At 71.7% G+C, this 54,322-nt stretch carries 55 protein-coding genes and 2 pseudogenes (1 of these 57 only partly in view); 18 read left to right on the top strand and 39 right to left on the bottom strand.

What is annotated here, in order from left to right; translation table 11 throughout:
- Positions 1–14: 14 nt before the first annotated feature.
- A pseudogene (locus tag ACWDUZ_RS01805) lies at positions 15–1,268 on the top strand (PP2C family protein-serine/threonine phosphatase).
- Between the two features lie 372 nt (positions 1,269–1,640).
- Here the strand turns inward: ACWDUZ_RS01805 and ACWDUZ_RS01800 are convergent.
- The 7 genes from ACWDUZ_RS01800 to ACWDUZ_RS01770 all read right to left on the bottom strand — a co-directional run bounded on the left by ACWDUZ_RS01800 (position 1,641) and on the right by ACWDUZ_RS01770 (position 8,087).
- A complete protein-coding gene (locus ACWDUZ_RS01800; protein WP_451629758.1) occupies positions 1,641–1,886 on the bottom strand; it encodes an acyl carrier protein in 246 nt (81 codons plus the stop codon).
- A complete protein-coding gene (locus ACWDUZ_RS01795) occupies positions 1,886–3,244 on the bottom strand; it encodes a dihydrolipoamide acetyltransferase family protein (RefSeq protein ID WP_451629757.1) in 1,359 nt (452 codons plus the stop codon). Before ACWDUZ_RS01795 ends, ACWDUZ_RS01800 begins: the two co-directional genes overlap by 1 nt.
- Positions 3,237–4,226 (bottom strand): alpha-ketoacid dehydrogenase subunit beta, encoded by a 990-nt coding sequence (locus tag ACWDUZ_RS01790; RefSeq protein WP_451629756.1) that lies wholly within the window; start codon positions 4,224–4,226, stop codon positions 3,237–3,239. Before ACWDUZ_RS01790 ends, ACWDUZ_RS01795 begins: the two co-directional genes overlap by 8 nt.
- Entirely contained in the window at positions 4,226–5,263 is a 1,038-nt protein-coding gene (gene pdhA, locus ACWDUZ_RS01785) for a pyruvate dehydrogenase (acetyl-transferring) E1 component subunit alpha (RefSeq protein ID WP_451629755.1), read from the bottom strand. The genes ACWDUZ_RS01790 and pdhA overlap by 1 nt, the downstream gene beginning before the upstream one ends.
- Positions 5,264–5,317: 54 nt before the next feature.
- Positions 5,318–7,120: an acetate--CoA ligase gene (acsA, locus tag ACWDUZ_RS01780; protein ID WP_451629754.1), complete on the bottom strand. Its 1,803-nt coding sequence runs from the start codon at positions 7,118–7,120 to the stop codon at positions 5,318–5,320.
- Between the two features lie 219 nt (positions 7,121–7,339).
- A complete protein-coding gene (locus ACWDUZ_RS01775) occupies positions 7,340–7,798 on the bottom strand; it encodes a CBS domain-containing protein (RefSeq protein WP_451629753.1) in 459 nt (152 codons plus the stop codon).
- A 10-nt stretch (positions 7,799–7,808) separates the two neighbouring features.
- Positions 7,809–8,087 carry a DUF1540 domain-containing protein gene (locus ACWDUZ_RS01770; RefSeq protein ID WP_451629752.1) on the bottom strand — a complete coding sequence of 93 codons (279 nt, stop codon included), beginning with the start codon at positions 8,085–8,087 and terminating at the stop codon, positions 7,809–7,811.
- A gap of 313 nt (positions 8,088–8,400) precedes the next feature.
- On the opposite strand from ACWDUZ_RS01770, the gene ACWDUZ_RS01765 reads away from it, so the two are divergent.
- Both ACWDUZ_RS01765 and ACWDUZ_RS01760 read left to right on the top strand, forming a co-directional pair.
- A complete protein-coding gene (locus tag ACWDUZ_RS01765) occupies positions 8,401–8,823 on the top strand; it encodes an Hsp20/alpha crystallin family protein (protein WP_451629751.1) in 423 nt (140 codons plus the stop codon).
- 151 nt (positions 8,824–8,974) lie between these two features.
- Complete coding sequence (locus tag ACWDUZ_RS01760) at positions 8,975–9,607, top strand: CBS domain-containing protein (RefSeq protein ID WP_451629750.1); 633 nt, start codon at positions 8,975–8,977, stop codon at positions 9,605–9,607.
- 57 nt (positions 9,608–9,664) lie between these two features.
- On the opposite strand, the gene ACWDUZ_RS01755 is transcribed toward ACWDUZ_RS01760, so the two are convergent.
- From ACWDUZ_RS01755 to ACWDUZ_RS01715, 9 genes are all read right to left on the bottom strand, one after another.
- Entirely contained in the window at positions 9,665–10,294 is a 630-nt protein-coding gene (locus tag ACWDUZ_RS01755; protein ID WP_451629749.1) for a V-type ATP synthase subunit D, read from the bottom strand.
- Entirely contained in the window at positions 10,291–11,703 is a 1,413-nt protein-coding gene (locus ACWDUZ_RS01750; RefSeq protein ID WP_451629748.1) for a V-type ATP synthase subunit B, read from the bottom strand. Before ACWDUZ_RS01750 ends, ACWDUZ_RS01755 begins: the two co-directional genes overlap by 4 nt.
- Positions 11,700–13,454, bottom strand: coding sequence for a V-type ATP synthase subunit A (locus ACWDUZ_RS01745; protein WP_451629747.1), 1,755 nt, complete (start codon positions 13,452–13,454; stop codon positions 11,700–11,702). The genes ACWDUZ_RS01750 and ACWDUZ_RS01745 overlap by 4 nt, the downstream gene beginning before the upstream one ends.
- Positions 13,451–13,990, bottom strand: coding sequence for a hypothetical protein (locus ACWDUZ_RS01740; protein WP_451629746.1), 540 nt, complete (start codon positions 13,988–13,990; stop codon positions 13,451–13,453). Before ACWDUZ_RS01740 ends, ACWDUZ_RS01745 begins: the two co-directional genes overlap by 4 nt.
- Complete coding sequence (locus tag ACWDUZ_RS01735) at positions 13,987–14,214, bottom strand: V-type ATP synthase subunit F (RefSeq protein ID WP_451629745.1); 228 nt, start codon at positions 14,212–14,214, stop codon at positions 13,987–13,989. Before ACWDUZ_RS01735 ends, ACWDUZ_RS01740 begins: the two co-directional genes overlap by 4 nt.
- An 11-nt stretch (positions 14,215–14,225) precedes the next feature.
- Positions 14,226–14,645, bottom strand: coding sequence for an ATP synthase subunit C (locus ACWDUZ_RS01730; protein ID WP_451629744.1), 420 nt, complete (start codon positions 14,643–14,645; stop codon positions 14,226–14,228).
- The gene (locus ACWDUZ_RS01725) at positions 14,630–16,093 is read right to left on the bottom strand and encodes a V-type ATPase 116kDa subunit family protein (RefSeq protein WP_451629743.1); all 1,464 of its coding nucleotides are present in this window, start codon (positions 16,091–16,093) and stop codon (positions 14,630–14,632) included. The genes ACWDUZ_RS01730 and ACWDUZ_RS01725 overlap by 16 nt, the downstream gene beginning before the upstream one ends.
- Complete coding sequence (locus tag ACWDUZ_RS01720; protein WP_451629742.1) at positions 16,080–16,910, bottom strand: hypothetical protein; 831 nt, start codon at positions 16,908–16,910, stop codon at positions 16,080–16,082. The genes ACWDUZ_RS01725 and ACWDUZ_RS01720 overlap by 14 nt, the downstream gene beginning before the upstream one ends.
- 107 nt (positions 16,911–17,017) lie before the next feature.
- Entirely contained in the window at positions 17,018–17,455 is a 438-nt protein-coding gene (locus tag ACWDUZ_RS01715) for a hypothetical protein (protein WP_451629741.1), read from the bottom strand.
- A 191-nt stretch (positions 17,456–17,646) separates the two neighbouring features.
- Between ACWDUZ_RS01715 and ACWDUZ_RS01710 the strand changes: the two genes are divergently transcribed.
- Positions 17,647–18,540 (top strand): CBS domain-containing protein, encoded by an 894-nt coding sequence (locus ACWDUZ_RS01710; protein ID WP_451629740.1) that lies wholly within the window; start codon positions 17,647–17,649, stop codon positions 18,538–18,540.
- Positions 18,541–18,566: 26 nt separating this feature from the next.
- Here the strand turns inward: ACWDUZ_RS01710 and ACWDUZ_RS01705 are convergent, their stop codons facing one another.
- The 9 genes from ACWDUZ_RS01705 to ACWDUZ_RS01665 all read right to left on the bottom strand — a co-directional run bounded on the left by ACWDUZ_RS01705 (position 18,567) and on the right by ACWDUZ_RS01665 (position 28,638).
- A complete protein-coding gene (locus ACWDUZ_RS01705) occupies positions 18,567–19,952 on the bottom strand; it encodes a Ni/Fe hydrogenase subunit alpha (RefSeq protein WP_451629739.1) in 1,386 nt (461 codons plus the stop codon).
- Positions 19,949–20,749 carry an NADH-quinone oxidoreductase subunit B family protein gene (locus tag ACWDUZ_RS01700; protein WP_451629738.1) on the bottom strand — a complete coding sequence of 267 codons (801 nt, stop codon included), beginning with the start codon at positions 20,747–20,749 and terminating at the stop codon, positions 19,949–19,951. Before ACWDUZ_RS01700 ends, ACWDUZ_RS01705 begins: the two co-directional genes overlap by 4 nt.
- Position 20,750: 1 nt before the next feature.
- Positions 20,751–21,557: an FAD/NAD(P)-binding protein gene (locus tag ACWDUZ_RS01695; protein ID WP_451629737.1), complete on the bottom strand. Its 807-nt coding sequence runs from the start codon at positions 21,555–21,557 to the stop codon at positions 20,751–20,753.
- Entirely contained in the window at positions 21,554–22,027 is a 474-nt protein-coding gene (locus tag ACWDUZ_RS01690; RefSeq protein ID WP_451629736.1) for a cyclic nucleotide-binding domain-containing protein, read from the bottom strand. Before ACWDUZ_RS01690 ends, ACWDUZ_RS01695 begins: the two co-directional genes overlap by 4 nt.
- Positions 22,024–23,193, bottom strand: a complete 1,170-nt coding sequence (locus tag ACWDUZ_RS01685) for a 4Fe-4S dicluster domain-containing protein (protein ID WP_451629735.1) — start codon at positions 23,191–23,193, stop codon at positions 22,024–22,026. The genes ACWDUZ_RS01690 and ACWDUZ_RS01685 overlap by 4 nt, the downstream gene beginning before the upstream one ends.
- Before the next feature lie 131 nt (positions 23,194–23,324).
- Positions 23,325–23,858 carry a hydrogenase maturation protease gene (locus tag ACWDUZ_RS01680; protein ID WP_451629734.1) on the bottom strand — a complete coding sequence of 178 codons (534 nt, stop codon included), beginning with the start codon at positions 23,856–23,858 and terminating at the stop codon, positions 23,325–23,327.
- Positions 23,859–23,975: 117 nt separating this feature from the next.
- Positions 23,976–25,919, bottom strand: a complete 1,944-nt coding sequence (locus tag ACWDUZ_RS01675; protein WP_451629733.1) for a multicopper oxidase family protein — start codon at positions 25,917–25,919, stop codon at positions 23,976–23,978.
- Positions 25,920–26,174: 255 nt separating this feature from the next.
- A complete protein-coding gene (locus tag ACWDUZ_RS01670) occupies positions 26,175–27,650 on the bottom strand; it encodes a bifunctional aminoglycoside phosphotransferase/ATP-binding protein (protein ID WP_451629732.1) in 1,476 nt (491 codons plus the stop codon).
- Between the two features lie 109 nt (positions 27,651–27,759).
- On the bottom strand, positions 27,760–28,638 hold the full coding sequence (locus tag ACWDUZ_RS01665) for a universal stress protein (RefSeq protein ID WP_451629819.1): 879 nt from the start codon (positions 28,636–28,638) through the stop codon (positions 27,760–27,762).
- A 397-nt stretch (positions 28,639–29,035) separates the two neighbouring features.
- Here ACWDUZ_RS01665 and ACWDUZ_RS01660 point away from each other — a divergent pair, with 397 nt between their 5' ends.
- The 6 genes from ACWDUZ_RS01660 to ACWDUZ_RS01635 all read left to right on the top strand — a co-directional run bounded on the left by ACWDUZ_RS01660 (position 29,036) and on the right by ACWDUZ_RS01635 (position 35,470).
- Positions 29,036–29,920, top strand: a complete 885-nt coding sequence (locus ACWDUZ_RS01660) for a DUF1918 domain-containing protein (RefSeq protein WP_451629731.1) — start codon at positions 29,036–29,038, stop codon at positions 29,918–29,920.
- 85 nt (positions 29,921–30,005) lie between these two features.
- Positions 30,006–30,662: a CBS domain-containing protein gene (locus ACWDUZ_RS01655; RefSeq protein ID WP_451629730.1), complete on the top strand. Its 657-nt coding sequence runs from the start codon at positions 30,006–30,008 to the stop codon at positions 30,660–30,662.
- Positions 30,663–30,667: 5 nt separating this feature from the next.
- Positions 30,668–31,327 (top strand): OsmC family protein, encoded by a 660-nt coding sequence (locus tag ACWDUZ_RS01650; RefSeq protein WP_451629729.1) that lies wholly within the window; start codon positions 30,668–30,670, stop codon positions 31,325–31,327.
- Positions 31,285–34,161, top strand: coding sequence for a cation-translocating P-type ATPase (locus tag ACWDUZ_RS01645; RefSeq protein WP_451629728.1), 2,877 nt, complete (start codon positions 31,285–31,287; stop codon positions 34,159–34,161). The genes ACWDUZ_RS01650 and ACWDUZ_RS01645 overlap by 43 nt, the downstream gene beginning before the upstream one ends.
- The gene (locus tag ACWDUZ_RS01640; protein WP_451629727.1) at positions 34,158–34,817 is read left to right on the top strand and encodes a potassium channel family protein; all 660 of its coding nucleotides are present in this window, start codon (positions 34,158–34,160) and stop codon (positions 34,815–34,817) included. The genes ACWDUZ_RS01645 and ACWDUZ_RS01640 overlap by 4 nt, the downstream gene beginning before the upstream one ends.
- Positions 34,814–35,470 carry a potassium channel family protein gene (locus ACWDUZ_RS01635; RefSeq protein ID WP_451629726.1) on the top strand — a complete coding sequence of 219 codons (657 nt, stop codon included), beginning with the start codon at positions 34,814–34,816 and terminating at the stop codon, positions 35,468–35,470. Before ACWDUZ_RS01640 ends, ACWDUZ_RS01635 begins: the two co-directional genes overlap by 4 nt.
- A 59-nt stretch (positions 35,471–35,529) precedes the next feature.
- On the opposite strand, the gene ACWDUZ_RS01630 is transcribed toward ACWDUZ_RS01635, so the two are convergent.
- Positions 35,530–35,985 carry a universal stress protein gene (locus tag ACWDUZ_RS01630; protein WP_451629725.1) on the bottom strand — a complete coding sequence of 152 codons (456 nt, stop codon included), beginning with the start codon at positions 35,983–35,985 and terminating at the stop codon, positions 35,530–35,532.
- Positions 35,986–36,262: 277 nt separating this feature from the next.
- On the opposite strand from ACWDUZ_RS01630, the gene ACWDUZ_RS01625 reads away from it, so the two are divergent.
- On the top strand, positions 36,263–37,168 hold the full coding sequence (locus ACWDUZ_RS01625) for a universal stress protein (protein ID WP_451629724.1): 906 nt from the start codon (positions 36,263–36,265) through the stop codon (positions 37,166–37,168).
- Positions 37,169–37,201: 33 nt separating this feature from the next.
- Positions 37,202–38,068, top strand: coding sequence for a universal stress protein (locus ACWDUZ_RS01620; RefSeq protein WP_451629818.1), 867 nt, complete (start codon positions 37,202–37,204; stop codon positions 38,066–38,068).
- Positions 38,069–38,263: 195 nt separating this feature from the next.
- On the opposite strand, the gene ACWDUZ_RS01615 is transcribed toward ACWDUZ_RS01620, so the two are convergent.
- Positions 38,264–38,875: a hypothetical protein gene (locus ACWDUZ_RS01615; protein ID WP_451629723.1), complete on the bottom strand. Its 612-nt coding sequence runs from the start codon at positions 38,873–38,875 to the stop codon at positions 38,264–38,266.
- A 346-nt stretch (positions 38,876–39,221) separates the two neighbouring features.
- Here ACWDUZ_RS01615 and ACWDUZ_RS01610 point away from each other — a divergent pair, with 346 nt between their 5' ends.
- Positions 39,222–39,560, top strand: coding sequence for a hypothetical protein (locus tag ACWDUZ_RS01610; protein ID WP_451629722.1), 339 nt, complete (start codon positions 39,222–39,224; stop codon positions 39,558–39,560).
- A gap of 211 nt (positions 39,561–39,771) precedes the next feature.
- Here the strand turns inward: ACWDUZ_RS01610 and ACWDUZ_RS01605 are convergent, their stop codons facing one another.
- The 6 genes and pseudogenes from ACWDUZ_RS01605 to ACWDUZ_RS01580 form a co-directional block, all read right to left on the bottom strand.
- Positions 39,772–40,443 (bottom strand): CBS domain-containing protein, encoded by a 672-nt coding sequence (locus ACWDUZ_RS01605; RefSeq protein ID WP_451629721.1) that lies wholly within the window; start codon positions 40,441–40,443, stop codon positions 39,772–39,774.
- Between the two features lie 170 nt (positions 40,444–40,613).
- Positions 40,614–41,060: a universal stress protein gene (locus ACWDUZ_RS01600; RefSeq protein ID WP_451629720.1), complete on the bottom strand. Its 447-nt coding sequence runs from the start codon at positions 41,058–41,060 to the stop codon at positions 40,614–40,616.
- 86 nt (positions 41,061–41,146) lie between these two features.
- Positions 41,147–42,511 (bottom strand): nicotinate phosphoribosyltransferase, encoded by a 1,365-nt coding sequence (locus ACWDUZ_RS01595; RefSeq protein ID WP_451629719.1) that lies wholly within the window; start codon positions 42,509–42,511, stop codon positions 41,147–41,149.
- Positions 42,512–43,229: 718 nt separating this feature from the next.
- Positions 43,230–43,487 carry a DUF1876 domain-containing protein gene (locus ACWDUZ_RS01590; RefSeq protein ID WP_451629718.1) on the bottom strand — a complete coding sequence of 86 codons (258 nt, stop codon included), beginning with the start codon at positions 43,485–43,487 and terminating at the stop codon, positions 43,230–43,232.
- A 251-nt stretch (positions 43,488–43,738) separates the two neighbouring features.
- On the bottom strand, positions 43,739–44,317 hold the full coding sequence (locus tag ACWDUZ_RS01585) for an Rv1733c family protein (RefSeq protein ID WP_451629717.1): 579 nt from the start codon (positions 44,315–44,317) through the stop codon (positions 43,739–43,741).
- Positions 44,318–44,613: 296 nt separating this feature from the next.
- Positions 44,614–45,037 (bottom strand): annotated as a pseudogene (locus tag ACWDUZ_RS01580) (acetate--CoA ligase family protein); the annotation flags it as partial.
- A gap of 164 nt (positions 45,038–45,201) precedes the next feature.
- Here ACWDUZ_RS01580 and ACWDUZ_RS01575 point away from each other — a divergent pair.
- The 3 genes from ACWDUZ_RS01575 to ACWDUZ_RS01565 all read left to right on the top strand — a co-directional run bounded on the left by ACWDUZ_RS01575 (position 45,202) and on the right by ACWDUZ_RS01565 (position 49,174).
- Entirely contained in the window at positions 45,202–46,077 is an 876-nt protein-coding gene (locus tag ACWDUZ_RS01575) for a universal stress protein (protein ID WP_451629716.1), read from the top strand.
- A gap of 16 nt (positions 46,078–46,093) precedes the next feature.
- A complete protein-coding gene (locus tag ACWDUZ_RS01570; protein WP_451629715.1) occupies positions 46,094–48,481 on the top strand; it encodes a glycoside hydrolase family 65 protein in 2,388 nt (795 codons plus the stop codon).
- Positions 48,482–48,877: 396 nt separating this feature from the next.
- Positions 48,878–49,174, top strand: a complete 297-nt coding sequence (locus ACWDUZ_RS01565; protein WP_451629714.1) for a hypothetical protein — start codon at positions 48,878–48,880, stop codon at positions 49,172–49,174.
- A gap of 43 nt (positions 49,175–49,217) precedes the next feature.
- Here the strand turns inward: ACWDUZ_RS01565 and ACWDUZ_RS01560 are convergent, their stop codons facing one another.
- The 3 genes from ACWDUZ_RS01560 to ACWDUZ_RS01550 all read right to left on the bottom strand — a co-directional run bounded on the left by ACWDUZ_RS01560 (position 49,218) and on the right by ACWDUZ_RS01550 (position 51,528).
- The gene (locus tag ACWDUZ_RS01560; protein ID WP_451629713.1) at positions 49,218–50,321 is read right to left on the bottom strand and encodes a baeRF2 domain-containing protein; all 1,104 of its coding nucleotides are present in this window, start codon (positions 50,319–50,321) and stop codon (positions 49,218–49,220) included.
- A gap of 188 nt (positions 50,322–50,509) precedes the next feature.
- A complete protein-coding gene (locus tag ACWDUZ_RS01555; RefSeq protein WP_451629712.1) occupies positions 50,510–51,115 on the bottom strand; it encodes a dihydrofolate reductase family protein in 606 nt (201 codons plus the stop codon).
- 143 nt (positions 51,116–51,258) lie between these two features.
- Positions 51,259–51,528 (bottom strand): hypothetical protein, encoded by a 270-nt coding sequence (locus tag ACWDUZ_RS01550; protein ID WP_451629711.1) that lies wholly within the window; start codon positions 51,526–51,528, stop codon positions 51,259–51,261.
- A 29-nt stretch (positions 51,529–51,557) separates the two neighbouring features.
- On the opposite strand from ACWDUZ_RS01550, the gene ACWDUZ_RS01545 reads away from it, so the two are divergent.
- Together ACWDUZ_RS01545 and ACWDUZ_RS01540 are read left to right on the top strand one after the other, a co-directional pair.
- Positions 51,558–52,085 (top strand): manganese efflux pump MntP, encoded by a 528-nt coding sequence (locus ACWDUZ_RS01545; protein ID WP_451629710.1) that lies wholly within the window; start codon positions 51,558–51,560, stop codon positions 52,083–52,085.
- A 140-nt stretch (positions 52,086–52,225) separates the two neighbouring features.
- Entirely contained in the window at positions 52,226–52,675 is a 450-nt protein-coding gene (locus ACWDUZ_RS01540) for a Rid family hydrolase (RefSeq protein ID WP_451629709.1), read from the top strand.
- Here ACWDUZ_RS01540 and pqqE read toward each other — a convergent pair.
- The 3 genes in view from pqqE to pqqC are tightly spaced (at most 5 nt apart) and all read right to left on the bottom strand, a layout consistent with a single transcriptional unit that may run on beyond the window.
- The gene (gene pqqE / locus ACWDUZ_RS01535; protein ID WP_451629708.1) at positions 52,672–53,769 is read right to left on the bottom strand and encodes a pyrroloquinoline quinone biosynthesis protein PqqE; all 1,098 of its coding nucleotides are present in this window, start codon (positions 53,767–53,769) and stop codon (positions 52,672–52,674) included. The two genes, ACWDUZ_RS01540 and pqqE, sit on opposite strands and share 4 nt — an antisense overlap.
- Entirely contained in the window at positions 53,762–54,091 is a 330-nt protein-coding gene (pqqD, locus tag ACWDUZ_RS01530; RefSeq protein ID WP_451629707.1) for a pyrroloquinoline quinone biosynthesis peptide chaperone PqqD, read from the bottom strand. Before pqqD ends, pqqE begins: the two co-directional genes overlap by 8 nt.
- Positions 54,092–54,096: 5 nt before the next feature.
- Positions 54,097–54,322, bottom strand: partial view of a pyrroloquinoline-quinone synthase PqqC gene (pqqC, locus tag ACWDUZ_RS01525; protein ID WP_451629706.1) — the 3' end only. Its footprint extends 473 nt past the window's final position; only the last 226 of its 699 coding nucleotides appear in the window; its start codon lies beyond the right edge, outside the window — the gene reads right to left on this strand; the stop codon is at positions 54,097–54,099.

Below are 54,322 nucleotides of genomic sequence, written 5' to 3'. Positions count from 1 at the left end.
TGGGTCGTGTGCGGATGGCAGTCCAGGTTGATCATGCGGCGCTGTTCGCCGCGACTCCGAGCCCGTATCTGGTGCTGGGCCCCGATCTGGTGATCGTGGACGTCAACCGTGCCTATCTCGAGGTGACCGGGTGGACCCGGGACGACCTGCTGGGGCAGTACATCTTCGAGGCGTTTCCGGACAATCCGGATGACCCGGATGCCGACGGGGTGCGGAACCTCAAGGCGTCGTTGCACCGGGTCCTGGCCACGCGTCGGCCCGACACCATGGCACTCCAGAAATACGACATCCCGGTCCGGGGGCGACCAGGAGTGTTCGAGCAACGCTGGTGGTCGCCGGTCAACACCCCGGTCCTGGGCGCGGACCGGCAGGTGGCGTGGATCATTCACCGGGTCGAGGACGTCACCGCGTTCGTCGAGGAACACCAGTCCGCCCACCCTGCCAGTGTCCGGGTGGGGCAACGTCTGGAAGCGGCCCAGTCGCTGGAGGCCGAGCTCTACGCGCGAGCCCGGGAGCTGCAACGACTGAACGAGGAACTTCGGCAGGCCCACACCCGTGAGCGCGAGGTCGCCGTCACGCTGCAAGAGGCCATGCTCCACGCCCCGGACCTGGCCCACCACCTACAGGACATCGCGGTGCGCTACCTGCCCGCGACCGGTTCCCTCAACGTCTGCGACGACTGGTACGACGTCGTGGACATCCCGCCGGACCGGCTCGCCCTGGCCGTGGGCGACGTCATCGGCCACGGCCTGGAAGCAGCGGCGGTCATGGGCATGCTGCGCAGCGCGCTGTCGGCCGCCATCCGCGCCCTGGAGCGCCCCGCGCAGGCGCTGGAGGTGCTCGGACTGTAGGCCCGCTCGATCGAGGGAGCTCTGGGCACGACCGCGATCAAGGTCATCGTGGACCTCCGTAGCCGCTTGATCAGCTACAGCCGCGCCGGCCACCCGCCACCGGTACTCGCCCACCACGACGGCAGCTTCGAACTGCTCGATCAGGCCACCGATCCGCCCTTGGGCGCCCGGCCTCAGCATGTCCTCCGCCCCCAGGCAACTGTCCAGTACCGGCCCGGTGACACTCTGGTCATGTACACCGACGGTCTGATCGAACGCCGTGACGAGGACATCGACACCGGCCTGAACCGCCTGACCAGTGCGATCAGTGAGTACAGCACGATGGGCGCCGAGCAGCTCGCCGACACACTGCTGGCTCGCCTCGGTGTCACCGGCGGAGGCCGCGACGACGTCGCTCTGATCGTCGGCCGCCTGTGACGGCGAGTACGCCACCCGTACCGCAACCTCCGTGGCAGGAGCCGCGGAGGCCGTGCCGGCCCTCGCCGGACGGTACGCGCGTGGCCCTGCGTGCGCGGGAAACGAAGAGCGCGGCGGCGGACTCGAGGAAGGCATGAACCACACGGCGGGGCCTTGAACTCCTCCTGCCTCGGCGTCAGACCAACAGGCCCCGTACACACACGGTGTCGACTCGCCTCCAGCCCATCTCGGGCAGAAACAACCAATCGCCGGTGGCCTTCTGCCCGTCCTTCGGACCGCTGCGGCCCTGCCCCCGCGAAGCGGCCGTGCCGTACGGGGCCTTGTGTGCCGGGAGCCGGGCGCCGCATGCGGCATGCGTGCTCTTCTTCGCGGTCATCGGGCGCGTGCGACCAGGAACCGGGTGGCGTCGTGCAGTGTTGTCAGCTGTGGGTAGTCCTCCTCCTCGATCCGCACAGCGGTGCGTTCGGACAGGGTCTCCACGAAGCTGAGGAAGTCCAGCGAGTCGAACTCGAGAGCGTCACGAAACGGGGTGTGCGGGTCCAGGGCGGTGAGATCGGCACCGGGCACCACACGAGTGATCGCGTCCTTGACGACGGTCTGGGCTTCGGTCTCGTCCATCACAGGTTCTCCGGTTTCTGGAGCAGTCGGTCGACTGCGTTCAGGAAGCGGGCACCCACCGCGCCGTCGCTGGCTCGGTGATCGGCGGACAGGGTGGCCGTGACGACAGGTCGTACGCCGATCATGCCGTGCTCCGCCCAGCAACGCTCGACGACGGAGCCGAAGCCGACCAGGGCGACCTGCGGTGGGTGGATGACTCCGTAGAGGCACTCGACGCCCTGATCACCGAGACTGCTGACGGTGATGGTGGCTCCCGCGATCTCCGTACCCCGCAGCCGTCCGCGTCTGGCCCGCTCGACCATGCTCTTCAGCCGGTCCATCACCTGTTCCACGGTGAGCGCGTCCACGTCGTGGATGACCGGGGCGGCCAGGCCTCCGTCGCGCAGGGAGATCACGAATCCGAGGTGCACGCCGTCGCCGGCGACGAAACCTCCGTCGAGCCAGAAGCCGTTCAGCGCCGGGACCTCACCGGCGGCCGCGGCGACGGCCTTGATCAACAGCGCGGCGGGGAGCAGGCGTTCGCCGACCGGCAACTCACGGTTCCGGGCGCGCAGCCACGCCAGCGCCGCGCTCATGTCGATCGTCGTGGCCAGGTAGTAGTGCGGGATCTCCCGGTTGGCCCGGCTCATCAGGTCGCCGATCACTCTGCGCATCGTGGCGGTGGGGGTGTCGGGCGTCCCGGCCCGGTGCGGAGTCCGGAGAGGAACCTGTGAAGTCGGCGGTGGTGACGGGGTGGGTGCGGTTCGAGGTGCCGCGGCGGCACCCGTACGTGCCGCGTTCCGCACATCGGTTCCCCGTACGGCTCCGTCCCGGCCCGTGCCGCGAACCGTCCCGAGGTCGACGTGCAGTTCCGCGGCGAGCCGCCGCGCGTAGGGAGTGACACGTGCGCGCCGGGTACCGGGGCCTGTGACCCGCTCGATGTCGGCGCGCACGATCCTGCCACCGGGTCCGCTGCCGTGCACCGCCGCCAGATCGACGTGCCGCTCGCCGGCGAGGTGCCTCACCAGTGGCCCGGCCTCGGGGCGGACCGATGAGGCCGACGGCACCGGGACGGGTTCTGGCCCGGCTTTCGGGGACTCGACCGCTGCCGACTCCGTCACGGGTGGATGCGTCTCCCGAGGCTTCCCTGTTTCGATGCGCGCCAGTGGTGTGCCCACAGGGACCTTGGTGCCGGGCTGGACCAGCAGTCGGCCGACGGTTCCCGACTCGAAACACTCGATCTCGACGGCGGACTTGTCGGTTTCGACGACGGCGATCACGTCGCCGTGCGTGATCGTGTCGCCGGGGGAGACCAGCCACTCCTGCAAGGTGCCTGCCTCCATGTCCGCACCCAGCGACGGCATGGTGAACTCAGCCACGGTGCCCCACCGCCTCCCGGGCCGCGGCCGCGATGCTCTCCGGCTGGGGCAGCGCGGCCTCCTCCAGGTGCCTGGCGTAGGGAATCGGCACCTCGGCGCTGCACACCCGTACGACCGGGGCGTCGAGCTCGTAGAAGGCCTGCTCGGTGATCCGGGCGGAGACTTCGGCGGCCAGACTGCCGGTGCGCCAGCCCTCGTCGACGATGACCACACGGTGCGTCCCGGCCACGGAGGCCATGATCGTGGTGTCGTCGAGGGGACGAAGGCTGCGCAGGTCCACGACTTCCGCGCTGATGCCCTCCTCGGCCAGGAGGTCGGCCGCCGTGAGGGTCTTGGGCAGCGAACCGCCGTACGTGAGCAGGGTGACGTCGTCACCCGACCGGCGGACGGCGGCCGAGGCGATGTCCACCGGACCGTCGGCAGGGGCGAGTTCGCCGGAGACGTTGTACAGGGAGCCGTGTTCGAAGAGGACCACGGGGTCGGGATCGGCGAGCGCGGGGGCGAGCATGCCTCGCGCGTCCTCCAGCGTCGCCGGGGCCAGGACCCGGATGCCGGGGATGTGGGCGTACCAGCCCTCCAGGCTGTGCGAGTGCTGCGCCGCGAGTTGCCGTCCCGCTCCGGTCGTCATTCTGATGACGACCGGCACCGAGAGCTGGCCGCCGGACATGTGCCGCAGAGTCGCGGCGTTGTTGAGGATCTGGTCGAGCGCCAGCAGGCTGAAGTTGACCGTCATGATCTCGACGATGGGGCGCAGGCCGGCGACGGCCGCGCCGATGCCCGTGCCGACGAACGCGGACTCCGACAGGGGGGTGTCCCGCACCCGTTCCGGGCCGAACTCCTCGACCAGGCCGAGGCTGACCCCGAAGGCGCCGCCGTACTTGCCGACGTCCTCGCCGAGCAGGAAGACCCGGTCGTCGGCCGACAGTGCCTCGCGGAGGGCTTCCCGCAGCGCCTCCCGGTACGTGGTCGTGCGCGTGGTCATCAGCGTCCCTCCGACAGGTCCGCGGGGGTCGTGGTGACGTAGCGCAGGAGGTCGCCGACGGGTTCCACCGAAGCGGCCTCGGCGGCGGTCACCGCGCGGTCGACCTCGTCCGTGGCACGGCGATCCAGTTCGGCGTACGCCTCGTCGTCGAACTCGCCCGCCGCCTTCATCCGCTGCGTGAGCAGGAACACCGGGTCCCGGGTGCGCCAGCGTTCGATCTCCTCCCTGCTGCGGTAACGGTCGGGGTCGTACATGGAGTGTGCGCGGAAGCGGTAGGTGCGCAGCTCCAGGAAGTACGGGCCGTGCCCGGCGCGTATGCCCTCCACCGCCCGGTGCGCGGCGCCCTCGACCGCGAGGACGTCCATGCCGTCCACGGCCCAGGCCGGCATTCCGTAGGACGCGGCGCGCATGGCCAGGTCCGTCTGCCCGTGCTCGGCGCGCAGCGGTGTCCCCATCGCGTAGAGGTTGTTCTCGCACGCGAGCAGGAGCGGCAGTCCCCACAGGACGGCGAGGTTCGCGGTCTCGTGGAACTCGCCCTCGGCGAAGGCGCCGTCGCCGAAGAAGCAGCAGACGACGCCGGGACCTCCACGCATCTTCTCGGCCAGGGCCAGTCCGGCGGCGAGCGGGAGGCCACCGGCGACGATCGCATTGCCGCCGAAGAAGCGGCGACCCGCGTCGAACAGGTGCATGGAGCCACCGCGTCCGCGGCTGCATCCGGTGACCTTGCCGTACATCTCCGCCATGACGGCGTCCGTGGGAACGCCACGGGCCAGGGCGTGGCCGTGCTCGCGGTAGGTGGAGACCACCGAGTCGGCCGGGCCGAGCGCGTCGAGCACGCCGACCGCGACCGCCTCCTCCCCGATGTACAGGTGCACGAAGCCCCGGATCCTCGCCACGCTGTACAGCTCGACACAGCGTTCCTCGAAGCGGCGGATCAGCAGCATGGAGGCCAGGAGGTCCCGCTGGTGCTTGGCTGCGGCGTTCTGGTGGGTTCCGCGGCGGCCGGGTTTGGCCGGTTTCCTGTGGTTGGTGCTCATCACCGGTCTCCGAGAGATCTTGGGATGGATCCGCCTTCGGCGCCCGGGCCGGACTCATGGCGCCGGGGGCTGCGGTGTCTCGAGGGTCGAGGTGTCGCCTTCGGGAAGGCCGAGTTCGCGTGCCCGCAGCAGTCGCCGCATGACCTTGCCGCTCCTGGTGTGCGGCAGATTCCGGTCGAAGGCGATCTCACGGGGCGCCACGGCGGGCCCCAGTTTGCGGCGGGAGAAGGCGAGGAGGTCCCGGAGGACGTCGTCGTCCGGCTCCACTCCCGGACGCAGGGAGACGTATGCCTTCACGATCGTGCCGGCGGTCGGATCCGGGCGTCCGATCACCCCGGCCTCCGCCACCTGCGGGTGCTCCAGCAGTGCGCTCTCCACCTCGAAGGGGCTGATCAGGTGGCCCGCGGACTTGATGACGTCGTCGGCGCGCCCGACGAACCAGAAGTATCCGTCCGCGTCCCTGCGCACGATGTCACCGGTGAGATACCAGCCGTCGGCGAAGCACGCGGCGTAGCGGTCGTCGGCGTGCAGATAGCCGCGGAACATCGACGGCCAACCGGGCCGCAGCGCCAGTTCGCCCTCCTGGCCCGCTTCGTGGACGGTGCGGACATGGCCATCGGGGGAGCGCCACACACCGCCGTCGGGGCCGCGGGCCAGAACGGCGGCGGTCATGCCCGGCAACGGGCGGCCCATGGATCCGGGCTTGATGGGACAGGCCGCCAGGTTGGCGATCACGATGCAGCCGGTCTCGGTCTGCCACCAGTTGTCGTGCACCGGGAGTCCCAGGACGTCCTGGCCCCACAGGACCACTTCCGGATTGAGCGGCTCACCCACCGAGGCGATGAAGCGCAGAGCCGACAGATCGAACGAGCGCGGCAGGTCGTAGGGGCCCTGCCGGGGAGTGGCCCGCATCATCATGCGCAGAGCGGTGGGTGCGGTGTACCAGACCGTGACCCGTTCCTGGGCGAGGACGCCGTACCAGCGGCGTGCGTCGAAGTCGCCCTCGTCGACGACGACCGTGACGCCGTGCGTGAGCGGGCCGATGATGCCGTACGACATACCGGTGACCCAGCCGGGGTCGGCGGTGCACCAGTACACGTCGTCCGGGTGCAGGTCGAGGGCATACGCGGCGGTGACGTGATGGGCGACCACGGCCTCGTGCACATGGAGTGCGCCCTTCGGGGCGCCGGTGGTGCCGCTGGTGAAGTGCAGCAGGGCCACTTCGCCGGGATCGGTGCGGGGGAGCGGGAAGTCGTCGTCGGCCGCCGCCATCAGCGCGTCGAAGGAGAGGGTGCCGGGCAGGTCCCGGCCGTGCTCACCGACGATCAGGACGTGTTCGAGTCCGGGCAGGTTGTGGCGTACGGGGGTGACCTTGCGTTCGTACAGCTGCTCCGTGGTGACCAGGACGCGAGCGTCGCCGAGCCGCATCCGCTGTGCCACAGGATCCGGTCCGAAAGCCGAGAAGAGCGGGCAGAGCACGGAGACGTTCCTGAACGTGCCGAGCACCACCGTGAAAAGTTCCGGGCGGCGCCCGAGCAGGGTGAACACCCGATCACCGCGGTGCACGCCCAGGGAACGCAGCACCCGGGCGAACCTGGCCGCGAGACGTGCGAGCGACGCGTAGGAGACGGACTCGGCCGTCCCGTCGCGGCGCACACAGCGCAGGGCCGTCCGGTCGCCGCGGCCCTCGGCCACGTGCCGGTCCACAGCCTCGTACGCGATGTTGAGACCACCGTGCGCAAGTCCGGCGAGCCGCTCGCGTGCCGCGGCCCAGCTGAACTCGGTGCAGGCCTTTTCGTAGTCGGTGAGGACCGGGGTCACGGCTGCCGGTGCCGTCTTGGCGATGACGTCCTGCATGGCGTGCCTTCCTCGTTCGCGCGGTCGTCATGGTCGCGGGGAGCTCGGATCCCCGTGATCGCCGCGAGGAGCGGAGGCCGCCGGCGGACCGGCGGGCCCCTGGCTGAGTCGCTCTCGTCCCACCGACCACTTTGTTCGAAGAGCGCAGCCGCGGACCAGGGCCGGACGACCCCATCGTGCGGGGCTGACGGCGCCCCTTCCGAGGCCGGTCGCATTCCTTCACACACCTTGCGACGACGCGTCCGCCGAGGGTGGGCCCGGCGGCTCCTCCAGGATGCTCCAGGCGATCGGGCCCAGCAGGTCGGCGAGCCGTTGGAAGACGTCCAGGAGCAGATCGTCCACGGTCAGCACCCCCACGACGCGGTGCTCCTCGAGAACGGGCAGGCGGCGCACCCCGAAGCGGCGGAAGAGCCGGTAGGCCACGTGAACGTCGTCGGTGGCGTCCACCGTGATGACCTGCTGTGACATCACGGCTTCCACGTGAGCCCGCGACGTGAGGCCGGCGCCTAGCCCGCGCACGGCGAGGTCGCGGTCGGTGACGATGCCGCGCAGCGCACCGTGCTCGACGACGAGCACCGAACCGACCCCCCGCGCGGCCATCTGCCGGGCCGCCTCCGCCACCGTGGTCCGAGGCGGGACGGCGACCGCTGGAGCGCTCATCGCCTCGGAGACCTTCACGCCTCCTCCGTCAGCGCGGGCTGTAGGTCAGGCAGTCCGCGGCTTCCTGGGCGGGGCCCACGGCGATGCCCCTGGCCTGGCACTCCAGTGTGACGTTGTGCCGGCAGTCGGTCATCTTGCACGCTCCGACCTGTCCGGTGGTGGTCGGATCACCGCCTTTGAACGAGGTGACGAAATACGTGTCGCACTGGGCGTGCGGTGGGTCCCCGACCGTGATGGCCAGCGCGTGACACGCGTTGCCGACGTTGTAGGCGCACGCGTCCACCGCGCACTCGGTGATGTAGGGCATGTCCACGAGGCCTCCTGGCATCCGGGACGCGCTGCGGGCCGACGGCGGCGGGGGCACGCGCAGCGCACTGTGACGATCAGTCCTCAGGGTGTTCACTCCTCACGGTGCGGCGCAGCGTCTGCCGGCGGTGCGCGCGACACCCGGATGCCGCGGGAATCACCCCATGGCCGGAACACCTCGCCGCGGCGCGCGGGCGAGCCGCGGCGAGGGACTTTCGGACCCGTACCCGGGCTGTTCGACCTCAGCGGGACGGCAGGGCGTGGGGTGTACTGGAGATGTCGGCAAGCGTGACCAGAACCAGGAGGAGCGAACGATGGCGACACTCGCGCGCAGGCAGAAGTTTCCCTTCCCGGAGATCCCCGAGTGGTTCGAGACCTTCCCCGCTCGTTTCGGCATGCCCGGCATGGGTGACCTGTACTCGGTCCGGATCGAGGAGTTCATGGAGGAGGGCCGCTACGTGATGCGGGCGGAACTGCCGGGCGTCTCTCCCGACGACATCGACGTGACCATCGGCGAGGGCACGCTGACTGTCAGGGCCGAGCGCACCGAACGAGAGGTGGAGAAGCACCGCAGCGAGATCCGCTACGGCTCCATGAGCCGGAGCGTGACCCTGCCGCCCGGGGCCGACGAGGGGGATGTCAGGGCCGAGTACACCGACGGCATGCTCACCGTGAGTGTCGGAGTGGGCCGCGAGAAGGCGCAGGAAAAGCACATCGAGGTCAAGCACGGTGCGTGACCCGCACCGAGGACTCCCGGTTCACCTGGTGAGCCCGCCGGGCGCGCGCCGGGAGGCATTGCCTCCCGGCGCTCCCGACGTGTCGGCCAGGCCGGCCCTGAGGCATGAGGAGGGCGTTGAGCGATGGGAGTGGCACAGTGTCAGCGATCTGATGACGCCCACCGCGGTGAGCGTGCGACCTGGCACGACGTTCAACGAGATCGCGCGCATCCTCGACGAGTACGACATCACCGCCGTCCCGGTGGTCGACGACCGTGACCGGCCGGTCGGGGTGGTGTCCGAGGCGGACCTGTTGCACAAGCACACATCCGCAGGCAGGGGGAACAGCGCCCGGGACCTGATGACGAGCCCCGCCGTCGTCGCGGAGCCCGGATGGCACACCGTGCGCGCCGCGCGGACCATGGAGCGGCACAAGGTCAAGCGCCTGCCGGCGGTGGGCGGCCACGGCCGCCTGATCGGCGTGATCAGTCGCAGCGACCTGGTGCGGTTGTTTCTCCGCAGGGACCGCGCGATCCAGGAGGAGATCCTCGAGGACATCGTCGTCCGGACTCTGGGCCTGCCGCCGTCGCTGACCGTCGAGGTCGCCGCGGGACGGGTGACGCTCAGCGGCACAGTGGAGCGCAAGAGCCTGATCCCCATCACCGTGCGGCTGTGCGACAGCGTCGACGGCGTGGTGGAAGTCGTCGACCGGCTTCGTTTCGACCACGACGACACGGCGGATCCCGCCCCTGGGCACAGCGGTTCCGCGACCGCGTCACGCCGGCGCGTGATCGGTGAAAGGTGAGCACCTGGGGCACTGCCCCTCGCGTACGCCGCCGGTGACCGCCTGCCCGGGGCAGGTTCACCGCCGTGGCCGCCGGTGGGGCGAGGCCGCCCAGCGTCGTCGTACCGCTTCCTCGTGCTCCGCCTCCTCCAGCGCCAGTTCCACGGCGCTCAGTTCGCCCGTCAGCCGGGGAATCCAGTGCCGGCGCAGGGCACGGACCCGCCCGCGGGTCGCCTCCGCCTCGCGCGCGATCAGGTCGGCCGCAGTGCGGGCGGCGCAGTGCTCGGCGGCGGCGCGGACCGCGGCACGGTAGGCCTCCTCCGCGTGGGCGAGGGCGGTGTTGCCCGGCGTCCGTTGCGCGGGAGAGCGGGCAGGCGCGTGCCAGGAGACGGCCGACGGGTGGCGCACACCCATCAACGAGGTCCACTCGACCTCGACACCGGCCAAGTCGGCCGGGACCGCCTGCGCCAGGGCTCCCTCGCCGCCGAGGAGGACCCCGCGTACGAGCCAGGTCTCCGCCTCGGCGAGCCGTTCCCGCCAGAGGCGGCCCGCCCGGTCCGCAGTCCGCCTCAGTGCCCGTTCCCGGTCCAGCAGCAGCCGGAGCTTGCGTTCCAGCAGGTCGGCTCCCCGCAGCGCGGTGGCGAGACTGTGCCGGAGCCTCAGCCGGCCGGCACGCCCCGGAGGTGCGGTGCGTCGCCGGGGGCTCATGGCGGCGCGCCTTCCCTGCCCGGATGGTCGTCCCTGGGGCCTCGACGGGCGTCGAGGAGCGCCGCCGGGATCATGCCGAGCTGGCTCGGCGGCATGATCAGCAGCACTTGCCAGGCGCGTTCCAGGGCCTCGTCCAGCGGCCGGTTCTCGTCGGGTCCCTGGGCGAGGAACCGGTGCAGGAAGGCGTCCTCCAGGTCCAGGTAGCGGTGATCGATCGCGCTGAGTGCCGGACGTCCGATCAGGTCGGCGAGTTCCCGTACCTCGCGGGCGCGGGCGAGTGCGGCGATGAGCTGCGCCGCGACATGCGGATGGTCCTCGCGGGTACGCCCCTTCCCCGCTCCCTTGCGCATCAGGCGCGACAGCGAACCGAGCGGGTCGACCGGCGGATACGTGCCGCGGGCGTGCACTTCGGCGGACAGGACGATCTGGCCCTCCGTGATGTAGCCGGTGAGGTCGGGCACGGGGTGGGTGATGTCGCCGGCGGGCATGGTCAGCACCGGGAGCACCGTCACGGATCCGGCACGGTCCCTGATCCTGCCGCACCGCTCGTACAGGGACGCCAGGTCGCTGTACAGGTAGCCGGGGTAGGCCCGGCGGGCCGGAATCTCACCTCGTGCGGCGGACACCTCGCGCAGCGCCTCCGAGTAGGCCGTCATGTCCGTCATCACCACCAGCACGTGGTGGCCCTCGTCGAAAGCGAGGTGTTCGGCGACCGTCAGCGCGAGACGAGGGGTGAGCAGCCGCTCGATCACCGGGTCGTCAGCGGTGTTGATCAGCAGGACGAGTTCCCGGGCCGCGGAGCGTTCGGCCAGGCCGTCGCGGACGAAGGCCGCGTCGGCGTGCGTGAGTCCCATGCCGGCGAAGACGACGGCGAACGCCTCGCCGCCGCAGGTCGCCTGGGCGGCCACCTGGACGGCCAGTCGGAGGTGTGGCAGCCCGGCGGCGGAGAACACGGGCAGCTTCTGTCCCCGGACCAGGGTGGTGAGGACGTCGATGGCGCCCACACCGGTCAGCACCGCCTCGGTGGGCGGCTGACGGCGCACCGGGTTGATCGGCGCGCCGCCCACCGCGGCGTCCACGCGCCCGAGGACGGGCGGCCCGCCGTCCGCCGGTTCGCCGCGCCCGTTGCACACCCGGCCCAGCCACCCCGTGCCGACCGGGATCCGCAACGGTGTGCCCGAGAACGCGACGCGGGTGCCCCCCGGGTCCATCCCGGCCGTGTCCTGAAGCACCTGGACCACCGCCAGGTCCCGGTCCACCTCCAGGACGAGCCCATGCCGGCGCTCACCGGAGTCGAGGACGATCGTGGCGAACTCGTCCCAGCCCACGCCGCTCACCCCCTCGACGACCATGAGCGGACCGCGCAGTTCCCGTACCCGTGTGTACTCGATCTCGCCGGGCGCGCTCACCGGGTCTCTCCCAGCCGCTCCAGCACCGTGTCGCGCGCCGCCTCCACGGGGGCGCTCTCCCCGGGGCCCGCCTCCTCACGGGCCCGCAGCAGCGGGGTGAAGTCCACCGCCTCGACGGCGTCGGCCCGGACACCGGAGTCGACCAGTGCGAAGCATCGGTCGATCACCGTCAGGGCGGACTCCACGAGGGCCGCCGTCTTGTCGGGCGTGCTGTAGGCATCGGCAGCGGACAGGGCGTTCTGCTGGATGACGCCCTCGCGCAGCAGCCGGCCGGCGAGCACGCTGATCCGTTCGCGTGGCGGCAGGGCCGTGACGCCGACCAGTTCCACCAGGTCGGCCAGCCGGTCCGCCTCGGCGAGCAGGCCCGCCACCCGTTCACGCCGCTCGGCCCAGTGGGGGTCACCGGCCCGTGCGTGCGCTGCCGCCACCGCGGTGGCGTCACGGGAGAAGGACTCCGCCCAGGAGACCGCCGGATAGTGGCGGGCGTAGGCGAGGTCGCGGTCGAGGCTCCACAGGCAGCGCACGAACCGCTCGGTGTGGGACGTGACCGGCTCGGTGCGGTCGCCGCCGGGGGGAGAGACGGCGCCGATGACGGTGACCGACCCGGTGGCCCCGCCGAGCGTGCGCACCACGGCGGCCCGCTCGTAGAAGGCGGCCAGCTCCGAGGCGAGCCTGGCCGGATAGCCCTCCTCGGCGGGCAGTTCGCCCATCCGCGAGGCGAACTCGCGCAGCGCCTCCGCCCAGCGGGAGGTCGAGTCGGCGATCACCACCACGTCGAGCCCCATGTCGCGGAAGTACTCGGCGACGGTCGTGCCGGTGTGCACGCTCGCCTCGCGCGCCATCATGGGCATGTTGGAGGTGTTGGCGATCGTGACCGTCCGTTCCGCCAGACGGCCCCCGGTGCGCGGATCGGTCAGCACGGACAGCTCCTCGATGACGTCGGCCATCTCGTTGCCGCGCTCCCCGCAGCCGACGTAGACGATCACATCGACGTCGCACCACTTGGCGATCTGCTGGAGCAGCATGGTCTTGCCGGTGCCGAAGCTGCCCGGGACGGCGACCGTCCCGCCTCGGGCCACTGGAAAGAGCAGGTCGACGGCCCGCTGCCCGGTGTGCAGGGGCTGGTCGGCCGCCAGTCGCCCCGCGACCGGTCCGGGTCTGCGCACCGGCCGGCTCTGGGCCATCGCCACCTCGTGTCCGTCCACCACGGCGACCACCGCGTCCTCGCCGTGTTCACCAGGCGGTGCGACCCGCCTCACCACACCCGAGCACCCGGGTGGTACGAGGACGCGCAGGGGCACCGCCGCCGCGAGGTCACCGAGCACGTCGCCTTCCGCGACGCGCCTTCCCTCGGCCACTCGTGGAGTGAACCGCAGGGGGCGGCCGTCCGGCCCGCCACTGCGCGCCCCCGCCAGGAGCATGTCACCGGCGTGGGCGAGGGGGCGGAGCAGGCCGTCGAAGACACCGCCGAGCAGCCCGGGACCCAGCCGCACCGCGAGCGGCCCTCCCTGGTGCCGGGCCGGGTGTCCGGGTGCGAGGCCGCCGGTGTACTCGTACGCCTGGACGGTGACCACATCGCCTCGGATGGCGACCACCTCACCGGGCAGCCGTTCCTCCCCGAGCAGCATCATGTCGTGCATGGCGACGCCCGGGGTACGGTCGATCTCCACGAGCGGCCCCGTCACCCGCAGGATGTGCGCCGGCCCGGCGCTGTCGGAACCGTGCACCGGTGCGGTGGACGGAGACGTCATGGCGCCCACAGCGTCTCGGCCTCCGCGCCGAGCCGGGTCAGGGCGCGGCCCGTGAGGGTGTCCGCCGTCAGAGTCACGCGGCGCCCAGCCGCTTGTGCCGTCACTCCGCCGTCGTCGGCGGCAGTGATCAGCGCATCACCGCCGAGCAGGGCCCGTGCCCGCTCCTGGAGCCGGGCCGGGAGGGCGGCATCGTTCGTCAGCGCTTCCCGGATCCTGGCGCGGACCTGGCCGCGGAGGTCGGCGTAGACCTCGGCACGCGCTGCGAGTTCACGGCTCCAGGCGTCCTGGCGGGCGCGTACGCGTTCCTGGGCCGCCTCCGCGGCGCCGTCCCGTGCACCCTCCCGCCGGGACTGTTCGAGCAGCGACTCCGCCTGTGCGCGTGCCGCCCGCACCATTTCGTCCGCGTCCGCCCTGGCCCGAGCCAGGGTGGCGGCGGCGTCCGCCCGGGCGGCGCGGAGCAGTTCGGAGCGTACGGGTTCCAAGGCGTCGGCGGGGGCGGCCGTCGCGGCGTCACGGCGGCCGGCGGGCGCGGTCATCGCGGCATCACCACCATCAGCGGCCGGGAAGGATCTGCCTCCGCCGCAGCGGCCGGCTCTGCCCGCAGGATCTCGGCCGCCTCCGCGGTGACGATGACCAGCGAGACCGTCGGCGCGAGCTCCCGCCAGGTACGGCGGATCTCCTCGGGGTTCTCGGCGACACGGACGTCGACCCCGGCGAGGGCCAGCCCGGCCACCTCGGTCCGCGCCCCGATGGCAGTCACCGTACCCACCGTCACGCCTTCCCGATCAGCAGGATCGCCACGACCAGTCCGTAGACGGCGATGCCCTCGGCGAGGCCGACGATCACCATGGCGCGGCCGAACATCTCGGGTCGCTCACTGAGTGCGGCCAGCGCCGCCGCCCCGGTGTACGCGACGGCGATGGCGGCGCCGATCGAGGCGCCGGCCACGGCGATGGCGGCTCCGATCAGGGCGGATCCGTTCACGGCGCTCGACGCGGCCGCCTGGGCGGGCCCCGCCGCCCGCGCGGAGCCGGACAGCGCCGTGGCGACGAGCGTACCGGCGCCGCCCAGAAGGACGAGGTTCGTCGCCAGCAGCCAATGGAACGCGCGTCGTGGCCGGTGCCGCAGCAGCAGCCGGGCGGCTCCGAGCGCAGCGGCCGGCACGGGCAGGACGATCAGCCAGGTGAGCACGTGGCCACCTTTCTCTCAGCCTCGGCCGTTGCCGCCAGGGGAACGTGCCAGGGACGGAACGGGCGGCCCTCGGCCTCGAAGAGCCGCGAGAAGATCTCGTAGAACTCCAGCCGCAGCGCCTGGACGCCGGCCACCAGAGCTTCCAGGGCGAACGACGCGGCGGTGCCCAGGACGAACAGCGCCACCGCACCGACCACGCCCGCCGCTCCCCGCCCCGCGAGTCCGGTCGTGCCGCGCCACACCAGGTCGGCGAGCGCGGCATGCGTCAGGCCGAAAGCCGCGAGCCGGGCGAAGGAAAGAGTGTTGGTGCCCGCGCGCACCACGACGTCGAACAGCCGCACCACGGTCTCGGCCAACCCTGCGAAACCGCCCGCCGTGGCCCGGAACACCCCGACCGCCACCAGCGCCAGCCCCGCCGCGACGGCCCCCGCCCCCACCATGGCCAGGTCCGGCCGGTGCAGCACCAGACCGGCCGCACCGAGAGCGAAACCCAGAAAGAAGACGAGCCCGGCACCGCCGGAGGCCGCGTACAGCGCGATGCCCAGCCCGCCCTCACGCCAGCGGTTGACCGCACCGGCCGCGTGGGCGAGGGCCAGCAGCCCCGCCCCGAAGACCACCGCGGCGGCCAGCAGGCGCGCCGGACTCGCCAGCGGGTTCAACCACAGCACCGGCAGCACATCCGTCGGACCGAAGAACTCCCCGTAGGCGACGCCCGCCAGCACGGCCGCCGCTCCCGCCCCGGCGAGGAAGGGCCACAGACGGCGGTACCGCGCGAGCCCGCGCGGCTGTCCGAGCCGCAACGCCAGTGCGCCGAGCAGCAGCAGAGCCCCGTGCCCCACGTCCCCGAACATGATCCCGAACATCACGACATAGGTGATCCCGGCGGGCCACGACGGATCGACGTCCGTGTAGGGCGGTGTGCCGTACGTCGTCACCAGCGGTGCGAAGGCCGCGGACGGCCCGGACCGCAGCTGTGTCGGCGGATCGACGCCGGGCGGTGGCCGCAGCGGGACCAGCGCACCACCGGCCGCGGCGAGCCGCCGCGCGAGCCGTGGCATCTCGGCAGCAGGGCACCACCCTGCGAGTGCGGCGACCTCACCCCGGACGACGGCGCCCCGGGCGCGCTCCTCCAACTGCGCCTCTCCGGCGAGCAGGCCGAGATCGCGGTGCTCTTCGAGCGTGTCCAGATCGGGTGCGAGGACGGTCAGGGCGACGGCCTCACGAGTGGGTCTCGCCGGGCCGGAAGGTGCGGGCGCCGGCGCTTCGGCACGTGTCCGAAGCCGCTGAAGTCGCTGGGCCGCCGCGCCCGGGGGCGCCTCCTCCACCCGATCCAGCTCGACGCAGCCCGCCTCGGCGATCCGCACCAGAGACTCCCGCAGCGCCTCGTGCGGAACGACCACGGCCACGCGCCGCATCGGGACCGGCGTCATCATTTCAGACCAGGGCATCCCATTCCTCCAGCGGACGTCCGCCCCGGGCCGCCGACTCCAGGGCCGCTCGTACCCGCCAGGCGTCCACGGACAGCACGGCGACGGCCGCCACGATGGTCCGGGACCCGTACCGTGCGTCGCGCAGCGTCGTGGAGCCGTCCTGATGGAGTACCCGCCACCAGTGCGCCTCCGCCCGCCACAGGTGGCCCGGTTCGTCGACGTCCTCCAGGACCCAGCGGGCCGTGGACGGCAGGTGATCGCGGAAGTCCGCGAAGGACGCGGCGTCGACGGCGCGCGGCCCCAACAGGGCCTGAGCGTTGCGGCGCACGGGCGTCGGCAGAGGGCGTCGGTGCACGAACAGCTCGCGGGCCGTCAGCAGCGCGGCGCGGCCCTGCGCCCAGCGACGTGCCGACGGCACAATGGCGGCGGTACGCCGGGCTGCCACCATCCGCATGTTCGTGATCAGGGCCCACGGGGTCTCCGCTCCGGGGTCGCCCCAGGGCGATGCCGCGAGCGCGGCGCGCAGTTCGCCGGGCGTGGCGGCGCGTTCGAGGGAGCGCCAGGCGGTTTCCAGGGCGCCGAGCCGGTACGGCTGCCGGGCCGGGGCCTCCGGGTTCGTACGGGCATCGCCTCCCGCGGGCAGCCGGGAAGCGACGTTGGCGATCTCGAACCCCGCGGCGAGCGGCCGGAGCAAGCGGGCGCCGCCCCGGGGCAGCCAGCCCGCCAGCACACGCAGGTGCCACAGCAGCGTGGCGGTGACCGCCCGCTGCGCCTCGGGCAGTGTGGTCGCGGCTCGCGCGTACCTGCCGTACGGCGTCACGGCCAAGTGCTGCAAGCCCTCGTCGAGCGTGGGGCCCGCCGCGATCTCACGTGCCCCGGCGCGTCCGGGACAACGACTGGTCAGGGCACGGGCACGAACCACCGCCGCGACCCATCCGGCGCTCACCGCGGTCCCTCCGGCCGGTCGCTGATCCGCAGGGCGTCCGTCACGACCCGGTCGACCAGGGCGGGCATGCGTACCCGCGCCCGCTCGTATACCTGTTCGGCGGCGCGATCCGCGGCCGACCGGATGTCTCGTACGTCCCGCTGTGCCGCGTCGCGCACCGGCTCCGCGGCCTCCCGCCGTACCTGCGCGACCCGGGCTTGCGCCGCCGCCACCGCGGCTGCCGCCTGCCGGGCGGCATCCTCCCTGATGGCCTCGGCCTCGCGATCCGCCGAGGCACGGATCCGGGCCGCCTCCTGCTGCACGTCCGACAGACGCGCCAGCGACGGCTGCAGTTCCGCGGTGCGCTCGGCCGCCCGGTCGGCGGGGACACCGGCGATCACGGCGCCCGGTGCGCCGCTGGGGCGGAACCGGGCGAGGAACTCCCGCAGGCTCATCACGAGCGTCCTCCCGCTGCGCCGGCCGGCCCCGTCTTCCCGTCTCAGCCCCCTCTCCAGTCTCACCGCTTTCCCGCGAGCCCGCACCGGATGGCACCATGGCACTGCTCCACCAGGGCCGTTCGGCTCTTGGCCCGGGCCTGTGGAGCGCAAGACTGGGAGTGGACAACCGGAGGAGTCCGGAGGTTGCCATGAACCAGCACGAAAACCACTCCACGGGCGCCGAGGCCCGCCGGGCCGTGCCGTCGCACTCCTGGCGTCCGGGCGAGGAAGCACGACAGGACCTGCTCGTGCGGTATCTGGGCGCCGTCGCCGCGGTGTCCGCCAGACACGCGGCTGCCGAGTCGGAGACCCCTGCCCCGGTCCGGAGCCCGAGGCCGACGACGCGGCCGGCCCCGGTCCCGCAGACCGAGCAGGCCGTGGAGCCGGCGCAGCACGCCGAACCCGAGGCCCCGCTGGTGCGGGACGTCATGGACGTGCCCGCCGCATCCGTTCGGGACGACGTGCCGTGCCGGGAGATCGCGCGCCTGCTGGCGCGAGAGCACGTCAGCGCGGTTCCCGTGCTCGACGCCGAGGACCGGGTGGTCGGAGTGGTGTCCGAGTCCGACCTGCTGGCGAAGGTCGCTTTCGAGGCGTCCGGCCGCCACCCCGGCCACCTCGGCAGGCCGCGGGGACGAAGGCTGCACGAGAAGGCCCGGGCCGAGATCGCGGCGGACCTGATGACCAGCCCTGCGGTCACCGTGCCGCCGGGTGCGACCGTCGCGGAGGCGGCCTGGCTGGCGGCGCTGTCGCGGCTGAAGCGGATCCCGGTCACCGACCACGGCGGCCGTCTGGTCGGCGTGGTACGCCGTAATGCGCTGCTGGAAGCACTGATCAGGGACGACGAGCGGATCCGGAAGGACATCGAGGCGAAGATCCAGGCGTTCTGCTCACCGGCCGACCGTGACGCCGTGGCCGTCACCGTGCGCGACGGGGTGGTGGATCTGACCGGCCGGATGTCGCACGCCGCGATGACCAGGCTGGTGGCGGAGGTGGAGGACGTCGACGACGTGGTCGAGGTGAACAACCGTCTGACCGGCACCTGACGGCGTCCCACCCGACATGCCGTGTGTCAGCCGTGGCTCGCGTCCCGTCGGATGTCCAGGTCCAGGAAGTGGGCCGAGCACGAGATGCACGGGTCGTGGTTGCGGATGACCCGTTCGCACAGGTGGGCGAGCTCGGTGTCCGAAACGGTCCCGCGTGCCAGGGCGGCCTGCACGAGGACGCGCAGGTCCTCCTCGATCGCTCCTTGGTTCTGGGCTGTGGGCGGGACGAGGCGGGCGTCGCTGACCCGGCCCTCGGCGTCGAGCGTGTATCGGTGGTACAGCAGCCCGCGCGGCGCCTCGGTCGCACCGTGGCCCACGCCCGCCCGCGCTGGGACGTCCACGTACGGGCGCTCCGGAGGTTCGTACGCGTCGATGATCCGCAAGGCTTCCTCCACCGCGTACAGGACCTCCACGGCTCGGACGAGGATGCTCCGATAGGGGTTTCTGCACACCTCGCCCCGTGCCGTGCCGCGGGCCAGTGGAGGGTCGCTCAGTCCGGCCTCCCGGGCGGCCTGACGGGCGAGCGGGGAGAGCAGGTGGCCGCTGACGGCGTAGCGGGCGAGGCTGCCGGTGAGGTGCCGTCGGCCGTCCAGCCGGGAGTGCAGGGCGGTGGAGTGGGGGACCTGCTCCTCGGTGACGTGGTCGGTGAAGTCCCGTACGGGGAAGCTGTGGAGCGTCCGTGTGCGGTCGGTCGGGAGGACCGTGGGGACGCCCGAGTGGATGGCGTACGTGCCGGGCTCGGCGAGAGCGAGCAGATCGGCGTCGCACGCGGCGTCCGGGAAGTCGAAGCGGGCGACCCAGCGCACGGTGTCCCAGGCGTCGTCGAGGGCACGGCGCAGGCGCTCGGCGAGGGGGCGCAGTTCGGCGCGGGTGGGGGTGCGGTGGAAGCCGCCGAGGCGGACGTTGACGGGATGGATGGCGCGTCCGCCGAGCAGTTCCATGATGGCGTTGCCGGTCTGTTTGAGCCGAAGTCCGCGTTCGACGTGCTCGCGATGAGTGCCTGCCATGGCGACCAGGTCGGCACAGCCGAGGAAGTCGGGCGCGTGCAGCAGGTAGATGTGCAGGGTCTGGCTCTCGATCCACTCGCCGCAGTACAGCAGCCGGCGCAGGGCGTCCAGTTGGCCGTCCACCACGGTTCCGCATACGTCCTCGAGGGCACGGCAGGCGCTCAGTTGGTAGGCGACGGGGCAGATCCCGCAGATGCGGGAGGTGATGTCGACCGGTTCGGTGTGGGCCCGCCCGCGAAGAAAGGCCTCGAAGAACCGCGGGGGCTCGTAGATCTTCAGCCGGGCCTCGGTGACGGTGCCGTCGTGGACGCGCAGGTGCAGCGCGGCCTCACCCTCGACGCGGGTGAGCGCCGGGATACGGACGACACGGGATGCGGCGGAGGACGCGTCGGCGGGTTCGCTCACGGCAGGTCCTTCTCCTCGACCGCGGTGAAGTCGGTGACGTTGAAGGTGTGCAGGAACCTGCCGATGTCCTCGTCGCTCATGCCGTCACGGTGCAGGACCGGAATGAGGGCGCCGAGATTGGTGGTGCCGGCGGGTCCGAAGCAGCCGTAGCAGCCGCGCCCGTAGGTGGGGCACAGGGCTCCGCATCCGGCGTGGGTGACGGGACCCAGACACGGGGTGCCGTGCGCGACGAGGACGCAGACGTTTCCGCGCTGTTTGCAGGAGAAGCACACGCTGTGGTCCGGGATGCCCGGCTTGCGGCCGGCGAGGAAGGCGGTGATGACTTCCAGCAACTGGCCGCGGTCGATCGGGCAGCCGCGCAGTTCGAAGTCGACGGGCACGTGTGCGGCGATCGGAGTGGAGGTCGCCAGGGTCTCGATGTAGTCCGGGCGGGCGTAGACGGTCGCGAGATAGTCCGTGACGTCGGCGTAGTTCCGCAGGGCCTGCACACCCCCGGCCGTGGCGCAGGCACCGATGGTGACGAGACGACGGGACTCGGCACGGATGCGGCGGACGCGTTCCAGGTGCTCGGGGGTGGAGACCGATCCCTCGACGAGCGCGAGGTCGTACGGCCCTGGCGCGACATCGCTGGATGCCTCCAGGAAGTGGGCGATCTCCAGTTCGCCGGCGATGCCCAGCAGCTCGTCCTCGCAGTCGAGGAGGGTGAGCTGGCAGCCGTCGCACGAGGCGAACTTGAACACGCCGAGCCGGGGGCGGGAGCCGTCCGGCCGCGTGACGGCGGCGGTCGAGGTGGACATCTCACAACTCCCGTACGGTCAGCAGTGGTTCGGCCCGGTCGTAGCGGACGACGGGACCGTCACGGCACAGGAGCAGGGGGCCGAGCTGGCAGTGTCCGCAGTGGCCGGTGGCGCAGCGCATGTTCCGCTCCAGGGAGAGCTGGACTCGGCCCGCGGGCACAGCCCGGTGGATCAGCTCGCGGGCGGCGGCGCGCATCATGACCTCCGGTCCGCAGACGAAGGCGGTGGTGTGCTCGGGGGTGAACCGCGCTTCGTCGAGCAGCGTGCTGACGACTCCGACCCGGCCTCTCCAGCCGCCGGTGGGCCGGTCGACCGTGACGGCACCGAACGGCCGCCGCCAGGCGGGCAGCTCGGCGCGGTACAGCAGATCGTCGGGGGTGCGGGTGCCGACCAGGACGTTCAGCCTCCCGTACGCCGCGGGCTCGGTCAGGACGGCGTCGATGAGGGGGCGCAGCGGGGCGAGGCCGATGCCGCCGGCCACGACGAGCAGATCGTGTCCCCGGGCGGCCGTCAGGTTCCACCCGGTACCGAAGGGGCCGCGTACGCCGACCGATGCGCCGACGGGCAGGTCGCACAGCCTGCGGGAGACGGCCCCGACCGCGCGGACGGTGTGCGTGAGCCGACCGTCCGCGGCCGTGCGGCACACCGAGACCGGGATCTCCCCGACCCCGAACGCGTACAGCATGGCGTACTGACCCGGAGCGAACGGCTCGAGGCCGGCGCCGGCCGGTTGCAGCTCGAACGTGACCGTGTCGGCGGTCTCGCGGCGACGGCTCACCAGGCGGTAGGGCAGGGGTACGAGCGTCATGGCCTCGGCGCCCCCTGCTGCGGCCCGTACAGGTCCAGAAGGCGTGTGCGGGTCGCCCGCAGCCGCCGGCCGATCGTCTCGGCGACCAGGGTGACCAGCGTCAGGCCGAACCGCGGGTGAGCGGCACACATGTCCCGCACCGCGGCGGCGTCGAACTCCCAGGCCTCCACGTGGCTCCTGGTCTCGGCCCCGAGATGCCACTTGTGCGGTGGGCACAACCAGGACCAGCCCACGAGGCCACCGGTGCCGATCGTCTCCACGACGGCCGGGCCGCGGCCAGGGACGTGGATGTCGAGCGCGACCGTGCCGGTACGGACGATCCAGAAGCGATCGGCCCGCCCGCCCTCCTCGAACAGGCGTGTGAAACTCGGGTACACGGCCTCGCGTGCGAGGCTCAGGAGCAGTTCGCGGTGCTCGGCGGGCAAGGACCCGAGCAGGCCCGTCGCCGGGACGGAAGCGCCACTGCTCACTGCGACGGCCTCTTCCGTGTGGCCTCCTGGTGCAGGGCGTGTGCCTCCTCGGTGAGGTCGATGCCGGTGGGACACCAGACGATGCAACGGCCGCAGCCGACGCAGCCGGTACTGCCGAACTGGTCGTGCCAGGTGCCGATCTTGTGGGTGAGCCACTGGCGGTAGCGGCTGCGTTTGCTCGCACGGACCGGACCACCGTGCAGCAGGGTGAAGTCGAGGTCGTAGCAGGAGTCCCAGCGGCGCCAGCGCTCGGCGTGGTCGCCGGTCAGATCGCTGACGTCCTCGGTCGTCGTGCAGAAGCAGGTGGGGCAGACCATGGTGCAGTTGCCGCAGTTCAGGCAGCGGGCGGTGACGTCGTCCCAGCGGTCGGCCTCCAGGTTGTCGCGCATCAGCGCGTGCAGGTCGACGGGCGGCATGGACCGGCCCATGTTCCCGGCGGCCCGGCGTACGGCTTCGGCGGCCGCGGTGCGGGTGGCGTCGTCCGCGCCGTGCCGCGGCAGTTCGGCGAGTACGGCGGCTCCCTCCTCGCTGCCGCTGCGGCACAGGAAGCGGTGACCGCCGTCATCGACCACCTCGGTGAGGGCGAGGTCGTAGCCGGTGTCCACGGCGGGCCCGGTGCCCATGGAGACGCAGAAGCAGGTGGCGCCGGGCTCGGTGCACTCGGCCGCGACGAGGAAGGCTCCCTTGCGGCGGGAGCCATAGGCGGGATCGGGGTACTTCCCGCCGATCATCACACGGTCGAGGATGCGGATGGCGTGCAGGTCGCAGGCGCGCACCCCGAGGAACGCGTACGAGACGTCCAGCGGTTCGTCCTCGCGCACGGTCAGATCGCCGTCGGCGTCGCGGTCCGCGGTCCACTGGCGCACGCGCGGAGGGTGCAGAAACGACTTCCAGGACTGCGGCCCCGCGCTGTGCGCGAACACAGCGCCGTCCGTTCTGCGGCGGACGCGGTACTGACCGGCCTCCAGCTCCACCCCCCACCCGTGGGGCAGCTCGTCCGCCGAGTCGAGCTCGGCCAGGACGACGGCGCGGTCGCGGACCGTGGGGCCGACCACCGTACGGCCCTGCCTCTTCAGGACCTGCACCAGCGCATCGAGCCCGTCACGATCGAGGACGGCCTCCGCCTGCCCGCCGGGTGCGGCTCGGGTGTCACCGGGGTCGGTCATGTCGCATTCCCTCGGTCCGTGCTCCCCGCCGGGGGAGATGCTGGTGTCATCGCGCGGGCCCACAACTACTCGCCGGCCACCGACAGCGTGTCAGGGACGGTCGCTCCACGGGACGGAACCGCTCCGGCGTGTCACGCCGATGCCTGCGAAGGACTGTAGGTCGCGCGCTGGGCCTCGGCGTGCCGTACGACGTCCCGCTCGATGCGTTCCGCCAGCGGTCCGACCGCCCGGATCACCGACGGCGTCAGACCCGTGCCGAGGCAGCCTTCGGCACCTTCGACCGCGTACACGACCAGACGACCGGGACGCCGCCCGAGACGGTCGGCAAGGCGCAAGGTCTCGAGGAGACCGAGGCCGTGCGTACTGTGCCGCTGGGTGCCCGCGAGGCCCGGCAGAGCGCCTGGGCCCGGACACCACCGGTGCACCTGCCCAGGGATTGGGGAAGGCGGGAAGCAGGCGTCGACGACGACTGCCAGGGCCACGTCCTCCCACAGCTCGATCAGCCGTCCGGGATCCCCGTCGCACTCCCGGAGCATGGTGTGGGGAGGCAGCGGCCGGGCCAGGGCGCGCTTCCTCAGCAGCGCGAGCACGGCAGGACCGACACCGTCGTCCCGCCGGAACACATTGCCGATCCCGATGACCAGGGCATTGACCGACGCCGTCAACGCGACGCCCCTCTCTTGTCCGCTGTCCGCTGCGGCAACCGCAAGGAGCACGTGCGGCCCTCGAGACCCTATTCGCCCACCTCAGGCTTCGCCCATCGACCACCGTGAGCCCGCGTGTTACGCCGGACCGACGCGGAAGGGCCGCATCATCTCGTTGTCCTCGTGTTCCAGGATGTGGCAGTGCCACATGAACCGGCCTGCGCGACCGAACCGGACCTTGACCCTGGTGATCTCCTTCGGATAGGCCAGCACGGTGTCCTTGAAGCCGCGGTCCCATACGTCCGGGAGACGACGGTCGCCCGTCGGGAGCGCTTGCCGGTCGACGACCTGGAACTGCACTTCGTGGATGTGAATGGGGTGGGCATCCTTCGTCAGGTTGTGGATCTCCCAGATCTCCGTCGATCCCACGGCCGGGTTCTCCGTGATGGGATCGGCCCATCCCAGTGGTACCGGCTTGCCCTGCCTACTGAAGACGCCGAGCATCACCTCGCGGGGGCTCACGCCCGGCAGGTGGGCCGAGGACACCTCGTCCAGACAGACCCGTCGGGTGTGCTGGGCGGCGCCCAGCGGTGTGAAAGGCGGCAGCGTGATCTGCTCGGGTGGCGTGGAGGTGTCCGCTGTGGTGAGCGGCCTGACCACGAACTTCATGACCTGCCCGGTGGTCCTCGGGTCGGCCGCGGGGAAGTCGGTGGCGACGGTGCCGCCGGTGAACACGGTGTCCGGTCCTTCGTTGATCAGGTACAGCTCCGCGCCGACCGGCAGGGAGGTGAAGTCCACGACCACGTCCGCGCGTTCCGCCGACGCGAGCAGCAGGCTCTCACGCTGAACGGGCGCGGGCAGGAAACCCCCGTCGCTTCCGACCTGCCAGAAGGTGAGCGTCGGCGGCACCGGTCTGCGTGCCAGCGGGTCGGTGACGATCTTCAGGATCAGGGTGCGTGTGTTGCAGCCGTTGAGGAACCGAAGCCGGTAGCGGCGCGGCTCCACCGGAAACACCGGCCAGGTCCTGCCATTGGTGACCATCGTGGTGCCGAGGTACTCCGGGTTCCAGATCGGCGCGATGTCGCTGCCGGGCACGTAAGGCCCTTTGAAACCGTCGAAGCTCGCCCGGCTGGAGGGATAGAACAGGCTTCCGTCGGTCCGGAAAGAACGGTCCTGCACGACGATCGGGACCTCGTAGCAGGGCGGGCCGGGCGCGTCGCCGTGGCCGGGTGCAGGACCGGGCAGGATGCCGTCCTCCAGGTCCGACGGTCCGCCGCGCAGGAGGTAGAAGCCAGACATGCCTGCGTACACGTTCAGCCGGGTGATGCCCAGAGCGTGGTCGTGGAACCACAAGGTGGCTGCCCGGCTGCGGTTCGCGTAGTGGAAGACGGCCTGCCCCGGACGCCAGGGCACACCGAACAGCGACTCGGACTTCGCCGAGAACTGCTCGTAGAAGGTCCCGACCGACGCATAGTGTCCGGGAATGTCGCGAGCGGAGGGCAGGTACCACGCCTCGGCGTACCCGTCGTTCTCCTCCGTGTTGGCCCCGCCGTGCAGGTGGGTCACGATGGGGACCGGGCCCCTGTACGGTGCGGGTGTCGAGGTGAACGTGGGGCGTGCGTCCCGCCACTTCACGCCGCCCGGTGGATTGGCCCAGTGCAGTGTGGGATCGACGGGCAGCAGGTGCGGCAGATGGTGACCGTTCGCGTCGATCAGCTCATTGACCCACGTGACCTGGACCGTTCGTCCGTATCGGGCCTCGATGGTGTAGGCGGGGTAGTGGAACGTGTCCGGATGCCTGGTCGATCCGTAGCCCCACACCGTCGTGGCCGGCCTGCCGGGGGGAAGCACCTGTTGCCGGAACTGCCGGACACCGATGGTGTACGTGTCCGCCGCCCCGGCCCTGCTGTCCACCGGCATGGCAGGAGGTATCACCAGCTCGGCCGTGTACTTCTCTATCGTTGACGCATCGAGTACTCCCGCTTCCGAGGACGCGGCCCGCGACGGCGTCGTGCCGGCGACGAGAGAGAAGGACGCACTGCCGGCCAGACCGGCCTGAAGGACACGTCGTCTGCTGATCATGAATTTCTCCGCACCTCTGCTCAGGCCGGGGGACTTCCACGACATGCGGCACTCCACACGCCGACTGTCGGTCACCGGCGATCGTTCCACTCGCCCGGTGGAAGCGCATGGCGGGCACTGCCTCACAGGAGGGATGCAGTCCATCCGCAGGGCCCATGGCTGGGGCACTGCGTGGGCGGGCGATCGAGTCGCACCGCTGTGCTCCACCCGGGTGAAGGCACTGCATGGACGTACGAGTCGGCGTGACCGTCCACCTCAGTCCGGCTCCGAGTACGGACGGCGGAAGACCGGGGCCAGGCCGGTGCCCCAGGGGCGTACGGCCGCGAGCGCCTGAGCGACCGCCGACTCGAGCGGGCCACTGGTGTCCACCGCGACGGCCTCGGCCCAGGGCGGTTCCCCGACCGCCATGGCGGTGGCGATGTCCGGGCCGGCGTCCGATGTGCCCGGGCCGCGGGCTCCCAGGCGGGCCGCCGACACCTCGCCGGGCACCTGGCAGTGCAGGGCCACCAGGTCCGAGGTGGTGCGTTCGGCCGTGCGCAGTGCCGCTTCGCGCTGCTCCACGGTGGACCAGGTGGCGTCCAGGACGACGGACTCGCCGTAGGACAGCAGGGCGGCCGCGCGATCGAGCAGAGTGGCGTAGGTCCTGGCCGTCCACTCGGGTGTGTACAGCCCCTCGCCGTAGGGGGCTGCCGCGGACTGCTCCGCCGGGATGCCCGCCAGCTCCTTGCGCACACGGTCGCTGCTGAGCAGCGACACGCCCAGCCGGTCGGCCAGCGCGCCGGAAAGGGTGGACTTCCCGCTGCCCGGCAGCCCGCCGACGAGGACGAGACAGACGGCGGAGGACCGCAGATGCCGCAGTGCCGTCGAGGCCAGCCGCCCTGCCGCCCCCGCCGCGCCCGGCGCTCCCTGCCGCGCCTGGATGAGGGAGACCTTGGCGCGGACGAACGCGCGGTAAGCGACGTAGTGGTGCCACAGGGAAGCGGGCGCGGGATCGCCGGAGTACTCGCTGTACTGGGCGAGGAAGTACGCCGCGGCCTCCTGCGCGCCGAGCTGTTCCAGGTCCATGGCGAGGAAGGCGGCGTCGTCGAGGCCGTCGACGCAGCGCAGGCCGTCGTCGAACTCGAGGCAGTCCAGGACTCGGGGGCCGTCGTCGAGGCAGAAGATGTCCTCGGCGAGCAGGTCGCCATGGCCGTCCACGACCCGTCCCTGTGCGATGCGGGCGTCGAACAACGGCCTGCGGCCGACGAGGTAGCGGCGCACCAGCCGCTCGGTCTCCGGCACGGCGTCGGCCACGGGGCCGTCGGCGGCCAGCGAGCGGACCTGTGCGAAGCCTGCTTCCCAACGTGCTGACAACGCCTCGCGCGTGCCCTGTTCGTCCACCTGGTGGCTGCGGGGCGCCTTCGCGTGCCACGCGGCGAGGTGCCGGGCGACGGCCCGCAGGACGTCGTCGACGGCGGCACCCTGCCGCACCAGCCGGGACAGGCGGCGATCCGGCGGCATGCGGCGCATCACCACCAGTGGTTCGGCTTCCTCCGCACCGGGGCCGCGTATCTCGCCCACGCCCAGATAGACGTCCGGGGCGAAACGGCGATTGAGCGCGACCTCGCGTTCGCACGCGGCCCGGCGGGCCGTCACCGTGGTGTAGTCCAGGAACCCCAGATCCACCGGCTTCTTGAGTTTGTACGCGCGGTCGCCGGCGAAGAACAGGATCGCGGTGTGGGTCTCGCACACCTCCGCGCGCGGCAGCGCTCCGCCCGGGCCGTCGCCATGGTCACCGGCCCGGGGTGCGGACGGGACGGCCCCAGGCACCGGCTGTGCCGGTTTTGGGGGGCGGCCGGACTCAGTCATGAGGAACGACGGCGACGGGGCAGCGCCCGTGATGGACGGCGGCCTGTGCCACGGGTCCCAGGTGGAACGCCAGTCCCCGACGGTGCCGGCGCCGGCCGACGACCAGCAGCAACGCACCGTCGGCGGCCCGTACGACGGCCTCGGCGGGGCTGGTGAGGCGGACGCTGTCGGCCACGCTCACCTGCGGGTACTTCTCCCGCCAGGGGCGAAGCGCCAGCTCCAGCTCCTTCTGGGCCTTCCGCTTCGTCGGTTCGGTGACATCGTGGTCCACGCCCCAGGGCACACGTGCAGGCAGCGGCACGCGTTCACCGTGGACGGCCAGGAGGGGAACACCCCTGGCAGCAGCGGTGCGGAAGGCGAAGCCGAGCAGGTCGTCGGAGGACCCGGACAGCTTCAGAGCCACGATCACGCGCGGCGTGGGAGCACGGGGTGGCGGCTCCTGCTCCGCGCTCCGGGCGCGCACCAGCACCACCGGTCGTAAGGCCCGTGCGACGACGGGCATACTGACGTCGCCCAGGAAGTAGCTCTCGACGGGTTCCAGACCTCGTGAACCGAGCACCACCATCTCCGATCCCGCCTCCGAAGCCGCTCGGAGCAACGCGTGCTGGGCGTCGTCGGCGACCAGAGCCTCGACGACGGACAGGCCCGGGTGGCGTGCCTGGAGTTCCGCCCGGGTGGCGCGGACCAGACGTTTCGCCCAGTAGTTCTGATCGGCTTCCGCCGGGACCCGGGTCGGCTCCGGCACCAGTTGCGGCCACGCGTGCAGCAGGCGCAGAGCAAGCCTGCGCCTGACGGCCTCGTCGGCCGCCCAGCGGGCTGCGGCGAGACTCTCGGGTGAGCCGTCGAGGCCCACGGTGACGACCGGTTCCATGCCCGCGGCCTCCGTCTGCACGGTGCGTTCTCATTCGAGGAGTACCGCATTCCCCTGCCCGGCGCATGCGCACCTGACCGGCCGGAGCAAGGGCGCGGTGACGATTCCTCCGGTACGGGCCTCGCGCGGCGGGGTGCCGCGCGTGGCACGTCGGACAGAGCATCACGGTGAGGAGAGGGTGGCGATCACGCTCCTCGGCGACCAGGGCGCGGCCGCGAGCCGACCGACTGCGGACCACCATGGGGTGGCGGGCACCTGCACCGGGGGCCGGACTGTCGTCCGCGCTCCCTCGGGAAACCGGGCCGTACGTCCCTCCTGGCCGGGACCTTGGGGCCGTTGGTGCGGATGCCGTCCCCGGGTGATCCTGGTAACGGGCTTCATGAGAGAAGGCATGACCATGCACGCTCAGCTAGGTGATCGACTGGTCGTGGAGAGCCCGGTCACCGGTGTCAACCGGCGTGACGGTGAGATCGTCGGCCTGCACCACGACGACGGAACCCCTCCGTACGACGTGCGCTGGTCGGACACGGACGAGGTCACGCTGGTCTTCCCCGGGCCGGACGCGCATGTACAGCACTTGGTGCCCGAGGAGGCACCGGTCCCAGGGCCGGGCGTTGCACCCGCCGTACCGGTCGGGGGGCAGCCGGGGGACTTCGGACGACGTCTGGCGGCGGTCCGCCGGAGCCAGGGGCTCAGCCTGGAGGAGACGGCCCGCCGTGCCCGGATGTCGCCGCAGTACCTCGCCTATCTCGAACAGCGCCCGTCGGAGCCGGGCATCGCCACGGTCCTGCGCCTGGCCGACGCGCTGGGCACGACACTCGTCACGCTGCGTGGCGGCGATCAGGAACTGCCACCGGGCCAGGGGCAGGCCCTGCTGCACCCGCGGTTGACGGATCTGAGCCAGGACGAATGCCGGGCGCTGCTGTCCACGCACGGAGTGGGGCGCATCGCGTTCACCGGCCCGGACGGACCCACCGCGCTCCCGGTCAACTACGACGTCATGGACGATGCCGTCTTCTTCCGCACCGCGCCCGGCTCCGCTCCCGCCGGGGCGGTCGGCAACGAGGTCGCCTTCGAGACCGACCACATCGACGACACAATGAGCCGCGGCTGGAGCGTGCTCGCGGTGGGTCGGGCCGACGCCGTCGGCGACCCGGAGATGCTCCGCCGGCTTCGGGAACGGGCACACTCCCAGCCGTGGGCAGGCGGCGCGCGCCCGCTGTGGGTGAGGGTCCTCCTCACCCGCTTGACCGGACGCCGGATCGCACCGGCCGACCGGTGAGGCGGAAGCCGACCGTGACCTGGCTGTCTTTCGCCGCTCGGGGTCATAGGGACGGATCATGCGCTGTTGCACTGTCGGCGACGTCATGACGCGCCACGTCGTCGCCGTTCGGTCCGGCTGCCCCTTCAAGGAGGTGGCACGGGCTCTGGAGCGCCACCGGATCGCGGCGCTGCCCGTCGTCGACGACGAGGGACGGCCGGTCGGTGTGGTCTCCGAAAAGGATCTGCTCCGGCATGAGGCGGACCGTGGGCTCGTGGTCCGCGACCCGGCCCGTAGCGGTGCCGAGACGGCCGCGGCCCTGATGACCTCGCCCGCGGTGACCGCACGCCCGGAGTGGAGTCTCGCCGAGGCGGCCCGGACGATGCGGCGCCACGCGGTCGGGAGGCTGCCCGTCGTGGGAGCCGACGGGCGGCTGGCCGGCGTGGTCAGCGGCCACGACCTGCTGCGTCCGTACCTGCGTGAGGACGCCGCTCTCGCCGACGAGATCCGGCACGACGTCCTGGAGCGGATCGTTGGCCTGACCCCGGGCCGCGTCCGGGTCCGCGTCGACGACGGCGTCGTCACCCTGACCGGCCGGATCGACGCCGCCACCGATCTACCCGTCATCGTGCGCCTGTGCCGGTCGGTCGCGGGCGTGGTGACGGTACACCCTCGTCTCACCTTCGCCTACGGCGGCGCCGACCTCGACGTGGAACCGCCGCGAGCCGGCGTGCCACCCACCGAGACGAACGCCCGGAGGTAGCCGACATGCACATCGAGACCCGTTGCGGACGCAGCATCGAGGTCACCCGCTTCGCACCGCGGGGACTGCCGGCCTCCATGGGACGCGTCGTCCTGGAGACCCCGTGCAGGGCCCAGGACAAAGGCGGTCTGTGGGCGTCGATGACGCCCGAGGAGGCCAGAGGCCTGGCCGCCCTCCTGCTTTACCAAGCGGCCGCGGTGGACCCCGCGCCCAGCGACCCGCCCGGAGAGGTCGAGGTGATCCCGGTCGCCGGCGACGCCTACGAGATTCGGGTCCGCGGTCATGTCCTCACCGCGGACCGGCCGCGCTCCGACGGAGGCAGGGACACGGCGCCCACGCCCGAGGAGCTGTTCGTGGCCTCCGTGGCCGCCTGCGCGGCGCAACACGCGGGGCACTTCCTCGACTGGCACTGTCTCAGCCGGGAAGGACTGCGCGTCCGAGGGAGTTTCCACAGGGCCGACGACCGCCCGGCCCGGGTGTCCGAACTCTCCCTCACCGTCCAGGCCCCGGCCGTGCCCGAGGACCATCTCGCCGCACTGCACGCCGTGCTGTCCCATTGCACGGTGAGCAACACCCTCGCACGGCCCCCCGAGACCCATGTGACGGTCGTGCGCGAGGCGCCGTGCGAGACGTCGACGCCGCCCCGGCCCGGCGCCGTCTCATGAAGGTGCTGCGTCCCTCCCGCCAGGGCGGCGACCGGGCTCCGGACACCGCGCGAGCGAGCACGACGCCACCGTCATCGTCCCCCGGAATCTCCGGGCAGCCCGTGCAGGCCCGGGGCGTCGCCGACGTGTTCGGGGCGCTGGAGAGCTCACCGCGTGGCCTCTCCTCGGCCACGGCGCGGGTCCGGTGCCAGGAGCAGGGGCCGAATGAGCTTCCCCCCACTCGGGGTCCCGCGGTGTGGCGCCGGCTGGCGGCCCAGTTCACCGACCTGTTCGCCATCGTGCTGATGGTGGCCTCCGCCATCACCTTCATCGCCTACGCAATTCAACAGCCCCGGGAAACAGGCACGTTGCAGCTCGCCGTGGCGATCCTGTGCGTCGTGGTACTCAACGCGTCCATCGGCTTCGCCCAGGAGTACTCGGCGGAGCGGACCGCCCAGACCTTGCAGGCCATGGTCCCGCACCGGTGCCGGGCGGTGCGTGACGCGGCTCCGGTGGAACTGCCCGTACGGGAGTTGGTGCCGGGGGATCTGATGGTGCTCGAGGCCGGCGACACGGTGCCCGCCGACTGCCGCGTGGTGGAGGCGCACGACCTGACGGTCAGCAATGCCGCCATCACCGGGGAGAGCGAGCCGGTGCACCGTACCGCCGAGCCCGACGAGGCCGAAGAGGTGCTGCGGGCCCGGAACTGTCTCTTCATGGGCACGGACGTGATCACGGGCACCGCCCGGGCCGTCGTCTTCGCCACCGGGCAGGCCACCGAGTTCGGCCGGATCTTCCGGCTCACGGCGGCGGCCCCCCGGCAGAAGACCCCGTTGCAGCGGCAGGTGGCCTCGATGGCGCGCCGGGTCGCGGGCACCGCACTCGCGGTGGGCGCGCTCCTGTTCGTCGTCCGACTGCCCACCGGCCAGGGGCTGGTGGCGTCGTTCGTGTTCGCGCTGGGTGTGATGGTGGCGCTCGTACCGGAGGGCCTGCCGGCCACCCTCTCCGTCTCCCTCGCGCTCGGCGTGCGGCGCATGGCCCGCCACCGTGCCCTGGTGAAGAAGCTGCTCGCCGTGGAGGCGCTGGGGTCCACGACGGTGGTGTGCACCGACAAGACAGGCACGCTGACCCAGGCCGAGATGACCGTCGTACGCGTCTGGGCCTGGGACCGGGAGCACACCGTCACCGGGGTGGGCTACGAGCCGAAGGGCGAGGTGAGCGAGCCCGGACCGGTCCGGGCCATGCTCCGGTCGGCCGCCCTGTGCTGTGACGCCCGGCTCGTCCCGCCCGACGACGCGGGACGGTGGCGGGTGCTCGGCGACACGACCGAGGGCGCGCTGCTGGTGGTGGCCGCCAAGGCGGGGCTGGACACGGCGGCCGAGGAGGCCGCGACGCCCCGGATCGCCGAGCACCCCTTCGACTCCGTGCGCAAACTGATGAGCACCGTCCACGACGAGGGCGGAGCCCGCAGGGTGCGGGTGAAGGGCGCCCCGTCGGAGGTGCTGGACCGCTGCACACGCCTGGACCGCGGTGGGACGGCCGGGGCCTTGACCGACGAGGAGCGCAAACGGATCGCGGCCGAGGCCGACGCGCTCGCGGCAGGCGGACTGCGTGTGCTCGCCGTCGCCGCAGGGGAGGCCACGGGTTCCTCACAGGACCGTGACGCGGACGAGTCGGACCTCACGCTGCTGGGTCTCGTCGGCATGCAGGACCCGCCCCGGCCGGAGGTCCACGACGCCGTGGAGTCCTGTCACCGGGCGGGCATCAGGATCGTCATGGTCACCGGCGACCACCCGCTGACCGCCGAGGCCGTGGCCCGCCGCGTCGGCATCGTCCGATCGGCCGCGCCGACCGTGGTGACCGGAGCGGCGCTGGACGCCGTGGACGAGGGGGCGCTGGACGATCTGCTGGCCGCCGGTGGCGAGCTTCTGCTGTGCCGGGTGAGTCCGGAGCACAAGATGCGGGTGGTCACCGCCTTCCAGCGGCGTGGCGAGGTCGTCGCCGTCACCGGGGACGGGGCGAACGACGCCCCCGCCCTCAAGCACGCGGACATCGGCGTCGCGATGGGGGCGTCCGGCACCGACGTGGCCCGCGAGGCCGCGGAGATGGTGCTGCTGGACGACTCCTTCGGCTCCATCGCGGTGGCGGTGCGCCTGGGCCGGTCCGTCTACCAGAACATCCGCAAGTTCCTCGTCTACCTCTTCAGCCACAACATCGGCGAACTGGTACCCATCCTCGCCGCGACCTTCGCCGGGTTCCCCCTGGTGCCGATCACCGCGGTGCAGGTCCTCGCCATCGACCTCGGCTCCGACGTGCTGCCCGCCCTCGCTCTGGGCGCCGAGCCCCCCGAGGCGGACGTGATGGACCGGCCGCCGCGCCCGCGGCACGAGCGCCTGTTCTCCCGGACGGTCGTACGCAGGATCCTGTTCCTCGGCGGCATCCAGGCGATCGGCGTGTGCGCGGTGTTCTTCTGGCGCATCCACGCCTCCGGCATCCCCTACGCCGACTTCACCGCCGGCAACCCCGTCTACCGGGAGGCGATCACCATGGTCCAGGCGGGCATCGTCGTCAGCCAGTTCTTCAACGCCCTGGCCGTGCGCACGGAACGGGAGAGCGTGTTCACGGCGGGCGTGTTCGGCAATCCGTGGCTGATCGCCGCCGGGTTCTTCGGGCTGGCGCTCATGGCCGCCATCAGCTACGTGCCCGCGCTGCAGAGCGTTTTCCACACCGCCCCGCTGACAGGTGGCGACTGGGCTCTGCTCACCGCCGTCGGTGTGCTGCCGCTCGCCGCGGACGAAGCGCGCAAGGCATGGCTGCGCCGGCACACCGCAGGGCCGAAAGGAGAAGTCCGATGAGAGTCGTGATCGCCGGCTGTGGACGGGTGGGTTCCGCGCTGGCGGCCCAACTGGCCCGCGAGAGCCACGACGTGCAGGTGATCGACCGTGAGCAGGCCGCCAGGCGGCGCCTGCCGCCGCGCTTCCCGGGCCGGTTCCAGGTCGGCAACGGCTTCAGCAGGAGTGTGCTCGAACAGGCCGGCATCGCCCGGAGCGACGCCGTCGTGGCCGTCACCTCCGGCGACAACAGCAACCTGGTCATCGCCCGGATCGCCAAGGAGACCTTCCGCGTCCCCACGGTCCTCGCCCAGGTGCACGATCCGCGCCGCGCTGACCTGTACCAGGGCCTGGGCATCCCGACGGTCTGCGACGTCACCTGGTCGGTCCACCGCATCCACCAGATGCTGCTGCACCGTCACCTCGTGCCCGACGTGACCTTCGGCAACGGCGAGACACTGCTCGTCCGCTCGGCGCTGCCCGCATATCTGGCGGGCCGCAAACTGTCCGAGTTCGAGGTGGACGGCGAGATCCGGGTGGTGGAGGTGACCCGCGACGGACGTTCCCTGGTACCGCGGCAGACCACGACGGCCGCACTCGGCGACGTCGTCACCTTCGCCGTGGCCGCCCACTGCCTGCACCGACTGCGCGCCTTCCTCGACAAGGAGCTGGGGACATGAACGTACTCATCGCCGGTGCCGGCCGGCTGGGCACGCGCATCGCTCGGGCGCTCAAGGCCGCCGGGAACGAGGTCACCGTCGTGGATGTCGACGAGGACCGCGTCGACGCGCTGCGCGGCCGGTGCGACGCACGCCTGCTCGTCGGCGACGCCGGCGAGACGGCCGTCCAGTCGAGAGCGGGCGCGGCGCACACCGACCTGGTGATCGCCGCCACCGGGCGGGACGAGGACAACCTCGTCATCAGTTACGTCGCCAAGCGCCACTTCGCCGCGCCGCGCGTGGTGGCGCGCATCAACGACGACGACAACGCCTGGCTGTTCGACCACCACTGGGGCGTGGACATCGCGGTGCCTTCGGCCACGCCCCTCGTCTCGCTGATCGAGGAGGCGACCGGCGCCGCGGACACGGTCGCGCTGCTGCGCCTGAGCACCGCGGGCGTCGGCATCATCGAGACCGCCATCACCGAACGCTCCCGGGCCGCGGGTCGTCTCCTGGGCGACATCCGGCTGCCCGAGGGAACCCTGGTGGCGACCGTCGTACGGGGCGGGAATCCGACCGCGCCCAGCCCCGCCATGCGTCTTCAGCCGGGCGACGAACTCCTGCTCGTCTCGCACAGCGCCGAGGAGCAGGACATCCACGCGGCCTTTCAGTGACACCCGCACCCGCCGTCACTGCTCAGGGGCGACACGGCGAGGGACTCGGCGTGGGTGGGTCAGTGCGCCTGGTCACCATCCGGCCGGACCACGACGACCGGGCACGCCGCGTGCTGGGCACAACGCTGGCTGACCGAGCCCAGCATGGCCCGGGCGAAGCCACCACGGCCACGACTGCCGACGACGAGGACATCCGCCCCCTCCGAGGCGCGGATCAGCACCTCGGAGGGCTCGCCCTCCACGAGGTGCTCCCGCAGACCGGCAGGACGCTGCTCGTCGGTGAACACGCCGCTCAGTTCCTCCGCGAAGCGCTCTCGGGCCTGCTCGAGATCGAACTCGGGATCGATCGCCGGTCCGGTCCAGCCGACGTCGGACGGCGTGTCCCACACGCAGATCGCCTCGACGCAACCGTGCACCAACCGCGCGTACCGGGCCGCCCAGCGCAGGGCGGCATACGACGACGGCGAACCGTCCACACCCACGACCACCCGCGGTTGCGGTTCACAGGGCTGCATGGCGACCTCACTCGAACGTCGTTGTCCCTGCCTCCACGCTGCCGGGCCGGACGGGACCGTGCCAGCCGGGGCGGCCCGCAGCCCCGTCCTGCACCGGTCCGGGGTGGCAGCGCCCAGGCGCACAGGGGCGTGCGGCCCTGCTCCGCACGCCGACCTGTCCGTCGTGCGGCGACCGGGTCGGGTCGGTCGGCCCTGACCAGGGACGTGCGGCCCTGGCCGGAGGAGAGGCCGGCCGCGCATGCTCAGAACGGGTACCTGGGTTGCGGGAGGTGAGACCATGCCTCGCTACGTCACCGTCGGTCTCGACGGGTCTCCGGAGAGCCGGGCCGCCGCCGAATGGGCGGCGCGCGAGGCACAGCTCCTCGGGTTGCCGGTCAAGCTCGTGCACGTGTGGGAGCCGGTGTCCGAGGCCATGGCGCTGGTACGGCTCCTCGGCGCGGAAGCCCACGAGCACTGGAGCGAGACGGTGTGCCACGAGGCCCTCGAAGGCCTGGCCCTGCGTCACCCCGGCATCGCTGTGACGGCCGAGGAACTGTCCGGTGTGCCCGCAGAAGTGCTCGCGAAGCTCGCCCAGGATGCGGAACTGCTCGTGCTGGGCTCGCGTGCTCTGAACGGGCTCGGCGGTTTCCTGGTCGGCTCCGTCGGCCTGGGCGTCGTGGCACGGGCCGAGCGGCCGGTCGTTCTGGTCCGTGCCGGTGAGCAGGCCGCGAACGAGCACCAGATGGACCCTGTGGGCATCCCGTCCGCCTCGACCGCCTTCCGATCCGTCGTGCTGGGGCTGGACACCAGCCACCCGGACGAGGAACTGATCGGGTTCGCCTTCGAGGCGGCCCGGCGCCGCGACACCTCGCTGCATGTCGTGCACGGATGGTGTCCGCCTGCGTTCTTCGGCCACGGCATGCCCGTGGACGCTGCACTGTACGGGTCGCTCTCCGTGAGCCAGGCCGCCGACCTGACCGCCGTGCTGCGCCCCTGGCGCAAGACGTACCCGGGTCTGGACGTCGTGGAGCGGTCCCGCTCCGGCAGCGCTGCCGAGCTGCTGATCAAGGCCTCCCGGGAAGCGTCCCTGGTCGTCGTGGGCCGGCGTGTGCGTCCGACCCCTGTGTGCCCCCACATCGGACACGTGACCCACGCCGTCCTGCACCATGCGGCCGCTCCGGTCGCGGTCGTCCCGCACGGCTGAGACTCAGCACATACCCATGGGAGCGTGAGGATGATGGACCTGCCCCTGGTCGTCGGTGTGGACGGATCAGAGTCCAGCCTGCGGGCCGTGGACTGGGCGGCCGACGAAGCCGCCTTGCGCGGAGTGCCGCTGCGGGTGGTGTACGCCTCGCTCTGGGAACGCTACGAAGGCTCCGCGCTCGCCCGGGACCTCGGCAGGCCGGACGGGCGGGTCCTGGCCGACGACATCGTCCGGGCCGGCGCCCGTCGCGCCCGGGACCGGCAGGCCGGCCTGCCGATCAGTATGGCCGCCCTGCCCGAGGAGCCGGTGTACGCGCTGGTGCGGGAGGGCAAGAACGCCTCCGCCCTGGTGGTGGGCAGCCGAGGCCGCAGCGGTGTGGCGAACGTGCTGCTCGGTTCGGTCAGCCTGTTCGTGGCCGCGCATGCCGACTGCCCCGTGTTCGTGGTGCGGGGCGGCAACGACAACCAGGCCCGGGTGCCGGTGCACGGCCGTGTCGTCGTCGGTGTCGGGGAGGCGTCCAAGGCCGCGGTCGACTTCGCCGCGCGGGAGGCCGCACGGCGCGGGGTCGTGCTGTCTGCCGTACGGGCCTGGCGGTGTCCCGCGCACGAGACGCTCGACCACCCGCCGCTCGCCGGGGAACCGGAGCGGGTGTTCGAGGAACAGGCCACCGAGGCCCTTCAGACGGCGCTGCGGGATCTCCCACCGGAGGTGGAGGTACAACCACGCACCGTGGAGGGCCCGGCCCGCAGGGTGCTGCTGGCCGCGGCCCACGAGGCCGATCTGCTGGTCGTAGGGGCCCGGCGCCGTCCGGGGCGCTTCGGGCTCCAGCTCGGCCGCGTCGCCCACACCGCCCTGCACCACTCTCCCTGCCCGGTCGCCGTGGTACCCGAACGGTCCTGAGGCCCCGACGTCGTCGTCCGACGCAGGTGTCCGACAGCCGGCCTGCGGTCCTGTGATCGCCTCCCTGCATGCCGGTAGACGATGGTGCCGACACGCAGGGCCGGGAGGACGGTGCTGCTCCTTCCGGCCCTGCACGCCCGCGGTCGCCGGCACGTGCACCCGCCGGACAGTGCTGTGCCTGTCTGCGGCCCGGTGTCAACGGAGCCAGGCATGGTTGCGTACCAGCGGCAGGGACGCCCAGATACGGCCCAACCCCCAGGTGTTTCCGGCACCCACCGCGGCGAGCACGATCAGAAGCACCGCGTACACGACGTGGTAGTCCACCACGGGGTTGGTGGACATGCTCGGTGACCCGTCGGAGAGGTGCTTCGCGGGCGGCCATTCCGCGGCCCACATCAGGGCAAGCATGATCGTTCCGCAGACCGCGGTGATTCTCAGCGCGATGCCGCCCAGCAGAGCGATCCCGATCCCCAGGAGCCCCAGCATGAACAGCCAGTCGGCCCAGGTGGCGCCGGCCCAGCTGTTGAAGGTCGACTCCAGGGGACCGACCTTGACGCGTCCCAGGAAGCCTTTGGTGGGTGAGCCACCGTTGATCCACGCCTTGGCCGGTGGTGTGGCGTAGCCGAAGCCGAAGGTCTTGTCCAGGAAAGCCCACAGGAACACGAAGCTCATGATCAATCGGGCCCCTGCCGCCGTCCTGGCTGCAGCGACTGTCAGCCGTCCCCGCCTGGCGAGGTCGCGGGACTCGTCGCCCGGAGGAACGGGCCGGTTCCGGTGCGGGGGCCGGTGTGCGGGGTGAACGGCCATGACATTTCCTCCTGTGCAGTGGTGGAAGGAGTCCTTGTCACCACCAACGTGTCGAAGAAGCCCGCAGACCGGTACGGGCCGATGGTCCCGAACCGGGGACACACGGCCCACCTCTCGGCATCGAGGACGGGTCCGGCACCTGCGACTACGCTGCGTCACGATTCGGGTCGCTGAAAGTCGGAAGCGGCCCTAGGCTCTTTGAGTGAGGCACTCGAAGAGTTCCGTCCCTCACGCTCACGACCGACCGTGCGCCCAGCCACAAGGGCCGGTCTCGTGCAAGCGACCACGCGCCCTGCCGTTCTCCGCAGCTCGCGCGTGCACCGTGTCCCCCTACGGAGGGAAACCCATGTACACCAAGCGACTCACCGTCCTCCTGGCAACCCCGCTGGCTGCCGCGGCGATGCTTCTCCCGCTGTCCACGGGATCGCAGGCGTTCGCCGCACCGTCCGCCCCCGCGGCCGTCACGACGGCCCTCACTCCCACTCAGACGTCCTACGACCAGGGCTACAAGGACGGATACGCGCAGGGGCTGAAGTACGCCCGCGACTGCGTGCGGGGCGACGCTCGCGGACGCTCGGGAGTGGCCGGGAAGTCGGCCGAGTACAACCGCGGTTACATCGCCGGCATCGTCGCGGCCTACCGCTCCGTCCACCGGACCACCTGCGGATTCGGCCCCAACCAGTAATCCGCCTGCCGTCGACTCATGGGCAGTGCCGGGCCGGAAGCGCCCGGCACTGCCGCATGAAACGCGTCGCGGTGCCGGCGTTCGTCGGCACGCCGGGGGTCGGGGAGCGCCTGGGGAGCGGCGATCCCCGTTCCACCCGCGCCTCCATCCCCGGCACCGACCGTGGCACGGCACTCGGTACAGCACCCGGCACGAGAGCGCGTGCGGTGGGTCACCGTCGGCCCGAGGGGTCGCTCGGTCCGTCGGCAGCGGAGGTGATGTCCGTGGAGACAGAGACCACCCCGTCCACTCCGAGACACAGCTGCTCGACCACCGGGACGAGGCTTTCGTTCTGAACGGTGCCGTTGAGCGCGACCCGGCCGTCCGTCACGGTGACCGTCAGGTCGGCCGGGGCGAGGTGAAGGGTCCGGGCGAAGACGTCGCGGGAGATCTCCTCACGGATCGCCTCGTCGCGGCGCAGGAAGATCCGCAGGAGGTCACCGCGGCTGACGATGCCCACCAGGACGCCCGTCTCGTCGACCACGGGCAGCCGCTTGAGTCTGTCGGCGTCCATCGTGCGCGCGGCTTCGACGACGCTCCACTCCGGACGGGCGCACACCGCGGGAGCGGTCATGAGCTCCTCGGCCGTGGCGCCCTCAAATGCCGCGTCCAGCCCGTCCCCGTGCGGCGGCGGCAGCAGTCCGGCCGGGTCGGGCCTGCCGGCCACCGTGCGCAGCAGGTCCCCCTCCGACACCACCCCGACCGGGTGGCCGAGGTCGTCGACGACGGGTACGGCCGTCACGTCGTTGTCGGCCAGGGTCCGGACGATCTCCTTGAACGGAGTCTCCCGCCGTACCTGGACGACGCCATGGGTCATCAGGTCGTCAACCGTTCGGTGTTGCATGGTTCTCTCCTCCGGTACTCGGACCGATCCACCGGTGCCGACGGCAGGTCGGCCACCCCTCCAGCATGGCCCCCGCAGGTGTGCGGCGGCATGGGACCACCGTGCAGAGAAGTGCGTCGTCGGTCCCTGCCGCCGGGTCCCATGGGGCCCGGCTCCGCGCACCTTGTCGATCACGCCTTGCGGTCCTGCCGGACCACGACGACCGGGCAGGCCGCGTGCTGTGCGCAGCGCTGGCTGACCGAGCCCAGCATCGCTCTGGCGAAGCCGCCGCGGCCACGGCTGCCGACGACGAGAACGTCGGCTCCCCGCGAGAGCCCGATCAGCACCTCCGACGGGTCGCCCTCGACGAGGTGTTCCCGCAGGCCGGCGGGAGGCTGGTCCGCGAAGACGGCACGCAACTCCTGAGCGAACCGCTCTCGGGCCTGGTTCACGTCGAAGTTGGGGTCGATCACCAGCCCGCTCCAGTCGAGTCCGGTCGGCATGCTCCAGGCGTGCACCGCCTCCACGGCACCGCCCACGAGTCGGGCGTACCGAGCCGCCCAGCGCAGTGCCGTGTACGACGACGGCGACCCGTCCACACCGACGACCACCCGGGGGCGCGGTTCAGAGGGTGCCATGCCCGCCTCCGTTCAAGCGTCCGGCTTCACCGCCCACGCTGCCAGGCCGGGCGGCGGCCTGCCAGCCGGGGCGTTCCGGTGGTGGGTCAGCGGCCGGTCCGGGCCATCGGGGCAGCAGCGCCGTCGCGTGCGGCGAGCCGTTCACGGAGAGCAGCGGTCGTGCGCAGCAGACGGGGAGACAACTCCGGTACGGGAGGAACCGGGGCGCGGACACGGAGGGCAGGCTCGGGTAGCGCGGCCAGGTCGCCGAGCAGACGTGCGTGTGCCCCGGCCAGGGTGTCGGGCGGGCCGGTGCGGCAGCCGTCGCGCATCACGGTGCGCAACAGAGGTTCTGCGCCGTCGGGTGACGGCTCGTCGTACAGCGCGACGAGGTCGGGTCGGCCGGCACGGCGGTGGATCTGCTTGCGGCCGGGTGCCGTGATCTTGGCCGAGGACAGTTTCATCACCGGGCGCCCGTCGTACTCCACCAGTTTGTAGGCGGAATCGAGGTACGGGGCGTCCGCCGAGGTGCCCACACGTGTACCGACCGCGTAGACGTCGATGGGTGCCCCGGAACGCACCAGGTCGTCCACGCCGTACTCGTCCAGACCGCCACTGGCGACGATGCGCACCTCTGGCAGTCCGGCGGCGTCCAGGACCTGCCGAGTGCGGCGGGACAGCTCCCCGAGGTCGCCGCTGTCGAGGCGGACGGCACAGCCGGGCCCGCGGTCGATGTCCCGCAGAACGCGAACCGCCGTCCGCACGCCCCGGATCGTGTCGTAGGTGTCCACGAGAAAAGTGACCGGGCCCGGATGGGCGCGGGCGAAGGCGCGGAAGGCGCTCTCCTCGTCCGGGAACGCCTCGATGTAGGAGTGCGCCATGGTGCCGGACGCGCGCAGTCCCCACCGGACCGCTGCGGCGACGTCGCTGGTGCCGGCGAACCCCGCGATGGCCCCGACTCTGGCGGCGTGCAGCCCGGCCGAGACACCGTGGGTACGACGCAAGGAGAAGTCGATCACCGGGTGACCGGCCGCGGCCAGGACACAACGGGCGGCCTTGGAGGCGACGCTCGTCTGATGGCTGACCTGATTGAGCAGGTATGTCTCCACCAGTTGCGCCTGCGCGATCGGCGCGGTGACCTCCAGCAGAGGTTCACCCGAGAACACCGTGCGTCCCTCGGGAACGGCGCGCACCTCTCCCGAGAATCGCAGACCGCGCAGGGCCGAAAGGTCCTCGGGCGGACGGCCGAGGGCGTCGGCGAAGTCACGTACGTCAGCGGAGGTGATGTGAAATCCGCCCAGGAAGTCCAGAGCGGGCTCCACCCCGGCGCTCACCAGGAAGCCGCGCTCGGCCGGCAGGTCACGGACGAAGAGGCTGAACGTGGCCGGCCTGTCCATGCCCTCACGCAGATACGACAACGCCATGGTCACCTCGTACAGGTCCGTGATGGTTGCCTCAGACATCGCGCTCACCTGCTGGGATCCGATCGAAACGCGGGCCGCTGCCCGCTTGCACCCGGCCCTTCCAGGCTCGGCCGGTCCGGCCCGGAAGGGTAGGGCCGATCGGTCCACGGAGACCGGAGTAACGCGGTGCCCCCGGTAGCCCACCGCCGTACTTCGGCCACATCATGGCCGGAGGGGCCGCACTGCACTCGGCGGGGACCCGGCGAGCTTCCGTTGTTGTGACCAAGCACTAGGTGACAACTGATTGTGACGCGATGCAGCATGCATCGGGCGACAGGTCCCGCACAGAACGACGCTCGGACCGCTCGCCGGGGGATGCGGCGGTCCGAGCACGAGTCGACGGGAAGAACCATCCACTTCTCGCGGATCCTGATTGCGCGGTGCGCGGTTGCTGCCGTTCCTCCGCGCCTTCCTCGTTCGTCCTTCCCGTCACCTTCAGGACACCACATCGCTTGCCGCGCCACCAGGGCCATTCGGCCCTGATGGGCGCCAAGAACACGCGCTTCGCCCGGCGGGCGGGACGCGGCCCGGGACGGCCGTCCGCGGGGCCCGCGGAGGGGGCCGAACCGCCCTCGCGCGGCTTACCCGAGGGTGCGAGGACTCTGTCCGTATCGGACCTCTCTCCGTATCGGACCTCTGCCCGGACACAGGGTCGCGCCACCGGCATGTGTGCGGGTGGCGCGACCATGGAACGGTGCGCCGGAGCCACCTCTTCGGAGCGGTGCCGTCACGAGCACACGGGTCCCGCCATGTCGACGATGTCGTCGGCGGCCACGTCGCGCAGCCGGATGGCGAGGTCCTCCAGGGCCCGGCTGGCGGCCAGCTCGTCACCGATCTCCGGTACCGGCCGGTCGATCGGGTTGCGCCGGGCCACGCCACGTCCCGTGACCGCCGAGCTGTCGCGGGTGGTGAGTACGGCGCGTGCGTGCGTCTCGTCGCCTTCCTCGGTGATGTAGATCTGGACGGTCCAACGCTTGGCTTCCATTGTGATCACTTCCGTACGAAGGTGTCCCTGGTGCTTCCCACGGTGCGCGGGATCCGTGCCTCTGACACCTGCTGTCACGCAGGTTCCGGGCGGGCGACGCCCCTCGTCCGCGCGCTTCTCGCAGCGCATGTGCCGCCCCCTGATGTGTGCCCGTGACGCTGCGCCCTGCCGCAAGGGCCGTTGCCCACCTGCGCCGCAGGACCGGGTCGGGACGTGCCCGGTGTCCGCTGCGGCACGCGTCTCGGGTCGCGTCAGCCGGTCTTCTGGTCCCAGCGCGGGCCGACGGTGTCCCACTCCGCGCCCCACTGGTCGTAGCGGCGCTGGTCGAGCCACCACCGTGCCAGCGCCCCCGTGGCGAAGGTGAGTCCGGAGAAGGCGAGGGCGGCTCCTGCGCCGAAGAGGACGGCCTCGGCGCGTGCCTCGGTCGGCCCGGTCGGCTCGGTGGTCAGCGCACCCCGGCCGTCCTGCCAGACGATGACCGGCGTTCCGGCGCGCAGACCGGCGGGCACCAGGGTCCGTGCGGTGTGCGCGGTGCCGTCGGTAGCGGTCCAGCGGACCTTCGCCTGCGTTCGGTAGGTGTCGGTGCCGGGCGCGGTGCTCCGGGGAGCGTCGGTGAGGAGCACAGCCGACACCTCATGCCGGTCGGTACGCTGCCAGCCGAACTCCTCGTCCGCGGCTCGCGCCGTGACCGTCCACACGATCGCTCCGCCTACCAGGATCAGCACCCACATCACCAGGACGATCCAGGCCTCGACGACATCCTCGTGGCGGCGCAGTGGGTTGCTGTGCCACCGCCACAGCCGCCGGCCGGTGTGCCTGTTGCCCCTCATCGCCTCCACCTCCTCTTCCGCGTACCAGCGACGGTGCCAGGGGTGGGGGAAGAGCACATGGGCCGGACAGGTGACGTGCGAGGGCCGACCGGACCCGTCCTGGACGGAAACAGAGGGCCGATCAGCCCCATGCCGCAGTGATCACCGGAGGCTGTCCGGACAGAGGAGAACCGGCGCACCTTCAGCCTGTGCACGCCCGGAGGGGGAGGCCACAGGCCGCCCGGTCCCGGTGGAGGGTCTTTCGGTTCCGTGTGGCACCCCTCCGCCGTCGCTCCTCGGCCGGACCGCCGGGCCGGTCAGCGCAGGCGGCGCAGGTAGGGGTCGTGGGCCTGGCGCGGGAGGAGCCGAATGCGCACGTTCGAGCACGGTGATGCCGTCTGATCCGGCCAGTACGGGGTTGAGGTCCGCCTCGGCGAGTTGTGGCAGGTCGCAGGCCATCCGGGAGAGGCGGTGCAGCAGCTGCTCCAGGCCGGTGAGGTCGACGGCCGGGGTGCCGGCGTAGCCGAAGAGCAGCGGGGAGCAGCGAGGCGAGGTGAGCGGCTCGCGCACATCCCGGTCGGTGAGCGGGGCGAGCCGGCCGGCGTGGTCGGCGAGGAGTTCGGTGGCCGTGCCGCCGAGCCCGAAGACCACGAGGGGACCGAAGACCTCGTCCTGGACGACTCCGGCGAACAGCTCCGTGCCGCGTCGGGCGAGCGGCTGGATCACCACGCCCCCGGTGAGGCGGGGCGCCATGGCTGCAGGCGTGTTCCCTGCGTACCCGGATCGGGTCGAATGTCCCGAAGGGGGGCCGATCCGCCCTCGCACCGGAGTACGTCCGGTGCGACGGTGACAAGGGAACGTTTTTGCCGCACAAGGTGGCATTCCGGTGAGAGGCGGTGGCAGGGATGGAGTTGCCCCTGGTCGTAGGTGTGGACGGATCCGGCCCGAGCCTCACGGCGGTCGACTGGGCGGTGGACGAGGCCGCCCGGCGCGGCCTGCCGCTGGCGCTGGTCTACGCCTCCCTCTGGGAGCGTTACGAGGGCGCTGTCCCGTCGGTGGGTACGCAGCGGTCCTCGGAGCAGGTGATGGCCGAGCATGTGGTCGGTTCGGCGACGGAGCGGGCTCAGCGGCGCAATCCGGATGTGAAGGTGTCCGCGGCCATCGTCCCCGAGGACCCGGTCTCCGCCCTGCTCGCAGCAGGCGACGACGCCTCTGTCCTGGTGACGGGCTCACGGGGGCGCGGCGAGCTGAAAGGACTGCTTCTGGGTTCGGTCGGCCTGGCCGTGGCGGCCCGGGCGCACTGCCCGGTCGTCGTGGTCCGCGGCGACACCGCAGGTCTGGCCGGCACGCACGAGCGGATCCTGCTCGGTGCCGGCGAGTCCGAGGCCACCGGAGAGGCGGTGCGGTTCGCGTTCCGCGAGGCCGAGGTGCGGGGCTGCGTCCTCGACGTCGTGCGGGCCTGGCGCCGTCCCAGGGACGAGAGGGCCGGTTCCCTGGCGGTGAACGAGGACTCCGGTCGCAGGTATGAGGCGCAGGCCGCCGCCTTCCTGGACGAACTGCTGCGCGATGCGACGGCCGGCGCTCCGGCGGTTCGGGTGCGTGCTGCGACGGTCGAGGGACCGGCGCACAAGGTGCTGGTGGACCGTTCCGCCGCCGCCGATCTGGTGATCGTCGGAGCGCGGCGCAGGACGGGGTACTTCGGGCTCCAGCTGGGCCGGACAGCCCACGCGCTGCTGCATCACGCGCAGTGCCCGGTAGCGGTGGTACCGCACCCGGTGTGACAGTTCGGTGACGGCGGTGACGGCGGTGACGGCCGCGACGGTGTGGGAGTACGAGGGTTACGACCCGACGCAGGAGCGCCTGCGGGAGGCGCTGTGCACGCTGGGCAACGGCTGCTTCGCCACCCGCGGCGCCCTGCCGGAGTGCGATGCGGACAAGATCCACTATCCGGGCACCTATGTGGCCGGCTGCTACAACCGGCTCGTCTCCCACGTCGCCGGCCGCCAGGTGGAGAACGAGGACCTGGTCAACCTCCCCAACTGGCTGCCGCTGCGCTTCCGCCCGGCCGGGACCTCCTGGCTCAGCCCGGACGCGGCGCCCGTGCTCGGCCACCGGCAGGTCCTGCACCTCGACTCCGGCCTGCTGGAACGCCGCACCCGCTACGGCCTGGGCGACGGGCGGGCGCTGACCGTGGACCAGCAGCGGATCGTGCACATGGGCGACCCGCACCTGGCCGCCCTGCGCACCCGGTTCACCGCCGAGGGCGGACCGGTGGAGCTCGAGGTGGAGGCGGCGATCGACGGGGGTGTGACCAACGCCGGCGTGACCCGTTACCGGGACCTGGACGGCCGTCACCTCACCCACGTGGACACCGGGACCGCCGTGCCGGGCACAGTGTGGCTGCGCTGCCGGACCCGTACCTCCGACATCGGCATCGCCCTGGCCACCCGTGTGACCACCGACGACGGTGCTGCCGTGCACACCCGGCACGAGCATCCCCGCGCGATCCAGCGGGTGGGGCTGCGCCTGGTGCCCGGCCGTCCCGTCACCGTCGACAAGACAGCCGCACTGCACACCTCTCACGACCCGGCCATCGGCGACCCGTTGTGGGCCGCGACCGACCGGGCGTGCACCGCGCCGGACTTCGACGAACTGCTGCACACGCACCGAGCGGCGTGGGACGGGGTGTGGCACCGGGCCGGCATCGAGGTCCCGGGGGAGCCAGGGCTGATTCTGCGCCTGCACCTCTTCCACGTGCTGCAGACCCTGTCCCCGCACACCGCCGATCTGGATGTCGGCGTGCCCGCGCGAGGCCTGCACGGCGAGGCGTACCGCGGGCATGTCTTCTGGGACGAGCTGTTCGTGCTGCCCTATCTGAACCTGCACCTGCCCGAGGTGTCCCGCGCCCTGCTGCTGTACCGGCACCGGCGTCTGGGGCCGGCGTGCACGGCGGCGCGCGCGGTGGGCCGGCGCGGGGCGATGTATCCGTGGCAGAGCGGCAGCGACGGCCGGGAGGAGACCCAGCGGCTGCACCTCAACCCCCGTTCCGGGCGCTGGCTTGTGGACAACTCCCGCCTTCAGCGGCACGTCGGGTCGGCCGTCGCCTACAACGTGTGGCAGTACTGCGAGGCCACCGGCGACACCGAGTTCCTGCACACCCAGGGCGCCGAGATGCTGGTGCAGATCGCCCGTTTCTGGGCGGACTCGGCCACCTGGGACGCGCACCTGGGACGGCACCGCATCCGGGGTGTCATGGGCCCGGACGAGTACCACGACGCCTACCCGGGCGCCGACCGGCCCGGCCTCGACGACAACACCTACACCAACGTCACCGCCGCCTGGACGCTCACCCGCTCCCTGGACACCCTCAGCAGCCTGCCCGAACCCCGCCGACGCGAGCTCATGGAGCGCACCGGCATCGACGGCGGCGAACTGGAGCGGTGGGAGGAGGTCTCCCACACGCTGTACGTGCCCATCCACGACGGAGTCATCAGCCAGTTCGCCGGATACGCCGATCTGGAAGAGCTCGACTGGGCCGGCTACCGCAGGCGCTACGGCGACATCCGCCGTCTGGACCGGATCCTGGAGGCCGAGGGCGACACCGCCAATCGCTACAAGGCGTCCAAGCAGGCGGACGTGCTGATGCTCGGCTACCTGTTCTCCCCGTCCGAACTTTGGTCGCTCTTCCGCCGGCTGGGCCACCACCTCGACGAGGAGACCTGGCAGCACACCGTCGGCTACTACATGGAGCGGACCAGTCACGGCTCCACCCTCAGCAGGCTGGTGCACGGCTGGGTCCTGACCCGGGCCCGTCGCGCCGAGGCGTGGTCCTTCGTCCAGGAAGCACTGTGGGGCGATGTGGCCGACCTTCAGGGCGGCACCACCGGCGAGGGCATCCACCTGGGCGCCATGGCCGGCACCCTCGACCTGGTGCAGCGCGGACTGCCCGGCCTGGAGACCCGCGAGAGCGCGCTCTGGCTCGATCCCGCCCCGATGCCGGAGCTGTCCTCCTACGGGTTCTCCCTGCGCTACCGGGGCCACTGGGGCGTACGGCTGCGCCTGGAGCGCGGTCGGCTCGAGATCACCGTGCCACCGTCCGACCGCTCGCCGATCGACGTCCGCCTGCCCGACCGAGCCGTCTGTGTCCAGCCGGGAGAGACGTGCAGCTTGGTGCTGCCCGAGTGAGACTGGGGGCCGGTCGGCCCCCGGCGCCGGGACCTGCGGCACGGACCTTGTCGCAGGCGGCCGGGTCACCATGAAGCCAGAGGCTTCACGGAGGTGGATTCCGCTCCGGGGCATCCAGAGGCGTCCGCCCAGTGCTGCGGCACGCACCGTTTGCCCGCCAAGGAGCGGCGTCCGGTGCGTGCTCTGGGGGTCCCCCCGGCCGGAGGCTGGGGGAGTGCCGGCCGGAAGCCCTTGTACGGGGCGTACTCCGGCTTTCGGCCGGCGCGGCGAGTGGAGGCACCGCCCACGCCCTTCAGGCAGTGGGGGAACGTGCAGGGCGTCGCGACGGGGCGAACGTCGTCGGTCGCGGCACGAGCAGCGGGAGACACCCGTATCGGTAGAGGGAGGCGGAAGGTCATGGTTCAGACGACATGGACGACGACAGGCGTGTTCGCGGGCCGGGGAGGAGCCCGGACCGACGGGGCCGGGATCGTCACCGGGGAACTGACCGTGCAGACCACCTGGGACGGCAAGCAGGCCGATGTGAAGATCCGGTACAGCGGCACCGCCGAGTGGTTCACCCTGGCCGGAAGCCCGGTGCCCTGCCCGTCTCAGCGCGACAGCCGCCGCCTGCACCAGGCGGTCGTGGAAGCCGTGCGGGCCGGCAGGGGCGCCACCGCTCCGCACCCCGACCAGTTGTGGGCACGTCGTTGAGCACCGCCGGGAACCGGCGTGCTGTGGCTTTCCGGAAGTCCGTTCACGCTCGCGATGCGGGGTCGGCGTAGCGCAGCAGTACTCCCACTCCCTCGGCCGGCCTCAGCTCCCGCTCGGGCACCAGAACCAGTTCGCCCTTTGTGCCGACAAGGGCCCGGACCAGGGCTGCGTCGGCTTGTTCCGCGCGCGGCTCCCGTATGCCGTAGGAGCGCAGTTCCTGTTCGGTGAGGGCGAGTTGGCTGGGTTCCGGACCGGTCCACAGGCGGAACGGTGACCCGGAGTGATCGTTGAGGAACAGGGCCTTGACCCCGCCGCGTTGCAGCGCCGACACGGCGGCCGCAAGGCCTTCGGCCGCTGCTCCGTCGCGGGCCCGCTCGGCCAGGAAGGCGCCCAGCAGGGCCCGGTCGTGTGCGGCCATGCGTCCGCTGAAGAGTTCGTCGAGCTTCCGCTCCAGCAGCGCCCGTCCCGGCTGCGACTCACCGGCGCCTTCGACCGTGACGACCTGTCCGCGCAGGCCGGCCGGGAGCCGACGGACAAGGATGCCCCGGGCCCAGATGTCTCCCGCGACGACCACCGCCTCGACGTCGATGCTCCGCGCATGGCCCTCCAGCTCCCGGCCGACCTCCCCGGCGGCACGCATCCAGTCGGTCACCGGGATCTCCTCGTCCAGACGGTGGCTCGGCACGACCTTGGTCTGCGGCCACCTGCCCGCCTCGGCTTCGATCCGTACGGCACCGGTGGCGTCCGTGGAGTGTCGGCCGCCGTAATGCACATGCACCGCCAGGTACGGGATCCCGGGCGCGCGCTGGACGACCAGGGGCATCGTGTCCGGCAGGGTCCCGAAGTGCGCGATGTCCCGTGCCGGCGGGGTGGGCAGCTCGTCCAGCAGAGCCAGTCGTCCGTGAGCGGTGAACACCGCCTGGCCGTGTGTGCCGGGGACGTCCGTGTCGTTGCCCACGGTGCCCGCCACCGCGGTGAGGGAGCCCTGGTCCGCCCCCTCGGACGCCAGGGCGTCCCGAAGGTGCCGCCAGCGCAGCTGTATGGCGGCGTCGGGGTCCTCGACGGCGGCGTCGCGGGACGTGTCCAGATAGACGGACGCGAAGGGACCGGCCTGCTTGTAGAGAGGCTCGAGGAAGGAAAGTCTCATGGTCGCTCCCGCGTGGGCTGTCGGCAGGCCGGCAACGCCCGGGATTCCGCCGCCTGTGTCCGTGACCGGTGGGGATCTCGGCGTCGTGACACCCCGGCCGTCCGTGGCCGGGTTCCCGCGCAGGCCCAATCGCAGACACCTGTGGTCCGCCCGGTGATCCGGACGAAGCCGCGCAGCAGCTGTGCCGCTCAGTAGCTGTCGTAGGTGGGCCTGCCGTTCGGCCGGTAGACGCCGACGATCGTGCCGCCCTTCGTCGTCGAGACGGTGACCGGCTCCAGCGCGGTGGGGATCGCCCCGTCGGCGAACAGCCGTTTGCCCGTGCCGAGGATCACCGGATGGATGGTCAGCCGGTACTCGTCGACGAGGTCGTGCCGCATGAGGGTCTGGGCGAAGTCACCGCTGCCCACGACGTTGATGTCGCCGCCGTCGGTCGTCTTCAGCTCCCGCACGGCATGGACGACGTCGCCCTCCAGCAGGGTGGAGTTCTGCCACTCGACGGACGTCAGGGTCCGCGAGGCCACGTACTTGTCCATGCTGTTCATCCGCTCGGTGAACGGGTTGGCCGGATCGGCGGTCGGCCAGTACGACGCGAAGATGTCGTACGTCCTGCGGCCGAGCAGCATCGCGTCGGAGTGCTCGTACCAGCCGGCGATGGCCGTGCCGACCCCGTCGTCGCTCACCGGCTTCTGCCAGCCGCCGTGCTCGAAGCCGCCCTCGGCGTCCTCGTCCGGACCACCCGGCGCCTGCATGACGCCGTCCAGTGTCAGAAACGTGCAAACGATGATCTTGCGCATGGTGCGCTCCCTTCGTCGAGGGGTAGACCGCACGACCGCCGGAAACTCATCGGCGGCCACGCGGTCGGAGCGGCACCCTGGCGGGCTGTCGGCCGTGAGCCCGACCCGTGTGGGCGGCATCGCCCCGTTTCATTCCCCGAGGGTCACCCCTCGGCCAAGAGGCGAATCTCCGATCCGCGCTTCTGACTGAATACTGCGGGGGCGACATTCCACCATTTCATCGTCGGGACGGCCGGTTCGGTCGGCATCGGTGTTTCCGTCGATGCGGAGGTGTATTTGAGGAGCGAACGACCGTGATGCGGCGAGTCCCGCACGTGGCTCACGAGTTTGGTTGGAGGGCTGTCTGAGATATGATATTGATCATGGCAGTTGGCAGCCTGGATGACATCGTTGCTGCCGGCGTCGGTCGTCATCGGGCGGCGACGTCGCCATGATCTGGGAAATGCTGGTGCTGGGCTTCGTGCTCAGCCTCGACAATTTCCGGGTGTCGATCGCGCTCGGCACCGTCCCCTTCGGTCTGAAGCGCGCGGTGCAGGTCGCATTGACCTTCGGACTCTGGGACGCGGTCATGCCCCTGGTCGGGCTGTTGATCGGTCGCGGGATAGGGGAGTCCATCGGAGACGTCGCCGAAGTGATCGGCGCGGCCGCGCTCGGCGGTTACGGTCTCTACCTCGTCATCTCGGCCCTCCGCAAACCCGAACCGGACGAGTTGGACCACCCGTGGGCGCTGTTCGGCATCCCGTTGACGCTGAGCCTGGACAACCTGATCGCCGGCGCGAGCCTCGGGATGCTGGGGCTTTCGCCGTGGCTTTCGGCCGCCGCCTTCGGTGCCATGACGGCGGTGATGTCGCTGGTCGGGCTGCGGCTCGGACGGGCCATGGCACACCTGATCCGGATTCGCTCGGACCTGCTGAGCGGCTTCACCTTGATCGTCGCCGCTGCGGCGCTGCCGCTGGTGTTCGGCAACTGACGGCGTCCCGGTCCGCTGCTCGAGCGTCACAAAAATCCCTGGCGCAATCGTTGCGGAAAGTGGCACCTCTGCCGCTTGCCGACGGGTTCCGCCCGGTTTACGTTTATCAGACACTGATCAGCGTTCAATATTCGGAGGCGATGGGTGTGACGGTGTCGGCCGGCAAGACGACCCAGGTGGAGAACTTCGGGGTTCCCTGGGAAAGCGAATACGGATATGTCCAGGCGATCCGGCGCGGAGACACGATTTATATCTCCGGCCAGCTGGCGAACAAGGGAAACCAGCTGCACGCACCGGCCCCTGTGGACGAGAAGGGCAGGCCGACGGATTACTCCAACATGGGCGAGCAGATGCGGGTCAGCTACGCCAACGCCCAGGCGATCCTCAAGCGGTTCGGGGCCTCTCTCGACGACGTGGTCGAGGAGGTGCTGTACGTGCTGGACGTCCCCGCGGCCTTCGCGGTGGCGGGCCCGGTCCGCAAGGAGGCCTACGGGCAGGAGGACCCGCAGGTCGCGAGCACGCTGGTCGGCGTGACCGGTCTGGCCTTCCCGGAGCAGCTCATCGAGATCAGGATGATCGCCCGCGTCTAGGTAGGGCCTGAGTGAAGCCGGTGCGGGCGGGGGATCAGCGGACGGTCGCCGGGCCGCGAGCCGGCGTTGGCGGCCTCGACCGCCCGGGTGACCAGGCCGTGGTCGGGCGACAGGTGGCAGACCGGGTCGGTGCGGGCGGCGTCGCCGGTGAGGAGGAAGGCCTGGCAGCGGCAACCGCCGAAGTCCACCTCCCGCCGGGGGCAGCTACGGCAGGGTTCCGGCATCCAGTCCGTCCCCCGGAACGCGGTCATCACCGGGGCCTCGGCCCAGATCCGTGCCAGCGTCTCCTCCCGCACGCTGGCCCGCGGCAACGGCAGGGACTGGGCGGCCGGGCAGGGCAGGACGTCTCCGTTCGGTGTCACGGTCAGCTGCCGGGAGGCCCAGCCGCCCATGCAGGGCTTCGGATAGCGGCTGTAGTAGTCGGGGATGACGTAGATGATGTCCATGCGGTCCCGAAGCCGTTCACCCGCGGCCCGTACGACGGCCTCGGCCGCCTCGAGCTGGGCCCGGCTCGGCAGCAGCGCGTCACGGTTGCGCCAGGCCCAGCCGTAGTACTGGGTGTTGGCCAGCTCCACCCGGTCGGCGCCCACCTCCTCGGCCAGGGCGAGCACGTCGGCGAGGCGGTCGATGTTGTGCCGGTGCAGCACCACGTTCATGGTGAGCGGCCAGCCCACCTCCTTGACCACCCTCATCGCCTCGATCTTGCGGTGGAAGGACGGGGTGCCCGCGATCCGGTCGGACACGGTCGGCTCGGCGGCCTGGATGCTGATCTGCACATGGTCCAGGCCGGCGGCCCGCAACTGCTCGGCCCTCGGACGCGAGAACCCCAGGGCGCTGGTGATGAGGTTGGTGTAGAGGCCCAGCTCGTGGGCGTGCGCCACAAGCTCCACCACGTCGCGCCGCAGCAGCGGCTCTCCGCCGGACAGATGGCACTGCAGAACTCCGAGGTCCTCGGCCTCGGTCAGCACGCGCAGCCACTCGCCGGTGGTCAACTCGTCCCCGTAGTCGGCCAGGTTCAGCGGGTTGGAGCAGTACGGGCAGGCCAGCGGGCAACGGTAGGTCAGCTCGGCCAGCAACCCGAACGGGCTATCCATCGCCGAGCTCCACCCAGTGCCGGGCGACGAGCCGGGTCAGGAACTGCCGCACCTCGTCGTCGGGGACGGTCCGGTAGCGCCCGCCCAGTTCGCTCACGATCTCGGCCACGGTGTGCCGGCCGTCGCACAGTTCGAGGATGGCCGCGCCGCTCCCGTTCAGCACCACCACGGCCTCGGGATGCAGCAGGATCGGACGCTGCCTGCTCCGGGAGAAGGCCATCCGGACATGGCGCGCCAGTCGGGGCCGGTCGGAACCGGACAGCCCGGCACCGGGGCGGGTCCTGGTCCCGGTCCGGTTCGTTCCGGTAGGGGTCGCGTCCATGATGGTCACTCCGGATAGGCCTGGTCGACGGCGTCCATCACGCTCCACAGGACGTCGCACTTGAACGACAGCGCGTCGACGGCACGCGCCCGGGACTCCGCGGAGAGGCAGTGCCCGGTGACCACCTCGAGGGCGTGCTCGCAGTCCCGGGGGGCCTGCTCCAGACGGGCGCGGAAGTAGGCGAGGCCCCCGGGGTCGATCCACGGGTACCACCGCTCGAACGCGGCCAGC

It is taken from the genome of Streptomyces sp. NPDC003393, from assembly GCF_053589015.1.
The sequence above is the reverse complement of the archived record's forward strand: the minus strand, read 5'-3'. Positions and strand labels throughout refer to the sequence as shown.

Excerpts from the sequence above, each read along its gene's own strand:
- ACWDUZ_RS01585 (WP_451629717.1), bottom strand. The coding sequence starts at position 44,317 with ATGAGGGGCAACAGGCACACCGGCCGGCGGCTGTGGCGGTGGCACAGC.
- ACWDUZ_RS01685 (WP_451629735.1), bottom strand. The coding sequence starts at position 23,193 with ATGACCGACCCCGGTGACACCCGAGCCGCACCCGGCGGGCAGGCGGAG.
- ACWDUZ_RS01655 (WP_451629730.1), top strand. The coding sequence starts at position 30,006 with ATGACGCGCCACGTCGTCGCCGTTCGGTCCGGCTGCCCCTTCAAGGAG.
- ACWDUZ_RS01575 (WP_451629716.1), top strand. The coding sequence starts at position 45,202 with ATGGAGTTGCCCCTGGTCGTAGGTGTGGACGGATCCGGCCCGAGCCTC.
- ACWDUZ_RS01635 (WP_451629726.1), top strand. The coding sequence starts at position 34,814 with ATGAACGTACTCATCGCCGGTGCCGGCCGGCTGGGCACGCGCATCGCT.
- acsA (WP_451629754.1), bottom strand. The coding sequence starts at position 7,120 with ATGCAGGACGTCATCGCCAAGACGGCACCGGCAGCCGTGACCCCGGTC.
- ACWDUZ_RS01630 (WP_451629725.1), bottom strand. The coding sequence starts at position 35,985 with ATGCAGCCCTGTGAACCGCAACCGCGGGTGGTCGTGGGTGTGGACGGT.
- ACWDUZ_RS01715 (WP_451629741.1), bottom strand. The coding sequence starts at position 17,455 with ATGAGCCTGCGGGAGTTCCTCGCCCGGTTCCGCCCCAGCGGCGCACCG.
- pqqD (WP_451629707.1), bottom strand. The coding sequence starts at position 54,091 with ATGGACGCGACCCCTACCGGAACGAACCGGACCGGGACCAGGACCCGC.
- ACWDUZ_RS01725 (WP_451629743.1), bottom strand. The coding sequence starts at position 16,093 with ATGCCCTGGTCTGAAATGATGACGCCGGTCCCGATGCGGCGCGTGGCC.
- ACWDUZ_RS01560 (WP_451629713.1), bottom strand. The coding sequence starts at position 50,321 with ATGAGACTTTCCTTCCTCGAGCCTCTCTACAAGCAGGCCGGTCCCTTC.
- ACWDUZ_RS01790 (WP_451629756.1), bottom strand. The coding sequence starts at position 4,226 with ATGACCACGCGCACGACCACGTACCGGGAGGCGCTGCGGGAAGCCCTC.
- ACWDUZ_RS01540 (WP_451629709.1), top strand. The coding sequence starts at position 52,226 with ATGGGTGTGACGGTGTCGGCCGGCAAGACGACCCAGGTGGAGAACTTC.
- ACWDUZ_RS01565 (WP_451629714.1), top strand. The coding sequence starts at position 48,878 with ATGGTTCAGACGACATGGACGACGACAGGCGTGTTCGCGGGCCGGGGA.
- ACWDUZ_RS01675 (WP_451629733.1), bottom strand. The coding sequence starts at position 25,919 with ATGATCAGCAGACGACGTGTCCTTCAGGCCGGTCTGGCCGGCAGTGCG.
- ACWDUZ_RS01600 (WP_451629720.1), bottom strand. The coding sequence starts at position 41,060 with ATGGCACCCTCTGAACCGCGCCCCCGGGTGGTCGTCGGTGTGGACGGG.
- ACWDUZ_RS01650 (WP_451629729.1), top strand. The coding sequence starts at position 30,668 with ATGCACATCGAGACCCGTTGCGGACGCAGCATCGAGGTCACCCGCTTC.
- ACWDUZ_RS01620 (WP_451629818.1), top strand. The coding sequence starts at position 37,202 with ATGGACCTGCCCCTGGTCGTCGGTGTGGACGGATCAGAGTCCAGCCTG.
- ACWDUZ_RS01590 (WP_451629718.1), bottom strand. The coding sequence starts at position 43,487 with ATGGAAGCCAAGCGTTGGACCGTCCAGATCTACATCACCGAGGAAGGC.
- ACWDUZ_RS01800 (WP_451629758.1), bottom strand. The coding sequence starts at position 1,886 with ATGGACGAGACCGAAGCCCAGACCGTCGTCAAGGACGCGATCACTCGT.
- ACWDUZ_RS01610 (WP_451629722.1), top strand. The coding sequence starts at position 39,222 with ATGTACACCAAGCGACTCACCGTCCTCCTGGCAACCCCGCTGGCTGCC.
- ACWDUZ_RS01710 (WP_451629740.1), top strand. The coding sequence starts at position 17,647 with ATGAACCAGCACGAAAACCACTCCACGGGCGCCGAGGCCCGCCGGGCC.
- ACWDUZ_RS01745 (WP_451629747.1), bottom strand. The coding sequence starts at position 13,454 with ATGACGTCTCCGTCCACCGCACCGGTGCACGGTTCCGACAGCGCCGGG.
- ACWDUZ_RS01555 (WP_451629712.1), bottom strand. The coding sequence starts at position 51,115 with ATGCGCAAGATCATCGTTTGCACGTTTCTGACACTGGACGGCGTCATG.
- ACWDUZ_RS01605 (WP_451629721.1), bottom strand. The coding sequence starts at position 40,443 with ATGCAACACCGAACGGTTGACGACCTGATGACCCATGGCGTCGTCCAG.
- ACWDUZ_RS01770 (WP_451629752.1), bottom strand. The coding sequence starts at position 8,087 with ATGCCCTACATCACCGAGTGCGCGGTGGACGCGTGCGCCTACAACGTC.
- ACWDUZ_RS01695 (WP_451629737.1), bottom strand. The coding sequence starts at position 21,557 with ATGACGCTCGTACCCCTGCCCTACCGCCTGGTGAGCCGTCGCCGCGAG.
- ACWDUZ_RS01700 (WP_451629738.1), bottom strand. The coding sequence starts at position 20,749 with ATGTCCACCTCGACCGCCGCCGTCACGCGGCCGGACGGCTCCCGCCCC.
- ACWDUZ_RS01740 (WP_451629746.1), bottom strand. The coding sequence starts at position 13,990 with ATGACCGCGCCCGCCGGCCGCCGTGACGCCGCGACGGCCGCCCCCGCC.
- ACWDUZ_RS01755 (WP_451629749.1), bottom strand. The coding sequence starts at position 10,294 with ATGAGCCCCCGGCGACGCACCGCACCTCCGGGGCGTGCCGGCCGGCTG.
- ACWDUZ_RS01625 (WP_451629724.1), top strand. The coding sequence starts at position 36,263 with ATGCCTCGCTACGTCACCGTCGGTCTCGACGGGTCTCCGGAGAGCCGG.
- ACWDUZ_RS01545 (WP_451629710.1), top strand. The coding sequence starts at position 51,558 with ATGCTGGTGCTGGGCTTCGTGCTCAGCCTCGACAATTTCCGGGTGTCG.
- ACWDUZ_RS01615 (WP_451629723.1), bottom strand. The coding sequence starts at position 38,875 with ATGGCCGTTCACCCCGCACACCGGCCCCCGCACCGGAACCGGCCCGTT.
- pdhA (WP_451629755.1), bottom strand. The coding sequence starts at position 5,263 with ATGAGCACCAACCACAGGAAACCGGCCAAACCCGGCCGCCGCGGAACC.
- ACWDUZ_RS01760 (WP_451629750.1), top strand. The coding sequence starts at position 8,975 with ATGACGCCCACCGCGGTGAGCGTGCGACCTGGCACGACGTTCAACGAG.
- pqqE (WP_451629708.1), bottom strand. The coding sequence starts at position 53,769 with ATGGATAGCCCGTTCGGGTTGCTGGCCGAGCTGACCTACCGTTGCCCG.
- ACWDUZ_RS01665 (WP_451629819.1), bottom strand. The coding sequence starts at position 28,638 with ATGGAACCGGTCGTCACCGTGGGCCTCGACGGCTCACCCGAGAGTCTC.
- ACWDUZ_RS01660 (WP_451629731.1), top strand. The coding sequence starts at position 29,036 with ATGCACGCTCAGCTAGGTGATCGACTGGTCGTGGAGAGCCCGGTCACC.
- ACWDUZ_RS01765 (WP_451629751.1), top strand. The coding sequence starts at position 8,401 with ATGGCGACACTCGCGCGCAGGCAGAAGTTTCCCTTCCCGGAGATCCCC.
- ACWDUZ_RS01640 (WP_451629727.1), top strand. The coding sequence starts at position 34,158 with ATGAGAGTCGTGATCGCCGGCTGTGGACGGGTGGGTTCCGCGCTGGCG.
- ACWDUZ_RS01550 (WP_451629711.1), bottom strand. The coding sequence starts at position 51,528 with ATGACGACCGACGCCGGCAGCAACGATGTCATCCAGGCTGCCAACTGC.